This window comes from Paenibacillus sp. J22P51 (assembly GCF_059692215.1).
In genome coordinates this window covers 1-57,671 of record NZ_JCAUAZ010000024.1, presented here as the reverse complement: position 1 = coordinate 57,671, position 57,671 = coordinate 1, and the positions used below count along the sequence as shown (strand labels likewise).

General features: G+C 44.1%; 53 protein-coding genes and 1 riboswitch (1 of these 54 running past the window's edge). Of the genes, 44 read left to right on the top strand and 9 right to left on the bottom strand.

The features are described from left to right. From AC58QC_RS28890 to AC58QC_RS28850, 9 genes are all read left to right on the top strand, one after another. Positions 1-1,384: the 3' portion of an ABC transporter substrate-binding protein gene (locus AC58QC_RS28890; protein ID WP_497418478.1), read on the top strand. The gene continues 113 nt to the left of window position 1, outside the view; 1,384 of the gene's 1,497 nt are visible here — the last part of the coding sequence; the start codon falls outside the window, past its left edge; it ends in the stop codon at positions 1,382-1,384. Positions 1,385-1,619: 235 nt separating this feature from the next. After that, entirely contained in the window at positions 1,620-2,537 is a 918-nt protein-coding gene (locus AC58QC_RS28885; protein ID WP_497267362.1) for an ABC transporter permease, read from the top strand. A gap of 14 nt (positions 2,538-2,551) precedes the next feature. Next, positions 2,552-3,454 (top strand): carbohydrate ABC transporter permease, encoded by a 903-nt coding sequence (locus AC58QC_RS28880; RefSeq protein ID WP_497418477.1) that lies wholly within the window; start codon positions 2,552-2,554, stop codon positions 3,452-3,454. Positions 3,455-3,572: 118 nt separating this feature from the next. Further along, positions 3,573-5,096 carry an ABC transporter substrate-binding protein gene (locus AC58QC_RS28875; protein ID WP_497418476.1) on the top strand — a complete coding sequence of 508 codons (1,524 nt, stop codon included), beginning with the start codon at positions 3,573-3,575 and terminating at the stop codon, positions 5,094-5,096. Positions 5,097-5,223: 127 nt separating this feature from the next. Beyond that, positions 5,224-6,210 carry a hydroxyacid dehydrogenase gene (locus AC58QC_RS28870; protein ID WP_497418475.1) on the top strand — a complete coding sequence of 329 codons (987 nt, stop codon included), beginning with the start codon at positions 5,224-5,226 and terminating at the stop codon, positions 6,208-6,210. Between the two features lie 232 nt (positions 6,211-6,442). Next, positions 6,443-6,646 carry a hypothetical protein gene (locus AC58QC_RS28865; protein ID WP_497418474.1) on the top strand — a complete coding sequence of 68 codons (204 nt, stop codon included), beginning with the start codon at positions 6,443-6,445 and terminating at the stop codon, positions 6,644-6,646. Positions 6,647-6,814: 168 nt separating this feature from the next. Beyond that, positions 6,815-9,166 carry a helix-turn-helix domain-containing protein gene (locus AC58QC_RS28860; protein WP_497418473.1) on the top strand — a complete coding sequence of 784 codons (2,352 nt, stop codon included), beginning with the start codon at positions 6,815-6,817 and terminating at the stop codon, positions 9,164-9,166. A gap of 142 nt (positions 9,167-9,308) precedes the next feature. Beyond that, on the top strand, positions 9,309-10,997 hold the full coding sequence (locus tag AC58QC_RS28855) for a DUF4091 domain-containing protein (RefSeq protein ID WP_497418472.1): 1,689 nt from the start codon (positions 9,309-9,311) through the stop codon (positions 10,995-10,997). Further along, positions 10,987-12,288, top strand: a complete 1,302-nt coding sequence (locus AC58QC_RS28850) for a Gfo/Idh/MocA family protein (RefSeq protein WP_497418471.1) — start codon at positions 10,987-10,989, stop codon at positions 12,286-12,288. Before AC58QC_RS28855 ends, AC58QC_RS28850 begins: the two co-directional genes overlap by 11 nt. Before the next feature lie 61 nt (positions 12,289-12,349). Here the strand turns inward: AC58QC_RS28850 and AC58QC_RS28845 are convergent, their stop codons facing one another. Beyond that, the gene (locus AC58QC_RS28845) at positions 12,350-16,453 is read right to left on the bottom strand and encodes an OmpL47-type beta-barrel domain-containing protein (RefSeq protein WP_497418470.1); all 4,104 of its coding nucleotides are present in this window, start codon (positions 16,451-16,453) and stop codon (positions 12,350-12,352) included. A 258-nt stretch (positions 16,454-16,711) separates the two neighbouring features. Between AC58QC_RS28845 and AC58QC_RS28840 the strand changes: the two genes are divergently transcribed. The 7 genes from AC58QC_RS28840 to AC58QC_RS28810 all read left to right on the top strand — a co-directional run bounded on the left by AC58QC_RS28840 (position 16,712) and on the right by AC58QC_RS28810 (position 25,145). Further along, the gene (locus AC58QC_RS28840; protein ID WP_497418469.1) at positions 16,712-18,592 is read left to right on the top strand and encodes a glycoside hydrolase family 36 protein; all 1,881 of its coding nucleotides are present in this window, start codon (positions 16,712-16,714) and stop codon (positions 18,590-18,592) included. 52 nt (positions 18,593-18,644) lie between these two features. Further along, complete coding sequence (locus tag AC58QC_RS28835) at positions 18,645-19,595, top strand: carbon-nitrogen hydrolase family protein (protein ID WP_497418468.1); 951 nt, start codon at positions 18,645-18,647, stop codon at positions 19,593-19,595. A 20-nt stretch (positions 19,596-19,615) separates the two neighbouring features. Then, positions 19,616-20,581: a PLP-dependent cysteine synthase family protein gene (locus AC58QC_RS28830; protein ID WP_497418467.1), complete on the top strand. Its 966-nt coding sequence runs from the start codon at positions 19,616-19,618 to the stop codon at positions 20,579-20,581. A gap of 33 nt (positions 20,582-20,614) precedes the next feature. After that, on the top strand, positions 20,615-21,850 hold the full coding sequence (locus tag AC58QC_RS28825; RefSeq protein WP_497418466.1) for a Gfo/Idh/MocA family protein: 1,236 nt from the start codon (positions 20,615-20,617) through the stop codon (positions 21,848-21,850). A 45-nt stretch (positions 21,851-21,895) separates the two neighbouring features. Then, positions 21,896-22,819 (top strand): Gfo/Idh/MocA family protein, encoded by a 924-nt coding sequence (locus AC58QC_RS28820; RefSeq protein WP_497418465.1) that lies wholly within the window; start codon positions 21,896-21,898, stop codon positions 22,817-22,819. Position 22,820: 1 nt separating this feature from the next. Then, complete coding sequence (locus AC58QC_RS28815; protein WP_497418464.1) at positions 22,821-24,125, top strand: enolase C-terminal domain-like protein; 1,305 nt, start codon at positions 22,821-22,823, stop codon at positions 24,123-24,125. A 111-nt stretch (positions 24,126-24,236) separates the two neighbouring features. Next, positions 24,237-25,145, top strand: a complete 909-nt coding sequence (locus AC58QC_RS28810) for a DMT family transporter (protein WP_497418463.1) — start codon at positions 24,237-24,239, stop codon at positions 25,143-25,145. A 1,492-nt stretch (positions 25,146-26,637) separates the two neighbouring features. Here AC58QC_RS28810 and AC58QC_RS28805 read toward each other — a convergent pair. Both AC58QC_RS28805 and AC58QC_RS28800 read right to left on the bottom strand, forming a co-directional pair. Then, the gene (locus AC58QC_RS28805; protein ID WP_497418462.1) at positions 26,638-26,868 is read right to left on the bottom strand and encodes a cold-shock protein; all 231 of its coding nucleotides are present in this window, start codon (positions 26,866-26,868) and stop codon (positions 26,638-26,640) included. Positions 26,869-26,930: 62 nt separating this feature from the next. Next, entirely contained in the window at positions 26,931-27,131 is a 201-nt protein-coding gene (locus tag AC58QC_RS28800) for a cold-shock protein (protein ID WP_056625586.1), read from the bottom strand. A 321-nt stretch (positions 27,132-27,452) separates the two neighbouring features. On the opposite strand from AC58QC_RS28800, the gene desA reads away from it, so the two are divergent. The 7 genes from desA (at position 27,453) to AC58QC_RS28765 (ending at position 34,681) form a co-directional block, all read left to right on the top strand. Continuing rightward, entirely contained in the window at positions 27,453-28,520 is a 1,068-nt protein-coding gene (desA, locus tag AC58QC_RS28795; protein WP_497418461.1) for a Delta(5) desaturase DesA, read from the top strand. 72 nt (positions 28,521-28,592) lie between these two features. Next, positions 28,593-29,729 (top strand): sensor histidine kinase, encoded by a 1,137-nt coding sequence (locus tag AC58QC_RS28790; protein ID WP_497418460.1) that lies wholly within the window; start codon positions 28,593-28,595, stop codon positions 29,727-29,729. Beyond that, positions 29,726-30,325, top strand: a complete 600-nt coding sequence (locus tag AC58QC_RS28785; RefSeq protein WP_497418459.1) for a response regulator — start codon at positions 29,726-29,728, stop codon at positions 30,323-30,325. The genes AC58QC_RS28790 and AC58QC_RS28785 overlap by 4 nt, the downstream gene beginning before the upstream one ends. 895 nt (positions 30,326-31,220) lie before the next feature. Continuing rightward, positions 31,221-31,868: a stalk domain-containing protein gene (locus AC58QC_RS28780; protein ID WP_497418458.1), complete on the top strand. Its 648-nt coding sequence runs from the start codon at positions 31,221-31,223 to the stop codon at positions 31,866-31,868. 1,133 nt (positions 31,869-33,001) lie between these two features. Then, positions 33,002-33,580 carry a TetR/AcrR family transcriptional regulator gene (locus AC58QC_RS28775; RefSeq protein WP_497418457.1) on the top strand — a complete coding sequence of 193 codons (579 nt, stop codon included), beginning with the start codon at positions 33,002-33,004 and terminating at the stop codon, positions 33,578-33,580. A gap of 61 nt (positions 33,581-33,641) precedes the next feature. After that, entirely contained in the window at positions 33,642-34,454 is an 813-nt protein-coding gene (locus AC58QC_RS28770; RefSeq protein ID WP_497418456.1) for an SDR family NAD(P)-dependent oxidoreductase, read from the top strand. 83 nt (positions 34,455-34,537) lie between these two features. Beyond that, positions 34,538-34,681 carry a hypothetical protein gene (locus AC58QC_RS28765; protein WP_497418455.1) on the top strand — a complete coding sequence of 48 codons (144 nt, stop codon included), beginning with the start codon at positions 34,538-34,540 and terminating at the stop codon, positions 34,679-34,681. Positions 34,682-35,554: 873 nt separating this feature from the next. Here AC58QC_RS28765 and AC58QC_RS28760 read toward each other — a convergent pair. Continuing rightward, positions 35,555-35,857 (bottom strand): CHASE3 domain-containing protein, encoded by a 303-nt coding sequence (locus AC58QC_RS28760; RefSeq protein WP_497418454.1) that lies wholly within the window; start codon positions 35,855-35,857, stop codon positions 35,555-35,557. A gap of 241 nt (positions 35,858-36,098) precedes the next feature. On the opposite strand from AC58QC_RS28760, the gene AC58QC_RS28755 reads away from it, so the two are divergent. The 13 genes from AC58QC_RS28755 to AC58QC_RS28695 all read left to right on the top strand — a co-directional run bounded on the left by AC58QC_RS28755 (position 36,099) and on the right by AC58QC_RS28695 (position 46,659). Beyond that, positions 36,099-36,971: a phosphate ABC transporter substrate-binding protein gene (locus tag AC58QC_RS28755; RefSeq protein WP_497418453.1), complete on the top strand. Its 873-nt coding sequence runs from the start codon at positions 36,099-36,101 to the stop codon at positions 36,969-36,971. A 185-nt stretch (positions 36,972-37,156) separates the two neighbouring features. After that, entirely contained in the window at positions 37,157-38,092 is a 936-nt protein-coding gene (gene pstC, locus AC58QC_RS28750; protein ID WP_497418452.1) for a phosphate ABC transporter permease subunit PstC, read from the top strand. Then, positions 38,089-38,946 (top strand): phosphate ABC transporter permease PstA, encoded by an 858-nt coding sequence (gene pstA / locus AC58QC_RS28745; RefSeq protein WP_497418451.1) that lies wholly within the window; start codon positions 38,089-38,091, stop codon positions 38,944-38,946. Before pstC ends, pstA begins: the two co-directional genes overlap by 4 nt. A gap of 3 nt (positions 38,947-38,949) precedes the next feature. Then, a complete protein-coding gene (pstB, locus tag AC58QC_RS28740) occupies positions 38,950-39,717 on the top strand; it encodes a phosphate ABC transporter ATP-binding protein PstB (protein ID WP_497418450.1) in 768 nt (255 codons plus the stop codon). A gap of 26 nt (positions 39,718-39,743) precedes the next feature. Beyond that, the gene (gene phoU / locus AC58QC_RS28735) at positions 39,744-40,403 is read left to right on the top strand and encodes a phosphate signaling complex protein PhoU (protein ID WP_497418449.1); all 660 of its coding nucleotides are present in this window, start codon (positions 39,744-39,746) and stop codon (positions 40,401-40,403) included. Between the two features lie 348 nt (positions 40,404-40,751). Further along, positions 40,752-40,888, top strand: a riboswitch (cyclic di-AMP (ydaO/yuaA leader). Positions 40,889-40,973: 85 nt separating this feature from the next. Next, positions 40,974-41,354 (top strand): hypothetical protein, encoded by a 381-nt coding sequence (locus AC58QC_RS28730; RefSeq protein WP_497418448.1) that lies wholly within the window; start codon positions 40,974-40,976, stop codon positions 41,352-41,354. A gap of 300 nt (positions 41,355-41,654) precedes the next feature. Then, positions 41,655-42,020, top strand: a complete 366-nt coding sequence (locus AC58QC_RS28725) for a transposase (protein WP_497418484.1) — start codon at positions 41,655-41,657, stop codon at positions 42,018-42,020. A 147-nt stretch (positions 42,021-42,167) separates the two neighbouring features. Further along, on the top strand, positions 42,168-43,226 hold the full coding sequence (locus AC58QC_RS28720) for a hypothetical protein (protein ID WP_497418447.1): 1,059 nt from the start codon (positions 42,168-42,170) through the stop codon (positions 43,224-43,226). 194 nt (positions 43,227-43,420) lie between these two features. Continuing rightward, positions 43,421-43,927, top strand: coding sequence for a hypothetical protein (locus tag AC58QC_RS28715; protein ID WP_497418446.1), 507 nt, complete (start codon positions 43,421-43,423; stop codon positions 43,925-43,927). A 132-nt stretch (positions 43,928-44,059) separates the two neighbouring features. Beyond that, positions 44,060-44,473 carry a DUF5412 family protein gene (locus AC58QC_RS28710; protein WP_497418445.1) on the top strand — a complete coding sequence of 138 codons (414 nt, stop codon included), beginning with the start codon at positions 44,060-44,062 and terminating at the stop codon, positions 44,471-44,473. Then, positions 44,445-45,152 carry a hypothetical protein gene (locus AC58QC_RS28705; protein ID WP_497418444.1) on the top strand — a complete coding sequence of 236 codons (708 nt, stop codon included), beginning with the start codon at positions 44,445-44,447 and terminating at the stop codon, positions 45,150-45,152. Before AC58QC_RS28710 ends, AC58QC_RS28705 begins: the two co-directional genes overlap by 29 nt. Before the next feature lie 194 nt (positions 45,153-45,346). Beyond that, positions 45,347-45,862, top strand: a complete 516-nt coding sequence (locus AC58QC_RS28700) for a GNAT family N-acetyltransferase (RefSeq protein ID WP_497418443.1) — start codon at positions 45,347-45,349, stop codon at positions 45,860-45,862. A 107-nt stretch (positions 45,863-45,969) separates the two neighbouring features. Then, the gene (locus AC58QC_RS28695; protein ID WP_497418442.1) at positions 45,970-46,659 is read left to right on the top strand and encodes a hypothetical protein; all 690 of its coding nucleotides are present in this window, start codon (positions 45,970-45,972) and stop codon (positions 46,657-46,659) included. Between the two features lie 447 nt (positions 46,660-47,106). Here the strand turns inward: AC58QC_RS28695 and AC58QC_RS28690 are convergent, their stop codons facing one another. Together AC58QC_RS28690 and AC58QC_RS28685 are read right to left on the bottom strand one after the other, a co-directional pair. Beyond that, on the bottom strand, positions 47,107-48,186 hold the full coding sequence (locus tag AC58QC_RS28690; RefSeq protein ID WP_497418441.1) for a lactonase family protein: 1,080 nt from the start codon (positions 48,184-48,186) through the stop codon (positions 47,107-47,109). 245 nt (positions 48,187-48,431) lie between these two features. Continuing rightward, the gene (locus AC58QC_RS28685; RefSeq protein WP_497418440.1) at positions 48,432-50,114 is read right to left on the bottom strand and encodes an S-layer homology domain-containing protein; all 1,683 of its coding nucleotides are present in this window, start codon (positions 50,112-50,114) and stop codon (positions 48,432-48,434) included. Positions 50,115-50,383: 269 nt separating this feature from the next. Between AC58QC_RS28685 and AC58QC_RS28680 the strand changes: the two genes are divergently transcribed. From AC58QC_RS28680 to AC58QC_RS28670, 3 genes are all read left to right on the top strand, one after another. Continuing rightward, a complete protein-coding gene (locus tag AC58QC_RS28680; RefSeq protein WP_497418439.1) occupies positions 50,384-50,671 on the top strand; it encodes a hypothetical protein in 288 nt (95 codons plus the stop codon). Positions 50,672-50,922: 251 nt separating this feature from the next. Beyond that, positions 50,923-51,357 (top strand): hypothetical protein, encoded by a 435-nt coding sequence (locus AC58QC_RS28675; protein ID WP_497418438.1) that lies wholly within the window; start codon positions 50,923-50,925, stop codon positions 51,355-51,357. Between the two features lie 195 nt (positions 51,358-51,552). Then, entirely contained in the window at positions 51,553-51,717 is a 165-nt protein-coding gene (locus AC58QC_RS28670) for a hypothetical protein (protein ID WP_497418437.1), read from the top strand. A 751-nt stretch (positions 51,718-52,468) separates the two neighbouring features. On the opposite strand, the gene AC58QC_RS28665 is transcribed toward AC58QC_RS28670, so the two are convergent. Further along, a complete protein-coding gene (locus AC58QC_RS28665) occupies positions 52,469-53,047 on the bottom strand; it encodes a TetR/AcrR family transcriptional regulator (RefSeq protein WP_497418436.1) in 579 nt (192 codons plus the stop codon). A gap of 187 nt (positions 53,048-53,234) precedes the next feature. Between AC58QC_RS28665 and AC58QC_RS28660 the strand changes: the two genes are divergently transcribed. From AC58QC_RS28660 to AC58QC_RS28640, 5 genes are all read left to right on the top strand, one after another. After that, the gene (locus AC58QC_RS28660) at positions 53,235-53,987 is read left to right on the top strand and encodes an SDR family NAD(P)-dependent oxidoreductase (protein ID WP_497418435.1); all 753 of its coding nucleotides are present in this window, start codon (positions 53,235-53,237) and stop codon (positions 53,985-53,987) included. A 119-nt stretch (positions 53,988-54,106) separates the two neighbouring features. Then, entirely contained in the window at positions 54,107-54,493 is a 387-nt protein-coding gene (locus AC58QC_RS28655; RefSeq protein ID WP_497418434.1) for a VOC family protein, read from the top strand. Positions 54,494-54,891: 398 nt separating this feature from the next. Next, positions 54,892-55,212, top strand: coding sequence for a pectate lyase (locus AC58QC_RS28650; RefSeq protein ID WP_497418433.1), 321 nt, complete (start codon positions 54,892-54,894; stop codon positions 55,210-55,212). After that, positions 55,196-55,333, top strand: coding sequence for a pectate lyase (locus tag AC58QC_RS28645; protein WP_497418432.1), 138 nt, complete (start codon positions 55,196-55,198; stop codon positions 55,331-55,333). The genes AC58QC_RS28650 and AC58QC_RS28645 overlap by 17 nt, the downstream gene beginning before the upstream one ends. A gap of 14 nt (positions 55,334-55,347) precedes the next feature. Beyond that, the gene (locus AC58QC_RS28640; RefSeq protein ID WP_497418431.1) at positions 55,348-55,614 is read left to right on the top strand and encodes a pectate lyase; all 267 of its coding nucleotides are present in this window, start codon (positions 55,348-55,350) and stop codon (positions 55,612-55,614) included. A gap of 686 nt (positions 55,615-56,300) precedes the next feature. On the opposite strand, the gene AC58QC_RS28635 is transcribed toward AC58QC_RS28640, so the two are convergent. Together AC58QC_RS28635 and AC58QC_RS28630 are read right to left on the bottom strand one after the other, a co-directional pair. After that, on the bottom strand, positions 56,301-56,678 hold the full coding sequence (locus AC58QC_RS28635; protein WP_497418430.1) for a hypothetical protein: 378 nt from the start codon (positions 56,676-56,678) through the stop codon (positions 56,301-56,303). Positions 56,679-56,957: 279 nt separating this feature from the next. Beyond that, positions 56,958-57,428, bottom strand: a complete 471-nt coding sequence (locus AC58QC_RS28630) for a hypothetical protein (RefSeq protein WP_497418429.1) — start codon at positions 57,426-57,428, stop codon at positions 56,958-56,960. Positions 57,429-57,671 lie beyond the last annotated feature (243 nt).

Below are 57,671 nucleotides of genomic sequence, written 5' to 3'. Positions count from 1 at the left end.
GTCGCAACAGGTGGACGGCGATGGCGGCACCGAGCTGGACGAGTTGATCTGGTATTACCCGCAGAACAAAGCGAATGCCGACTTGCAGCTAGTGAATTCCGAAGTTAACAGGCTGATTGCGGATAAAATTCATGCGAGCGTCAAGCTGCAGCCCGTTGATTTCGCGAGCTACGAGCAGAAGTTGAATACGCTCGTGGCGGCAAGCGATCCGATGGATATTGTCTGGACCTCAAGCTGGCTGTTCCCATGGGACGCGAATGCTCGGAAAGGCGTGTTCCAGCCTCTGGACGAGCTGCTTGAGCGATACGGACAGAAGCTGCGGGCGTCGATGTCTCCGCGATTTTGGAACGACGGCAAGCTGGATGGCAAGCAGCTTGCCGTGCCGAATTACCAAATTGCCGCCATGCGCCCGAGCTTGGTCATTCAGAAGCGGTTCGTCGAGAAATACAAGCTCGATCTAAGCGCGATTCACAAGATTGACGATATCGAGCCATTCTTGAAACAGATCAAGGAAAGGGAGCCCGGCATCGTTCCGTTCGGCACGACGAGAGGCTTCTATACGAACCACATCTACGGCATCGACTGGCGCGTGTCGGTTTATCAGGGCGATGCGAACAACCGGGTTCTGCCTGATGTCACGCCTGAAATGAGGAAGAACTTTGCTTTGGTTCACGCCTGGTACGATAAGGGATATATCAATCAAGATGCGGCTACCCTGAAGAACGTTGCGGACGTCTACAAGAAGGGCAACACAGCCGTTTGGTTCGATTTTACGGGAAAGCCTGGCTCCGAGGCAGAATTTAAGGCTGGCGACGGCGGGTTCGACGTCGTACTCCTTCCGCTCGCAAAGCCGTCGTTCACAGGTGCAGTCAGTTCGATGAACGCGATCAGCCGAACGTCGAAGCATCCGGATAAAGCGATGAAGCTGCTCGAGTTGGTGAACACAGATAAGCAGCTATATAATACGCTCGTTTATGGAATTGAAGGAAAGCACTATACGCGCGCGGCAGGCAACTACGTGAAGCTGATTCCGGATTCCGGATATTTTACAAATACGGATTGGGTTTTCGGCAACATCCGCAACGAATATTTACCGGAGGGCGCTCCAGCGGATAAGATCGAACAGACCGTTCGCATCAACGAAGAGGCGGAGGTATCCCCTTATTATGATTTTGTGTTCAAAACGGAAGAGTTAAAGGCGGAACTAGCCAATGTGAAAGCAGTGAATGATGAGTATTATCCAGCGCTCGCCACAGGAACGGTCGATCCAGAGAAGTTTTTGCCGATCTACGAGGAGAAGTTGAACAAGGCCGGTAGTGAAGTGATAAGGGCTGAGAAACAAAGGCAGTTGGACGACTGGATGAAGTTGAAAGGGAAGAAGTAACCGGAAGCATATATCTGAAAAGGCTGAGAACGACGGTGTAAACCACACCGTGTGCTTCTCGGCCTTTTGGCATTTCTACGGTACCGCTCGGACTTCAGTTAGTAAAATCCAGATCGTTTACTCGATGTGGCGATAAAAGTACAGTTTTTACACTGTTTTATAGATGATATTTCAGCTAAATTGATCTCAGGCAGCAAGCCAAGCAAATCGTTACAGGCAAGGAGGAAGGCATCCCATGAAGCGCAAGAAGGCATTCCGGTTTTTCGGCAGGAACATCGAACTGTTTACGCTCTCGCTTCCCGCAGTCATCTATATTTTTATCATGGCGTACATCCCAATGTTTGGCGTCGTCATTGCATTTAAAAATTATAAGTATGACAAGGGGATTCTGGGAAGTGACTGGATCGGTTTCAAAAACTTCGAGTTTCTGTTTAAAAGCGAAACCGCATTTCGAATCACCCGCAACACGGTCGTGTATAACCTGGGTTATATGGTGCTAACGACGATCGCAGCACTCACCGTAGCCATTCTTCTCAATGAAATAGCAAAAAAGTGGCTTAAAATTTATCAGACATCGTTGATATTGCCCTTTTTTCTCTCATGGGTAGTCATGAGCTACATTACTCAGGCGTTTCTCGATCACGAAAATGGATTTATTAACAGCTGGCTAGTGACAGCAGGTATGGAAAAAATTTCGTGGTACTTCGAAGCCCAGTATTGGCCCTACATTCTAAATATCGTGCATTTGTGGAAAGCGATCGGCTTCTCGGCGATGGTGTACTACGCCGGCATTCTGGGGATTGATGGAGAACTGTATGAAGCCGCCCGGATTGACGGTGCGAAGCGAATGCAGATGGTGACGAATATCACGATCCCGCAGCTGACGCCGCTCATTATCATTCTGCTTATCCTCAGTATCGGGAATATGTTCCGAGGCGACTTCGGCTTACATTTCTTCATCCCGAACAACAACGGAATGACGTATTCGACAACGGATATTATCGATACGTACATCTATCGGGCGCTCAGTGAAATTGCGGACGTTAGTATGGCATCGGCCGTAGGTTTGTACCAGTCGTTCGTCGGTTTTGTTCTTGTAGTCAGCGCCAATTTAATCGTTAGACGAATTAATGAGGACAATTCTCTGTTCTAAGGAGGGAACATTTCGTGGTAGTCCAACAGTCCAAAGCGGTATGGAGCCAACTCATCATACATACCATATTCATTTTGCTCACGATCGCAATGCTGGTTCCATTTGCCCTCGTTATCGTTATCTCGTTTTCTGATGAACAGTCGATTCTGCATAATGGCTTCCGTCTTATTCCGGATCAGTTCAGCGCTGCGGCGTACAAATACTTTCTGAAAACACCGGAAACGATCCTACGGGCCTACGGTGTGACGATTATCGTCGCGATCATTGGCACATGCATCAGTCTAATTCTAACCTCAACGATGGGCTACGTGCTGTCGAGGAGGGATTATGGTCTGCAGCGAGTAACGTCATTCTATGTGTTCTTCACAATGCTGTTCAACGGTGGTCTTGTGCCGTTCTACATTATGATTACTCAGATATTGCATTTGAAAAATTCAATATGGGCACTCATCGTGCCTGGATTACTCAGTCCATTTTACGTACTGATTATGAAGGGTTTCATGGCAAAAATCCCGACCGAGATTGTTGAGTCGGCGAAAGTGGAGGGAGCGCGTGAATGGCGGATTTACACAGCACTGATTCTTCCGCTCTCGAAGCCGGCACTCGCTACACTGGGATTGTTTATTCTTTTTAACTATTGGAATGAATGGTTCAACGCACTTCTGTTTATCAACAACGAGAAACTGGTTCCGCTTCAGTTGCTGTTAGTGAGGACCATGAACACACTTGACTTCATCACATCGCGTCCCGAGTTCGCCTCAGCGTTGGTTACTCTCAATGTTGATATGGGGGACTTTCCGAAGACATCTGCTAAATTTGCTGTAGCCGTTCTATCAGCGGGTCCGATGTTGTTGGTATTCCCGTTCTTTCAACGATTTTTCGTTAAGGGACTGACGATCGGCGCTATTAAAGGTTAGGTTGCAAGACTCGGATGGGGAAAGCTTGAAAGGAGGGGAACCAAGAGGAGTAGGAATCGGCTTTTCACATCCGTTTTCATAAAAAAGCTCGATAATCATATTCAGGGAGGTTTTTTCATTGAAAAAGATTATAAAATCACGGTTTCAGTGGATGTCCACACTCGCAGTTAGCTCCGCACTTGCCATTGCCGTAACCGGCTGCGGCAGCAGTACAGACAACACGAGCACGCCTTCTCCATCAAGCAGTGCGGCTCCTGCCGTATCAGCAACACCTGCGCCAAAGAAGCTTGACCCTGTCGAATTGACCTGGTACTACCCACAGAACAAAGCAAATCCAGATCTACAACTCGTAAATGATGCTGTTAATAAGATTACACAAGAGAAAATTAACGCAACAATCAAGTTGATGCCGGTGGACTTCGGTACTTACGAGCAGAAGTTGAACACAATTGTGGCAGCGAACGAAGTGACGGATATTATCTGGACGTCGAACTGGCTGTTTAGATTTGATCAGAATCAAAAGAAAGGTGTATTCCAACCTCTCGACGATTTGTTGAAGAATCAAGGACAGAAACTTTACAAGTCATTGGAAGAGAAATTTTGGAATGATGCGAAGATTGACGGCAAAATCTATGCGGTACCAAACTATCAAATCTCAGCAACTCGAGCAGGACTGGTTATGCAGAAGCGTTTTGTAGATAAATATAAACTGGACGTAAACACGATTAAGAAGTTAGAAGACCTCGAGCCGTACCTGAAGCAGATCAAGGATAACGAGCCTGGGATCACACCATTCGGGACCCAACGCGGACCCTATCAAGGTTCTCTCTACAACATTGATGTGAAGGGACCCGTTTACAAAAACGATACGACATTCAAAGTCCTACCAGATGTGACAACTGAAATGAGAGCCAACTTCAAACTGATGAACTCCTGGTACACAAAGGGTTACATCAATAAAGATGCTGCAACAATAAAAGCTGCAGCAGACGCTTACAACAAAGGCACAACTGCAGTATGGTTCGACCATACCGGCAAGCCAGGCTCTGAGGTTGAGTTCAAAGCAGCGGCAGGTGGATTTGACGTCGTGCTCGTACCTCTGGCTAAAGCAGTCTTTAGCGGTGCGGCAAGCACGCTGAATGCGATCAGCCGGACTTCCAAAAATCCAGAGAGAGCGATGATGTTCCTTGAACTGGTGAACACCGATAAACAATTGTATAATACACTCGTTTACGGTATTGAAGGTAAGCATTATACGAAGACAACAGGCAATTTCATCAAAATTAATCAGGATGCTGGTTACTTCACGAACACGGACTGGATCTTCGGCAGCATCATCAACGAGTATTTACCAGAAGGCTCACCAGCCGACAAACTGGAGCAAACAGCGAAAGTTAACGCTGAAGGTGAAGTTTCACCGCTTACTGGATTTGTCTTCAATTCGGAACCAGTCAAGACAGAAACCGCGAACGTCAAGGCTGTAAATGATGAGTATTATGTGGGTCTTGGAAGTGGTACACTCGATCCGGAGAAGTACTTGCCGATCTATGAAGAAAAGTTGAAGAAAGCTGGCGCCGATGCGATCGTAGCTGAGCGTCAAAAACAGCTTGATGCATGGTTGAAAGCGAACGGCAAGAAATAAGCTAGGCTAACAAATCTATGGATTACCTGGGCTATCTCCCTAAAACAGCAATGTTTTTCAGGAATAGCCCAGGTTTTCATGGGATTTTGAACAAATATATGGAATGAGAGAAAGAGGAGGATTTGAAGTGAAGATTGCCTTACTGCAAAGAAAAGACATGCGGGAACGAGTATTTGGTCCCGAACATTTGGCACAGCTTCGTGAAATAGGTGAAGTTATACTTAATGAGGAAAACGTAAACCCAACGGAAGAGCAAGCACGTGCACTCATTGCCGATGCGGATGTTGCCATCACGTCATGGGGCTGCTGTGCATTGACGGAACGGGTGCTTGAGAGCGCACCGAATTTGAAACTCGTTCTGCATGCGGCTGGCACTGTTAAGCCGATCGTGACGGAAGCTCTTTGGCAGCGCGGAGTTCGCGTATCCAACGCGACGGAAGCGCTCGGCCAAGGGGTAGCAGAGACAGCACTCGGCTTTACAATCGTGTCGCTGAAAGACATGTGGCGACTCAGCCGGGAGACAGCAGCCGGTAGCTGGGGCGATGGCTCACGTGTGCGCGAAGTGTACGGTCTTACTGTCGGAGTTGTCGGAGCAGGACGTGCGGGCTCTCACTATATTAAATTGCTTCGTCAGTTTGATGTTAGGATCGTGCTCTACGACCCGTTCGTCAGTGAGGAGCGAGCCAGGGAGATGGGCGCTCAGAAGCTGGAGCTGGAGGACCTACTGCGACAAAGCGACGTCGTCTCCATTCACTTACCGTCGCTACCGGAGACGTATCACATGTTTAACGCCGGACGGCTGGCAATGATGAAAGACGACTGTGTGCTGATCAATACAGCCCGCGGTTCGGTTATCGACGAGGAGGCTCTCGCAGCCGAATTGAGCAAGGGAAGATTGTTCGCATGTCTCGACGTCACGGATCCGGAACCACCGCAAGTGGAGCATCCATTTCGTCATCTGCCGAACGTGATTCTAACCCCGCATATCGCTGGCGCTGTTAATAACGGCATGGGCCGCATCGCGAAATCGGTGGTGAATGACCTGCAGGCTTATCTTAACGGTCGTCCCCTAAGTGGCGAAGTCCGTGAGGAGCAGATGCATCTGCTGGCTTGAGGTCAAACGTTTGGAAAAAATGTAAACTATTTCAGCGGAAAATCCGACTTTGTTGGGTTTTCTGCTGAGCGCTTGCAGGTATTTCAATCAACAATAGAAAAAGGAGTGTATTACCAACAAGAAGGACACATTGCTTTTATTTTATCGATGTTAAGCGGGGGCGACTGATCTGATCAACCATTACAAAACCGGCGTGAAGCAAATACCGGCTACTACAGGCGTGATCCCTCGCTTGTTGCCTATCATGCTGACCAAGGAAGGGAACATTGTGAAAGGCTTCTATCTGGACGGCAACCAATACGTTCTGTTCGGCCAAACGACAGTCAACTTCACGGACGGCGCCAACATTCTCGCGGGGATTGCGCTGTACTCCGGCGCTGGCCGTCCTGATGCGAAAGCGGTCATTACGGATCTGCAGCTCACTCGTAATTACTAAGTTCAGGTCCCGACAAACCAAAGTACACCCTTCGGTCATCCGAAGGGTGTATATCTATGAAAAGGAAATACGCATATTATGTTGAAATGGTAAGGGTCAACTAAGTGTGGACTTGATGCTGAGGCGATTGGAAGCTGTAAAGGAAGTCAGAGATGGGGGGATGCACAGATGAACAACTACTTACGTAAGTACCGGGAACGGAAATATTTCATGCGTATCATTCTGTCAATCAATCTGCTTATTATATCCGTTATGCTGGCCTCCTTGCTGTCCGCTTTCCTGTATTCTAAAAAAATTAGTTTAGATTCGCAGCAAGAAGCCAACGAAAAAGTGCTTTCACAGATTAACTACAACATTACTTACATGAATGACACAGTGAAAAATTTCGCCATCTCTATGTTCTACGATACGGATATGGCCCATTTGTTATTCAGCGGTGAACAGGAAACCTTTGAAGACACCAACCGTGTAAACAAATTGAACAAGACCATCGCGTACAATTCCTTTATTCACTCCATCGTTTTCTACAACAGCAAGCGCAACATGTTCTTCATGAGCGGTGACGACGCGATCACGAGCTCAACCAGCAATCTAATGAATCAACTCGGTGAATTTCTAAGTGGCGGTAAGCCAAATTTCAAAATGCAAATGATGCCGCTCCGCTACGTCCCGGACCTCAAGCATCCGGAGCGCTCGCAGCAAGTATTCTCCCTGTTTATGTATGACTCGCTAGACGCATATACGAAGAAGGAGAGTGCTCTAATCATCAATGTTAAGCCAGAATGGCTGTTTGAGAAGCTGGAGCTGATGAACCGTCAATCCTCGAACCATTCCAATCGGATTTTCGTTCTGGACCAGAATAAAGAAATGTACAGTCCGGACTTTCAAAACGACCAAGATCTGGGGAACTTAAAGGACGAGGTGTATCGGCAGATCGCTTCCTCCGGCCGCCAAGTGTCCCAGTTTACGTATATGGTTAACGGCGAGAAACAGATCGTCAATTACATCGTGAACCGTTCCGTCAACTGGGTGATCGTCGATGTCGAACCTTTTATCGGCGTGATCGCTGCGGTGGATAAGTTGAAGATCGTCTTCATCACGGTCGCTGCAATCTGTCTCGTTATTGCCGTCTTTGCTTCTTTGGTCATCTCGAACCGTCTGTACTCGCCGATTAACGGGCTGCTCAAACAGACGAAGCGGCTGCCTGGCGGCGAGCCGGACCGCACAAGTGAGCAGGACGAGATCAGCTACATCTCGCATATCTACAATCATTTGATCGAGAAGCTCATGACCGAGCAGACGAAGCACGACAGCAACGAAGCGATCGTGCGCTCATACTATCTGCGCAAGCTCGTGACCGACAGCCGTGCCTTCACGTCTGAGGAATTGGCCGAGTGTATGCGAGGCGGATATGTGAATGTCGATTTGGAAAAGGAGAGCATCGTAGGAGTCCTTAAATTTGATCGTTTTGAAGAACTGAAGGAAAAAATGCTCGGTGTGGATATGAATCTGCTGAATTTTGCCGTGTCCAACATCATTCGAGAATTCGTTTCGGAGAAGCTGCGAGGGGACGTCGTCGACATTCGAGGAGAGCATCTGGTGCTGGTCTTCGAAGCCGGGTCGAGTCCGAAGGAAAGCTACACGGCAATCACGAAATTACTAAAGCAGGCGCAGCAAGTCATTGGTGATTACTACCACGTCACCTTCACGGTAGCGCTGGGCGATGTCGCCTCCCATTTTCACGAGCTGACGGACCGCTATGAGAAAGCATTGGATTACCATCTATATAAAATGAATTTTGGCCACGGCTCCGTGATCACGCCGGAGATGGTACAGAGCAACATCGCCAATCTTGAGGCGCACATCCCGATTGAGCTCGAGCGGAAATTCGCAGAGGCGATTAAGGCGAGCCATCCGGAAAGCGTCTTCCAGGAGCTCGAGAACTTGCGTCGGTTGATTGCCGGAATGAGCTCCGACGCCGTCGTGCAATCCGTGATTCAACTCGGCATCCTAATCAAACAGACGGTCCGAGAAATCAACCAGAACAAGCTGTCTCCGCTGCTCATCGACCTGCGCTCCATCGATCGCCTCGTATTCGAGAAGGAGACATTGGACGAAATCTTTACGGAGTTCGGCGCCATCCTCAGCGCGATCTTCGAGGATCAGAAACGCGGGACGGAGACAAAGGACCATTTTATTATCGATACGATTAAAGATGTGATTCAAGCGAATCACTCCAATCCGAATCTAAGCCTGCAGGAGATTGCCGATATGCTCCGGATGTCCTCTGCGTATGTCGGCCGCATTTTCAAAAAGCAGGAGACGATCTCTGTTGCGGATTATATCAATGAAATTCGGCTGCTGAAATCGGTCATGCTGCTCGAAAACAATAACCTGCCAGTGAACGAAATCTCCGAAAAGGTTGGTTTCAGCTCTCCGAGCTACTTCTTCAAGCTGTTCAAGAAGCGCTTCGGCACGACGCCGAAGGATTACCGCATCAAGAAATCACTGTCCTTGTAGACAAACCTTTCCGAAGCTTCATCGTGCATAAAAGTTCAAATTGTTCATTGATTTGGTGAAAGAAAGTGCGAATCTTGCACTTTCTTTTGCTTTTTCTGGAGGTTACGCTGTTCCTAAGTCGAGAGAACAAAGGGGAATTCACATGCAGGATCAATTTGTATTTGAGACACGCTGTCTCCATTCCTTAGTAAAAGTATTTCCAGACGAGGAGCTCCGGTCCGAGTCTTATTCACGTGGCTCTGCCTTGCGCGGAGAGACGTTCGATTTCCAGGTCGCCTATCGGGCGCCTGCTTTGACCAAGCCAATTCAGGTGAGCGTCACTTCCACCTTGCAGACGGCCATTACCTTGCGGGAGGTCGGCTTGTCGCCTTCGGAACTTCCCTGCCAACGCCGCCATGATGACAATGTGCTGCGGGTCACTCCGGGCCTTTACCCCGATCCGTTATACCCGATCGACGGAGAACTGGGCGTTGTGGGGATCCATTATCAGTGGAGATCCGTATGGGTCACCGTGGAGGTGGATGAGGAGACGCCAGCGGGAGTATATTCCGTGAATGTGCAATTTGCAGCCATAACGGGGGAGACCCTTGGCGAGGAAAGCATTCACTTAGAGGTCATTCCAGCAGTACTGCCGCCACAGACATTAATTCACACGGAGTGGTTTCATGTCGACTGCTTGGCGAATTATTACGGGGCCCAAGTTTTTAGCGAGGCGCATTGGCTACGGATTGAGCAGTATTTACAAACCGCTGTGCGACACGGCATGAACATGGTGCTCACGCCGCACTTTACCCCACCGCTGGATACTCAGGTGGGTGGTGAGCGCCCAACGGTTCAGTTGGTGGATGTGCGGAAGAAGGCAGACAACACATACGAATTCGGCTTCGTTCGGCTGATTCGCTGGATCGAGCTGTGCGATCGGGTCGGGATTCGTTATTTAGAATTCTCACACTTGTTCACCCAATGGGGCGCAAAGCACGCACCGAAGGTGATGGCGGAGGTGCAGGGAGAGCTGCGTCGCATTTTCGGCTGGGATACAGATGCGACTGGGGAAGCGTATACGTCATTCCTGAATCAATATTTACCCGCACTTACAGCGTTACTTCGAGAGCGAGGGCTCGAGAATCGGTGCTATTTCCATATCTCAGATGAGCCTCTCCTAGAGCATATGCCTTGGTATCGCAGTGCGAGCGAGCTGATGCAGACGCATTTGGGGAATTTCCCGATAATCGATGCGCTAACCAATTATGAATATTATGAACAGGGGCTCGTGAAGAGGCCAATACCGGCAAACGACCACATCGAACCGTTCCTTGAGCGTCAAGTTCCAGAGCTGTGGACGTATTACTGCTGCGTGCAATATCGGCAAGTATCGAATCGTTTCTTCAACATGCCATCCGCCCGCAATCGCGTGTTCGGCGTTCAGCTGTATAAGTTCCAGATTGCTGGTTTCTTGCATTGGGGCTACAACTTCTGGAATACGCAGTATTCGCTTAAAGCGATCGATCCGTATCGCGTGACGGACGCTGGCCGCAGCTTCCCATCCGGCGATGCTTTTCTAGTCTATCCAGGGGAGGAAGGACCGATAGAGTCGATCCGTATGGAAGTATTTTATGAGGGCTTGCAGGATCTTAGAGCGCTGCAGCTGCTGGAAAGCTTGGTCGGGCGCGATCAGGTGCTGGTGTTGATCGAAGATGGACTCACGGAGCCTTTGAGCTTTAACCGGTATCCGACAGATGCGGAATGGCTGCTTGGGCTTAGGGAAAGGGTTAATCAGGCGATAAGTGTTGCATCGGAGTCAACCAAAAGGGGAGAGAACAATGAACGCTGAGAATAAACCGATAGAGGTCATCATTGTGGGTGCTGGCAGTCGCAGTATGAATTACGCGAGCTACGCGCTGCGTCATCCTGAGCAAATGCGGGTGGTCGGGGTCGTGGACCCGAATCCGCTTCGGCGCGCGCATACGTCAGAACGTTATGGGTTGGCGGAGGACATGGTATTCGCTGATGTGGAGGCGCTTGTAGCACGGCCGAAGCTGGCGGATGCGGCGATTAACGGGACCTTAGACGCGCAGCACGTGTCGACGAGTCTGCCGCTGCTGCAGAAAGGCTACGACCTGCTGTTAGAGAAGCCGATCGGGATTGCCGAGGATGAGGTGCTGGAGCTACATCGAACCGCCCAAGCGTACGGTCGCAAGGTCATGATCTGCCATGTTCTGCGGTATGCCCCGTTCTACGTTAAGCTGAAGCGTGAGTTGGAGGCAGGCACAATCGGGGACATCCTCCACATTCAAACGGAGGAAAATGTGGACTATCACCACATGGCTACGGCTTTTGTTCGTGGCAAATTCGCGAATAAGGAGCGAGGAGGCTCGACTTTCCTCATGCAAAAATGCTGCCACGACCTTGACCTCATCACCTGGTTCCAATCAAAGGTGCGGCCTGTGAAGGTGAGCAGCTATGGTGGCCGTTCGTATTTTCGCGAGTCACGGGCACCTGAAGGTTCAGGCAGCCGCTGCCTAACCGACTGCGCAATCGAAGAGAACTGCGTATACTCTGCGAAAAAGCTGTACGTAGAGCAGCCACTGTGGCCGGTATACGTGTGGCCACGTTACTTGGACGGCGTGTGGCTTAGCGACGAGGAGAAGCTTGAGAGCCTGCGCAAGGATAACCCATTCGGCCGCTGCGTGTGGAGGTGCGATAATGACATTGTCGATCACCAGGCGGTAATCATGGAATTTGAGAACGGAAGCACAGCCGTTCACAATCTGGTAGGCGGGGCTGCAAAGGCATGTCGCACCGTACATATTACGGGAACGAAAGGCGAGATCTACGGAGAGCTTGAAGAAGGTTCCTTCGTGGTACGTCACCCGCATCTGCGGGAAGGCGGCGTTTATAGCGAGCACCGCGTAGAAATTCCGGTTAGCCGGGATATGCATGGCGGCGGTGATCACAGACTCGTCGAAGATTTCGTTCGAGTGGTACGTGGAGACACTTCAGCCCAATTCTCGACGTCTTTGGAGCATAGTATCGTCGGTCACCTTGTCGGTTTTCGAGCAGATGCTTCCATGGAATCCGGGCATTCCTTGCAAATAGATTGGAACAGCTTGCTGCAAAAGTAAGACTGGATGAAAGCAAACACCCTCGTTTCGAAATCCGAAACGAGGGTGTTTCTTTGCAATTTTATTTCCCAACGGTGACAACGTTTGAAACTACAGTTTTATTTCCTGCGTTATCGGTAGCCGTATACGTAATGGTATAAATACGATCCTTTTCGGCACGCAGGCTGAATGATGTAGCGGGAGAACCGATTTCCGCTTGGATGTCGCTTACACTGCTAGTTGGATCATTGCTAGTAATAGAGCTCAAGATGACAGATGCAACGCCCGAATCTGAATCGCTAGCGTTCACGGTGGCCTGGATAGCAACCATTTCATGGTTCGCTGGCCAAATCGAAGTTTTGCTTAGCGCCACGTTTAGTACCGGAGCTGTTCGGTCCATTAGGCCAACGACAATGGTTTTGGCTGCTTCTGTATTGCCCGCTTTGTCGACAGAACGATATTGAACCATGTGTGTGCCGATTTGGTCGAATAAAATTAGACCCGTATAAGTGCTCCAAGTTCCACTGTTATCGATTTGATATTCGGTTCTTGCGACACCTGACAAATTGTCGGTTGCCGAGAGGGCTACCACCATCGTCTGTGTCCCATAAACAGCTTCAGCTACTGAAACTGGAGCTCTTAGATCAGATAAGAAGCCAATGCTCGCTTCCTTCTTTACAGGCCCTAAGGTAACAGATGTATGAATGGAAGTAATGCCTTCGCCAGTTGCTGTTACAATACCATTGCTATCTACTGTTGCAACTGCGTTATTGTCGCTTCTGTACGTGATTGATGCCTGGCTTAAATCTGCAAGAGATCCATCGGATACATAGCCAGTCACCGCTAATGCGGCTGGGCTTGCAGCTCCTACAAACATTTTATCCGCTGACAGAGAAACGGAAGCAAGCACATCTTCAACTTGGATGTCTAACTGAGAAATGACAGCCTTCACAGGAGGCTTGCCGCTACCCGAGAACATCCCGATACCCGCGAGGAAGTCCGTTCCTTCAAACTCCACGGTAGTGGAACCGATAGAAAGCCATTGCGATTCTTTATAATAATAACCAGTTACTTTATTGCCTTCTTTGACCAATCTCATCTGGAACGGCGTATTGATGCTCTTGCCCGCATAGTCTAGCAGCAGGCCTGTCTGCGAACCCCAATATTTCTGCTGTGCAGGTGGATTTTGCGAGTCCAGAATACTCTCACTATTGCGGAATACATATCGGAGCACCTTACCGGTACCGTCCGTACGGAACTGAACATGCTTTGAATCCACCGTGTCCTTGGCGCGGAACATCAATCCAACAGTTGCAGGATCTGCAAAGTCAAAGGAGTCAATCGTTGCAGTAAATGTAACTTTAGCATTGGGGTCGGAGAGATGAACATTTTTGTTAAGATAGACGAAATCATCCGTTGAGCCCCATACATTGTCGCCAACGCCTACAAGTGAATAGGTGCCATCGGTATCCGTCGTGACGAAGCCCTTGCTATGAGGACCATACGTCTTCAGCGTCCAACCTGCCGGCCCAGTATCCGTTCCGCCGGTTGGGAAGACCGTCGAGATTTGTGTTGCCGCTTTCGTAATGCCGTCCTTGGAGACGGTTGCCGATACGGTGACTTGACCTGCTGCAAGGGCAGTCACGGAAATGGAGCCATTGCTTACGCTATTAATACGCAGCACTTGAGGGTCGCTGGAGACCAACTGGATATCGGCATTAGACAGATCCGCCGGCGATCCATTTTGCTGTGTTCCGGTCAAATTCAAGATTCCTTGCTCACCAACAGTAAAGAGATTTACCGGTGTCGTGAACTGGACTTCTTTCAAGAACGTTTGGCTTACGCCAGCATCGAACGGCGTGTTTTCAATCAAGCCCGTATCGTCTGCGTATGAAAGACCTACGGCTGATCCAGGCTTATAGATGCGAACTCGTGCATCCGTATTTGTAGCGCCTGTTCGGAACGTAATTTCTTTGCGCACATATTGGTTATCTTTTACAGACATATCGATTGCGTTTCCGCCATAATTAAATACGCCGACTACAATAGACTCACCAGGCTCGTTATACACCCAAGCCACAAATTTATATTCGGTGTCTGGTTTAAGACCCGTGATTCTTTGTTCCACACCGGCTCCGCCAGGCCCCAATTTCAAGCGGTATTGTCTACCTCGTACTTGCCAGTCTGGAGATGCGGGTACTGATTGAACATCAGTGGTTCCGTTGGTCGTCCATTTCAGCCAGTTATCGGTAGTCCCGTTGAAGCCGCTGTTCTTGATCAGGTTCATATAAGGCGTATCGATCTGGGTGTAGGTCACGCTTGGAGGATTGGCAAAATCCGGCCCTGCCTTCCAATTGACACCGCCGAACTCAAAGGCACCTGCATCCGGGGCAGGACCTACGTAACCGTCCGTGACTCCCTTAATTACCGCCCCTGTGTTAATGGCCGTTGAACCGGCATTTAACCGGAAGTCGTTAGCAGCTGGATTCACAAAATTCACACCAGTGCTAGATGTCGTGTTATAACCGTTTGCCGTATCTGCTGTTAAGGAGACACTATTCGTGAAAATGTTGTTAAACACCCTTGATCCAAACAACTCTTGGTTATACGGTGGAGATCCCCAGAAGCCTATGCTGCTGGTTCTATGATTCACAACCGTGTTGTTATAGATAAGTCTGTAATTCCCCGGCGTATTCATCTGAATCCCCACGTCGTTGTTGTAGATAACGTTATGATGCGCCACCACATTGTTCGCATAGTTGTCGAAATAGAGGCCGACGCTCATATCGGAGCCTTTGCTGTCGTGAATCAGATTGTGGTGAATGTTGCTGTTACCCATATCGAGGCCCCAACTATATAGCAGTGCGCCATCTCTGGAAAGCCACATCCCATTGGAGATGTCGTTATAGGAGATATCTCCGCTTCCCGATCTCCAATAAATATTGAATCTTCCGGAATTCCGAATATCGTTGTAACTGATTAGGTTGCTAGTTCCGCTTGAAAGCTTGATCAGGGGATCATAGGAGGCCATATAACTGCCATCATGAATGTAGTTGTTCACAATGCGGTTGCTGTTGCCCTCTATATTGATCAATGTTCCTGAGGAGTAGGCGATCTTGCTATTTTTAATTTCGTTATTATCCCCGACGATGCTAATTCCGCCATTAAGCTGATCGGCATTCGTCGTATTCTGGGAATAATTCGAGAAATACACATAATCAGCCTGTATGCCATCTAAAACGTTATTGCTTGATCCGTTCATCGTGATGTTGGCAGCAAAGGTGCGAATCCCCTTCATTTGGATGAAGGATTTTCCGTTCAAATTGAATGCGGTCTTGCGCTTTTTAACCTCAACATTGGAGGGAACTCCGCCGTCCGGTGCCCACAAGTATACCTTTTGGGCCGTCTCATCCACAAACCACTCGTTTGGAGCGTCCAATGCGCCTAAAACCCCGCTGAGGAAGTACGTGCTGCCTAACCGAGGATACAATTCCTGATAGTCACCTGCAATCGGTTCGTATGTCAGGGTGTGGGTCGCACTATTATAGCCTGTCACCTTGCTCGTCATGCCTTGGTAAGCGTTCCCGCCTCTTTCCCAGACCAACGCGTTCTTCCAAAAGTCGGTAGGCTGCGTCAGATCCGAATCAACAATCGATGTTGCTGATCCTGAGTCTGCAGTGGCAACACCTGCTTTTAAACCTGGCAGCGAGAATTCGCTGATATTTGGCCAACGCGCTTCCCAAAGAGGAGCAACTGCCGAGCCATTATTTACGAAAAGCTGGTTTTCTTTCCCGAGGCTCCAAGATAAATCTGCTTTATATATCTGTCCTGCGTGTTGCATCCAGCCGTTGATCGGCTCGGTACCGCTTACAATTACGGTTGCGCCCGGGGCTGTCTTAAAGGTGATGGGCTGGCCACTATTGCCGGACACAGCTGGAGTAACCGTCTCGCGATACGTACCTGATGCGATGATGCAGGTGTCCCCGGCCAGCATAACTTGGGCGCATTTATTGATCGTTTTGAAGGGGGTCGCCTCTGAGTTCACTGCTACAGCGTCGTTTCCGTTCGGAGCTACGTAGTAGGTCGTTGCAGCTGCAAATGCGCTTGGTGCGGGCAGCAACCCGCCGATAAAGCCTAGCGTCAACGTTAACGCCAAGCCATACCCAAGCTTCGTATTTTTTCGCATTACACAGTCCTCCTTGATAAATTGTTATGGATAATATCCATACTTCTAACTTACCAATAGGCCAAATAATAAAAAGTCTAATATCCGTACTTTAGTCTTGAATCAAGCTGAAACATTTATATTTTTGTGAACCGCCGTTTTGGGAAGTAAAAAATGAAAACATACCATTACATAATAGAGTAAAGTGCAGATCTTGCACTTTTCTTTTGTTTGTAATCCGGTTTATGTTGAAAAGGTGTATGAATGGGGGGGAAGGAAATGCAACAATTAAATCAATTTCAATGGAATCAAGTTTCCTTGCGGATCGATTGCGCTGATCGAACATTAAAATGTTGTGACGCATTTATCGAGGAAGATGTGGACAGTGGCCATCGGACTTGGCGATGGGAAGAATTGGAAGTCTCTATAAGCTGTGAGCAAGATCAGATCCGAAGTATTAAGGTTCAAAACAATGGCGTTCATGACATTCACTTGCGCAATATCAGTTTAGAATGGAAACCGATGGATATTACTCCCCACTTGGATGCAAGGAGCTATGTGCAACTCCATCATTCCCAATGTTTCGAGAAGCTTGCGGGCGTTCGTCCAGTACATCGTCCCAACGATTGGTCGGATCCTAACGAAGCCTCTGCCATGGTAACTGTGTTATCCAGCAGATTGCCTGGCGATGCGTTGCTACTAGGGGCTTTGCCTCCATATGAAGATTGCTTCGTTAGCTTCCCGATTTTGCACGAAAGTGTGCATCGAGACGGTGCTTTCGGCTTGAGCGTTCAATTAACCGCGCCACGCCGAATTAATACGAACGACTCGGTGTTGCTTGCCCACATAATCATGCTTCACGGCAAGGACGGGAATAACTTGTTGGAACAATATGCGGAGCTCATGCGAAATCGACTTCCTCAATCCTTATTGAGCAAACCGCGCGTAACCGGATGGAATTCATGGGATTATTACGCAGGCTCTGTTTCACAAGGCGATATTATTAAGAACGCTTGTACAGCGCAGGAACATTTTGCAGACTCCATGAGCTATATCGTCATTGACGAAGGTTATCAATGCCAGTGGGGGATTTGGGACGCGGGATGGAAATTTCCCGACGGGCTGAAGAAACTCTGTGAAACGATTCGCGTGGCCGGATTCGAACCAGGGATATGGACGGCTCCGCTTATGGTGAATGTTTATACCCCCTTATATCGGGAGCATCCGAATTGGTTTGTTAACGACGGTGATGGAAACCCCTATATGGTGAGTATTGGGTACTGCTCTATGGCTCAACTTGACATTACCCACCCTGAGGTGAGGGAGCATATTTGTACGATATACACTCAATTGCGACAAGCAGGATTTACTTACTTCAAATGTGATTTTACACAGCAGTTGCTAGGCGCTTCGCGCTTCTATCGTGACGACATCACACACGTCGGCATGCTTCGCGAACTATTCCGCCTTATTCGCGATTCGATAGGGGAGGATGCCTACTTGCTTGCTTGCGGCGCCCCTTTCGAGGCGGTCATCGGCATAGCCAATTCCCACAGAACGACGGGAGACATTCACCATTACTGGAGTCATATCCGGCAAAATATACGGTCGATGCTGGCGCGTTGGTGGATGCAGGGGGCGGTGGGGAACACGGATCCTGATTTCGCTATTGTCAGGTGTGATCGCACTACGGACGATCTTCAATTAAGTCGGCGCTTAGCCAAAAAGCCTTGGAATTCAGGTGCCAATTGGTATGCCGGACGAGAAATGAATCTGGCGGAAGCGCAGACACTGCTGCTTGCTTGCTATGTGACCGGCGGGGATATGGTTCTAGGAGACGCACTGAACCTTTTAAACGAAGCAGGTTTGGCTTATCTTTCCACAGTACTTCAAGAGCCGGTTAAACGTGGAGTCCCCATCAATCTTTTCGAATACGATGGAGATGATGTGCCGATTGTAGTGGCACAGGGGAACGGGCGCAAACTTCTGGCTATATTCAATCTAAGCGATGATTATAGACCAAGGAAGCTGCCTCAGCCGTTTGCAGGTTTGAAAGGATCGCATAAAGAATTTTGGAGCGGTCTACCCATTACGGTTTTAGCAGAAGAAATCATCTTGGAACCTCACACGGCGAAGGCTTGGTGGGTCTACGAGGAATAGTACGGACACATCTCTCAGTTTGATCAATTTTCATTAAAGGTGGAGTGTATCTATGGCGAATTATGTAACGATAAGTTGTTTAGGTCCTAGACCTTTGGTTATCGAGGCAGATACTCCTCCCCAAGTGGTTGTGGAACGGATGATCCAACATTGGCAGAGTCAGCTGGACCAGGTGCTCCCAGATCGTCCAGATTTAATTATCCTGCATGAAGCCTGTGACAGGCCGGATCAAAGGAAGTTCCCACAAGATCAAAAATTAGCTTATTATCGGGCTCGAAAAAATCAAATCCGTGAATTTCTGGCTGCCGTTGCGAAACAGCACCGTTGTTATATCACGTATCCAGCACATATGGAAGCGGAGGACGGCAGCTGGCGCAATGCGATGCAGTTGATTGATCGCGAAGGTCAAGTGATGGGGGCATACCATAAAAACCATCTGGTTCCTGATGAATATAACAAGCATCATATTCTATATGGGAAGGAAGCACCCATCTTTGAATGTGATTTTGGGAGAGTTGCATCTGCGATCTGCTTTGATTTGAACTTTGACGAGCTTCGGCAGCAATATGCGAAAGCAAAGCCAGATTTAATTGTATTTCCTTCCATGTATCATGGTGGGATTATGCAAAACTATTGGGCTTATTCCTGCAGATCTTATTTTGCCGGCGCGATATCGGGCTTACCTTGCACAGTGATTACGCCATTGGGAGAGGTCGCGGCACAGAGCACGAATTACTATTCATTTATTACAACCAAGGTCAATTTGGATTACGCTGTCATACATATTGATGAAAATGGTGCACATTTTTTTAAGATTAAACAGAAATATGGGACGAAAGTTAAGATTCATGACCCTGGCTTTCTGGGTTGTGTCCTGTTAACTAGCGAATCTGAGGACTTGAATGTGAAAGATATTATTGCAGAGTTTGGGCTGGAGCTGATGGATGATTATTTCCGTCGAGCAGAAGCGTCCCGGTGCTTGCCTGGACGAATCGAGCCTTAAATTGTGAAGGAGTGGAGCAAATGATCGACAAATATAGAAAAATTCTGGATGGCGCTCATCAAGCGATAGGAAATACACCCATGGTTAGATTAAGCCGATTAACGAAGGAATTAGACGGAGAAATTTATGCTAAACTCGAATACCTCAATCCTGGTTTTAGTAAGAAAGATCGTATAGCGCTTCAAATCATTGAAGAAGCTGAGCTAGATGGCACGCTTACGCCAGGTCAGACCGTCGTGGAGCTGACAAGCGGCAATACCGGAACTGGGCTTGCGATCGTCTGCGCGGTGAAAGGGTACCCGTTTGTTGCTGTGATGTCGAAAGGGAATTCAATGGAGAGAGCCCGGATGATGCGAGCACTAGGAGCTGAGGTCGTACTGGTAGATCAAGCCACTGGATCAATACCAGGACAAGTGTCTGGCGAGGATCTTGCCCTTGTAGATGCAGAAACGCTTCATATCGTTCAAGCACGAGGCGCATTCCGCGCGGATCAATTCCATCACCCGGGGAGTTTGCTCGCACATGAGTTACATACAGCAGAAGAGATATGGGAGCAGACGAGTGGCGAATTCGATGTGTTTCTTGACTTTGCAGGAAGCGGTGGAACGTTTGCCGGTTGTGCCAAAAGGTTAAATGCCTATAATCCTGACATTCGCAATTACTTGGTTGAGCCGGAAGGGGCACCTTTTCTGGCGGGAGGAACACAGAGCAATCCGAACCACAGGCTGCAAGGCGGCGGTTATAGTATGGAGCTGCCATTGGTTGATCGAAGCTTGATCTCTGACTTCTTGACAGTTACCGATGAGGAAGCGATAGAAGCTTGTAGGCGATTAGCGCGCGAAGAGGGAATTTTTGCGGGTTTTTCTTCCGGAGTCAACGTTGCTGCAGCCCTACAACTGCTGAAGTCGCGAGAGAAGGGCGCACGGATCGTTTTGACTATTAACGATTCAGGATTGAAATATTTAAGCACCGATCTGTACGCGTAAACGAATAACGGAGACACAAACACGGAGGCAACAATGAAAAAAATAACGGCAGCACTTATCGGGGCAGGGGGAAGAGGGCAATATGCTTATGCACCCTATGCTTTACAAAACCCGACCGAATTGGAATTTGTTGCAGTTGCAGAAACCCGAGGGTTTTTAAGAGAAGAATTTGAAAAATCGCATAAAATTAAGCCGGAATATTCTTTTCACTCGTGGGTGGATTTGTTACAACTTGACCCGATTGCAGACTGTATTCTCATCTGTACGCAAGATACCGAACATGTTGAACCGGCTATTTTAGCCATAAAGAAAGGTTACAAACATATTTTGCTCGAAAAGCCAATTGATCCGAATATCGAAAATAGCTATAAACTTTTAAAAGCAGCCAAAGAAAATAATGTAAACATCCAAGTGTGCCATAGTTTACGATATACGCCTTATTTTAGAAAGATGAAAGAGCTCTTAGATAACAAAACGATTGGAGATATTATTAATATTATACATGTTGAGGGTGTCGGTTTTTATCATCATGCACACAGCTTTGTAAGAGGCGACTGGAGTGATACATTCATTTCGAGTCCAATGATATTGGCAAAATGCTGTCATGATATGGACTTGATGGTCTATTTAACTGGCAAGACATGTAAACGTATTTCCTCTTATGGGGCGTTGACACATTTTAGACCAGAAAATGCTCCAGAAGGCAGTACGGAGAGATGTACGGATGGTTGCAAGGTTATGGATTCGTGTCCTTATAATGCGATAAAAATTTACAGTAATATGGAAGATTTTCGTAAATTGGCTTGTGAAAAAGAAGGATTCACTGATTTGACCGAAGCTTTGCAAAAAGGGCGTTATGGGAGATGTGTCTATCGTTGCGGAAATGACGCAGTTGACCATCAAACCGTAAATCTATTATTGGAAGACGATATCACCGTTATGTTAACGATGTCTGCCTTTTCACATAGAACTGGAAGAGATATTCGCATCATGGGAACCATGGGCGAGATGATTGGAAGTATGGAAGAAAGTACGATTAAAGTACATCATTTTGCAAGCGGCGCAATAGATGTGTATGAGGTGAGTCATCCAGAATCCGGACATAGCGGAGCCGATGAGATTCTAATGAGAGATTTTGTAGGGATGGTTGCAAGTGGCAAACAAGGAAGTAGTGATATCGACCTATCTATTCAAAGTCATTTGATGTGCCATCTCGCTGAAAAATCAAGATTAGAGAACCAAAACTTTGAAGTTTCAAGTGTTTGCTAACTCCCTTTTACTGGGCGAATAGAGATTTGTATAGGAGGCAAAACAATGCAAACGCTACGAATCGGAATTGTCGATCTGGACACATCACATCCGGACAATTGGGTACCTATAATCAAGGAATTAGGCCATCAAGTGGTTGCCGTTTTCGATGGGGGAACCGTTCATGAGGAAGGGTATGCCTCACAATTTGCTAAGAAGCACGAAATCAAGATTGTTTGTGAATCGTTGGAAGACATGGTGCAACACGTAGATGCGGTAATTATCCACAGCGTGAATTGGGACTTACATATTGAGCGTGCACGCCCATTTGTCAATGCGGGAAAAGCTATATTGATTGATAAGCCTATGGCTGGGAACATGCGTGACATCCAGCAACTCATGGAGTGGGAACGCAGTGGCGTTCGTATTTCAGGCGGTTCTTCGCTAAGCGTCTGTGAAGAGGCCAAAGAGTGGCATCGACAGCATGATCCGAACGACCAGGTCGTGACGGTGCTGGCGGGCTGTTCCGTTGATGAATTTAATTACGGCATACATGCCTTTTATCTACTGCAAGCAATCATGGGACCGGGAATCGAAAGTGTACGATCCATAGGTGTACATCTGCAGCATCAAATTGAGCTCATTTGGCAGGATGGGCGCAGAGGTGCCCTCAGTGTCGGAACGACACAAGGATATTTGCCCTTCTATGCGACAATTGTGACCGAGCATACTGTTAAGCATCTGCAAGTGGATAGCAGCCGATTATATCGTTCTTTTCTAGAAGCAAGCTTGCCTTACTTGGCTGGAGATGCGGAGCCTTTCTTTTCAATAAGTCAACTGCTAGAGGTGGAACTCGCTGCAATCGCCGTGAGAAGATCTCTTTTGTCGGGAGGGCAGCAGGTAGCGTTAAAACAATTATCAAACGAGGATCAAGGTTATGAAGGCGCCGCTTTCGCTGTACAGTATCGGATGAAAGTGAAAGGACATTAGGATGATAACGATAAAGAAAACGAATTTTATGGTTGTACGTGAACCGTTACTCGCTCCATTTGGCTTCAAAGGCGGCTTTGTGAATGAGCTCTGGCAATCCTTCGTTTCCTTAGAGGATCTAGAGGGAGATGTCGGTGTGGGTCTAGGTGTCCAGAGCATTCTTTGGTCTGATCCACAGGTATATACGCGATGGGGCAATGAACGAGGCAATATATTCATGAATGAGATTACCCAATATGCGTTGTTAGCAGCTCAGAATACCTCATTCGCAACCCCAATGGACATGCTGGATTTGTTGGTGAAGCAGGCTTATAAATATGCTTCCCAGGTTTGGGACGGAGACTCGCTCAGGGAAACCTTTGCACTCAATGCACTCGTTCCTGTTGATTTTGCAGCTTGGATGCTGCTGAGTCAAAAAACACCCGGTATCCGCTTCACAGATCTAATCCCTGAGGCGTACAAATCCATGCTGGTGTCTCGGCATGAACGGCTTGCATGTACGCCAGTCGTATCCTATGGGATGACAGAGGCGGATGTTACGGCGTTGCTTGATGAGGGTTATTTTGTGCTCAAAATTAAATTGGGCTCAGACCCAAATCAGGATGGAGATCCCGAGAAAATGTTGGAATGGGATATCCGTAGGTTGAAAGAGATTCACCATATTGCAGGGAACCGTGTCTGCCTTCATACCGCAAACGGAAAAATCGCCTATTACCTGGATATCAACGGTCGATACGGTAGTAAAGAGCTTCTTTGGAGGCTTGTGGATGCTGCCGAGCGAATAGGGGCCAGGGAGCACATTTTGTTGGTAGAAGAGCCGTTTCCGGAGCATATTCACGTGGATGTTTCAGATATACCGGTAAGGGTGGCTGGCGATGAAAGTGTACATAATGAAAAGGATGCTTTGGAGCGAATCCAAATGGGGTTCGGGGCTTTTGCCTTAAAGCCGGTGGCCAAGACGATGAGCATGAGCTTGCGCGTTGCGAAGCTTGCTAGTGAACATGGCATTCCTTGCTTCTGCGCTGACCTAACCGCAAATCCGATAATGGTGGATTGGAATAAGAATCTTGCAGCGCATCTACTACCTGTGCCAGGACTCTCCATGGGCTTGATTGAATCCAACGGCAAACAAAACTATACCAATTGGGAAGTTATGAAGAAGAATCATCCGATGCCCAATGGCAGCTGGATACCGACAGTCGACGGACAATTCCAATTGTTTCCTGAATTTTATGAGCATAATGGAGGCATATTCGGTCGTAGTGGTTATTATGAATCATTATTAGGTGCACAAAAATCCAAATAAACTAGTATGGTGCCATATATAGAGAGAAAAGTGTGGATCGTGCACTTTTCTTTGTTTGCATTCCTATACGGAACGCTCGGTCAAGCGAGAAGGAAATAAGGAGGCAACGAATTGATTGGGTATTTGGCCGTGCTTGGCGCGGTATTGATCTGGGGGTTGTCCTATATCGTTATGAAATCCACGACCGCGGATTACCCCCAGATTCTGTTTCAATTTTGGCGGTATGGTGCCGTGTCGTTGGTGTACCTGGCTCTATTCCACCGATCGCTCCGGGCAATGCCGGGCCGGATCTGGAGAATGGGCTTGGCCAGCCTCGGATCTGCCAATTTCGTGTTGGGCTTCTTCTCTATTTACGCGGTGCAGTATACGACCCCGACGCGCGTCGTGGTGATCAACAGCTTTATCATCGTCGTGGTACCGCTGCTGCGCTGGGTGCATGACCAATGCAAGCCGACGCGGCAAGAAATAGTGGCTATTGCGATAGGGATCGTCGCCATTGCTCTGTTGATCGGGCCACATGACCAAGGCGTTAATCTTGGCGATGGCTTGGCCTTTGTCGGCATGATCGGGTATGCCTACTCGATAGTCTTTACCGATCGATTGCTTGCGAGGGAGCTGGCGACGGTTTCGCAAGTTTCCTTTTTGGGCATAGCGGGCTGCGCTTTGTTTTTCGCAGCAGTGGCGGCCATCTATGCTTGCTTCAACAAGGAGGCGGCAATGCTGTCGGTTTTGACAGCCCAACCGGTGACACTCGCAGGCATCGCCTATATGGTTGTGTTCGTGTCGATCGCGGCAAATCTGCTGCAGGTGTACGGTCAACGCCGGCTGCCGCCAGTCACCGTTTCGCTCTTGTTCTGCCTGGAGCCCGCCGTAACGGCAGCGCTCGATTATGCGCTGCTCGGCAACAAGCCGTCGATCCGTGTACTGCTCTGCGGTTTGCTGCTGATTGTGGCGACGGTGACTGCAGCCAGACCAACCAAATCCGGAAGACGCCAAAAAGAAGCCACTATTAATCGTTGAATGTTCCACTCGCGCGAAAAAGCCCCAACCGTCGGACACAAGGCAGAGGGTTGCGTAGGTGGAAAAAGCCAATTGTAAGCAGCAATGCTTACAATTGGCTTTTTTGCTGTTTGAACCCCTTTCGTATATTGCATGCTGAGTTCGTGGAATACTTATACCGTAAAAGGGGGGATTTTATGCATTTCGACTGGATTTGGGAAAGCCATCTTCATTATTACCGCAGGTTCTTTGCTCATCCGACTTACCGGTAGCAACGTCCTCTAATGATATTATTCGTAAATTATTACCATTACTAGGTAGCTGAAGCAAGAGGTATTGATAAAAACGAAGTAATTCGCCGTCGTAATCCGACGGAATTTTTTATTTTGTTTGCAATTTACAAAAAAAACAACAGATGTCAAATTACAAGAACATTTTCCCATCAATCTTACCTCAAAGCTTGGGCGCGTAAATATCCAGAAGCAGTAGAAGAAATAGAAAAATGGATGAAATAGAGAGTTTAGATAAAATAAAAACAGCGTACCCCAACTGTATTGCAAGGGACGCTGTTTTTATTTTGCCATTTGATATTCTGATACGATCAGAATTGGATAAGCCATGATGGAGATATGGACGCCACTTATGTTTTTATGGCTGGACGAATACGATCAGTAGCTTCTATTGCGTTTATGAACTCGGATAAACATGAGAGCACATAAACCAAAGAATTCGTTATCAGTCTTACTGAATGCGTGGGGCAAGGCATTTTCTACCCCAATAAATCGCAATAAAAAAATCCTTTAATTAAAAGGATTCATTTGTGCCGCAGCAAACAACAGCAACAGCGCATCAATAAGATTAACTAACCCTAAATTAAATTAACTTTTGACCCAATTTAACCCATATTTTGTTACGATTCTTTCCACACACTTTTTTGGATTTTCTTGATAGATAGATCCAGCTTATTTTGTGCTTTATCCATTTTTAGCAATGAATTTCCGAAACTTACCAAGAGGTTTCTGACCTTTCGATTCGAAAAGGCCATGTAAAGGAGGCAACCAAACAAAAGGCATCCCCCCCAAACAGTGAAGAAAAATGAAGAAAAAACGCAGGAAATCATTATCAACCATGAACTCTTCTTAATTGTCCTTACAGGTCGGTTGTAAAGAATCATTTCTCCAATTATGATATATCATCCCTTTCATTACTTGTGTCATTCTTTAAATTGCTCAGATTGGCTGCTTTTGTCTGCAAAACCTGTTTGGAATAAAAATTAATAATGTCATCAATAGTAGAGAATACGACACTAACGCTTGAATCATGTGTACTTATGTTGATAGAAAACCGCTTTTCTGATGTAGTAACATCTTTATTTTATATTAGCATTTGGTGACTTTAAGCTTAATTTAAAGTTAACGTGGGAGAAACTCAAATGAACATTTGGGGAGAGTAGAGGTCTATTTGTATGAAAAAAGTCTTAAAAGCGGTAGCCAGTTCATATGCCATAAACTGACTAGGAGATTAGTCTGCCTTTATGAAGAGACTTCATATTTTTATTCGAGTTAGAAATGATAGGGAGCATTTTCAAGCTACTAATCATGGGAGAAAGGCAGAGGTGGCAAGTGGGGACGTACTCAAACGAAAAATTGTCCCGAATCCAACCATTACAATTTTCTTTATCGCATGCCCAGACTTTCGTGTTTTCATGAATGAGATCCTCTAACGATTTTCTTCGAAAATACATAGTTTTCTCCTCCTTAGATAAAAAAACTGCCCTTAACACTTGTTAAGGACAGTTCACTGTGATTACAGTTTTACAACATTTTCGGCTTGAGGACCGCGGTTGCCTTGAGCTACATTAAATTCAACGCGTTGTCCTTCGTCCAACGATTTGAATCCATCCCCTTGAATTGCGGAGAAATGAACGAATACGTCATTTCCGCCCTCCATTTCAATAAATCCAAAGCCTTTCTCTGCGTTAAACCATTTCACTGTTCCTGTTTCCATAATAAAATTACCCTCCAAATTGTTATTAACATGCTTTTTAAAATAAAAAAAATCACACATTGAAAAAGGTACCATTACACAAATGATCACTTTTTCAATATGTGAGTTTATGTCAAAGATGTTTATTAGGTAATGATAGCACATAAAAGTGTGATAAGCAAATTTGCATTGCTCTCCCTTTCCTATATGACATATGTCATACCCTCTAAATGATGTTTATGACTGCAACAAATTGCAAGCGGTATCTATAATGAAGATAGGATACTACAGCTAATATTCGCTAACAAGTCCTGCGCACCATATCGAGGAGGAAATAATACGATGACACAACCGACGCTAACTCACTTAAAAAAACAGGTTGCCCCTTTTGAAAAATCAAATACGAGGGCTAGTATTAAGCAGCTAATTAACACCTTAGGGCCTTTAATCGTACTATGGTTAGCTGCGTATCTAAGCCTATCTTTATCATATTGGATCACACTACCGATTACGATCATCGCATCTGGTTTTGTTATACGAACTTTTATCATTTTCCATGATTGTTGTCATCAATCGTTCTTCAAAAGCCGTAGAGCTAACGAAATAATCGGTACGATTACGGGTATCCTTACACTCTTTCCCTATCAGCAATGGAAGAATAGTCATTCTATCCATCATGCATCGAGTGGTAACCTTGAGAAACGTGGAATAGGCGATATGTGGGTACTTACCGTCGACGAGTATGCGGCATCTTCATTATGGGTCCGAATTGCGTATCGGTTATATCGGAATCCCTTTATTATGTTCGGATTTGGTCCCATCTTTTTGTTCCTATTTACGAATCGCTTTAATACGAAAGGTGCAAGACGCAAGGAAAGAATCAGTACTTATATGACGAACGTCTCCATCCTTGCTTTATATGGGGGACTGATCTGGATAATTGGATGGCAGTCGTTTGTTCTGATCCAAGCTCCAATCATGTTCATAGCGGGCTTGATGGGAATCTGGCTATTTTATGTGCAACATCAATTTGAAGACTCCTACTTCGAGAATGAGGATGAGTGGAGTTATGTGAAAGCCGCGGTAGATGGAAGCTCCTACTATAAGCTGCCGAAGCTTTTGCAATGGATTACTGGAAATATTGGGTTTCATCATGTCCATCATTTGAGTCCAAAAGTGCCAAATTATAATTTGGAAAAGGCACATAATGCAACGCCTCCGCTTCAAAAAGCAACGACCATTACAATCGGCACCAGTTTGAAGTCGCTAAGTTTCCGTCTTTGGGATGAGCGTAACAAAACGTTTGTCGGTTATAAAAATAGTAAACAGGTGCACCTTAAGGAAGATGAGCTTGATACTTTTGCTAACACAATAAATGTGAAAGTTCGTAAATCGAGCTTGCAAGGGTAGTAAATACATCTTTTCATGTTTATGTTAAAATATAATTGCATCTATGTTGAAGAAAAAGAGGTTAAACGGACTATGCAAAAGTGGTATCAAATTTTTCACAAAAACACCGGTCTTAGTCCGTATGTGTGGGTTGTCTTTTATATCCTCCCTTTTTATTTCATATTTCGTTCTTCTACCACATACCACATAGTCTTAGGCACAATCATGATTATGGTTTTCTTTAGTTGCTATGTGCTGTCCTTCGTATCTAAAGGATGGATTGTGTACTTTTGGACTAGCGTACAAATCGTTATTTCAATTATCATGGCTGTCGTGTTCAGCTATGTGTACTTCTCTCTGTTTTTAGCATTTTTTATTGGCACCATGAAAAGTCGAGCAGGATTTATTACGTTGTACTGCATTCATCTAGTAACGACGATTGTAACGATTAACTATGGATTGGTATCCCAAAATCCTGTTTATTTTACACAATTGCCTTTTATCATCATTAGTGTAATTGCCGTTATTCTCATTCCAGTCACCACGTTCAACCGAAATAGGAGTGAAAAACTCCAGGGACAGCTAGAGGATGCAAATAAGCGGATTTCCGAGTTGGTAAAGCTAGAAGAGCGTCAAAGAATCGCCCGCGACTTACACGATACACTTGGTCAGAAGCTATCATTAATTGGTTTGAAGAGTGATTTGGCTGGGAAATTAATTAGTAAAAATCCGGCGCAAGCACAAATCGAAATCAATGATGTTCGTCAGACAGCTAGAATTGCATTAAAGGAAGTTCGGGAAATCGTAACGCAAATGCGCGGAACGAGACTAGTGGAAGAGATGTTCCGAATCAAACAGATTTTGAAGGCTGCAGAGATTGAGCTCATTTTGGAGGGAGATCCGAAGATAGTCAACACTTCTTTAATTAATGAAAATGTGTTGAGCATGTGTTTGAAAGAATCGATTACGAATATTATCAAACATAGCAATGCTACTATGTGTTCGATCTCCATTGAGCCATCACCAAGCGATCTTGTTATCAAGGTCGGTGACAATGGGATCGGCATGACGAAAGAATGTCTTATGTTGCTTGGAAATGGATTACGAGGCATGAAAGAGCGACTTGAGTTTGTAAACGGTACTATGGAAATTGTCTCAGACTATGGAACAATGATTGTTATAAAAGTGCCGAATGCCATCATACCACCGGAAAGGGAGGTGAGGATGTGATCCGAATTGTGATAGCCGAGGACCAACGGATGCTGCTTGGCGCACTTGCTTCCTTACTTGATTTGGAAGAGGATATGCAAGTCGTTGGTAAAGCAAGCAATGGCGAGGATGCTGTAAAACTAGTAAAACTGCATAAGCCAGATATTTGTATCATGGACATCGAGATGCCAATAATGAATGGTTTAGATGCGGCGGCGGAGCTGAAGGGATTGGGTTGTAAAGTCATTATATTGACCACGTTTGCCCGTTACGGGTATTTTGAAAGGGCCGTGAAGGCAGGTGCCAACGGTTATTTGTTGAAAGATAGCCCAAGCGAGGAACTGGCTACCTCGATTCGGAGTGTGATGGCTGGTAGGCGAATCTATGCCTCAGAGTTGGTAGATGAGACTTATATTGAAGAAAATCCTTTGACGGAGAGGGAAAAGGAAGTGCTGAACCTGATCGCCGACGGTAAAAATACGAAGGAAATTGCTGATCACATGTACATTACAAGAGGTACCGTTCGCAACTACATTTCCGTTATTCTCGATAAGCTCAATGTCACTAACCGAATTGAGGCTATTATGCGGTTCAAAGAGAAGGGATGGTTCAAATGACAGGCAAAAAAAAGGTGAATGGGTACCCATAGACTGGCACTTTGAAAAAGGTGTTCAGGTTTGTGGGTATCTTTTTGTTAACTATTTAGGTTCAAGCTGAAAGTGATGTAAGAGTCACAACGCTGAGTATGAGTGTTTTTCCTAATCCCATCAGCAGTCATTAGTTAATGAAATTATCAACAGGAGCATCGCAGAAGTAATAGTGAATTTAATGTCGTTGTAGATGCAACAACAGGTTTAACTATAGAAGCATTTTCTTATCGTTAGAATATGAGCATTTTTATGCAGCAAATACAAGTACATAGTTTAACAGCTAGATGCTTGTCAGCAACATTGCTACGCTAACGGGAAACGATAGTGAAGGAGCTCTCCTCGCGGCAGCTCTTTTTTTGTTCATTAAAGTAACGGGCAGTAGAGCGTGGTCATGATGAGATAGTAATAGGTAAACCTACTTAAAGGCATGACTTTGGGCATAGGGGATGAAATTTTTCATGTTTTCGGTCAAATGTCGTGCATTTTTATTATGCAGTTCATGACTTTTCACAGATTTGCCAACGGCTTAATCTTGTTATAATCTTTCGTGCTAGGAAGAAAGGAATGAGATGAATAGATAACCCCTAAAATTAATCTGTGAGTGGCTAGGAGATTAAACGTGTAATTGTAAAATAAGACTAATGCTCACCTATCAGGTTGAGTAACGGAATAACTAATTTAATGTAATTTGCTTCATGGTGACAACGAAACAATACACTAATGCGATGGGCAAAAATTTTGCAACAATTTCAACCAATCATACGTTTGAGGTACCGTAAGAGAAAGCTACACTCAACGAGGGGATAGAAACTAGCGTAAGCATTAGAGCAATGATGACGAAACAAAATGAGGAGGAATTTACTTGAAGAAGAAATTATTAATTGCGCTTGGACTTACTGGTGTTATCGCAGCATCTGTTGCTGTTGGGGCTTATGCGGCGACGGATATTAAATTATTTATTAACGGGAAAATAATCAATGAGGATTTGCAGATCGTAGATGGATCCAGCTATGTTCCTTTGAGGGTTGTTTCTGAGTCACTTGGAGCTGATGTAAAGTGGGATGGGGACAAAAGGGAGATTAGAATTACGGGACAAACGGGTCAAGTAAGCAGCCAAACCGCCTATGAGAATACCCAATACGGCTTCCGTTTCACGCTGCCGGACAGTTGGAAAGGGTACACGATCGTAACGGACAAATGGGAGGGTCTTTCTGAAGGGGATGCGCAAGGCGATAAGTTCAGCGGCGCGAGCCTCAGTATCCGCCATCCCGAATGGACCGCAGAACAGCCTAGACAGGATATCCCTATTCTCGTCTTTACTGTCGACCAATGGAACGCGCTTCAGCAGGATAAATTCCACATTGGCGCAGCACCTATCGGCCCAAGTGAACTGACGCGCAATGACAAATACGTGTTCGCACTTCCGGCACGCTATAACTTTGCCTACCCTGAGGGCTACCAAGAAGTGGAAGACATCTTGAAGAGCAATCCGATTCAACCGATGAAGTAATCAAATACTAAAAAAAGATTGCCCTTTGCCGTATACGGCCAGGACTAACTCCACAATTAATTTAGTGAAGACAAACCATTGTGGGTAAGCAATATGTAGACAAAATGTTGTTGAGCTAACGGAGAACGTTACTTCAATAAACTACAAATTGAGGCTGCCGCCGCAGGGTGGCAGTTCTTTCTTTGCGAATTAGAAAGAGACCTACCTATACTATATGTGGGTCTTTTATGCATTAACTTTGAATGTGGAAACAATCTATATTGGGCTATGAGAATTTCTACAAACATAAGATGGGTGCATATAGGAGGGAGAATCTTCATTCATTTTCGCTTATCGATAGATATTTCTACGATGAACAATAAGAACTACTTGGAAGCTTCCTGCAGAATTCATTCAACTTTCAAAGAGAGAAACCATTCGAGTTGAAATGGTTAGTACAGAAAGTTGCAGCTGCTTTTTTAACTAGTTCATTAAATGCATTTAGAATGTGTTCTGAAAGTGGAGCTAAACAAAAGCTTGCTCCAACTAGCAAACTCTACGAGTCTTTGGTTAATGATACAATACCATTCATTGTTATTAGGCATCCAAAGGATTTAGCGAGTAGAGTACCGATTACATTTTTCAGTTCAAAAAGAACAATCATGAATCAATGAGAGATTTAGAATGTCCAAACCAGCAAAATAAAAAAATAAATCAAATGAAAGAAAAAAGGCATACACCTCATATTCAATGAGATATTATGGATCAAACTATCCAGAAAATTTTAAAAGCGAATCTAGGGATATCGATAAGCATGTGTTAGGCTTATGTGCTTCATTGTCGGATGTCAAGAACATAGTCCGAATCAAGACCGCGTAAATCGCGGACTTTTTTATTAATCGGATCAAGTTCTTGTCAATTGGCAATGTCAAGAACTTGATCCGATTGCCGATTAGTGGCAAGAACATTGTCCGATTGTCGACAATGAGTAAAGAACGCGTTGAACTAACGGGCAGATTAGTTTACTTGTGATATGCTGAACCCTATCACAAGTGACAGCGAAAAATACGGGAACGATCAGTAAAAAATGTTATTTACCGATCGTTCTCATTATGGTATAGTACTCGATAAGAAAGGGGAAGGAGGAGAACATAATGCCTAGAGTGAAGGAATTTGATGAGGACGAAGTTCTGACGAAAGCGATGCATTTATTCTGGGCACAAGGCTATGAGAAGACATCCATCAACGACCTGGTTGAGAATATGGGCATCCATCGCAGAAGCTTGTACGATACGTTTGGAGACAAACATCAATTGTTTCTAAAAGTCATCGACCGTTATTGCAAGACCTTGCTCGGGCACTTTGATTCAGGCGTTACTCGCGCCAAAAGCGCAAAAGAAGCTTTGCGTTTTCTATTTGACTATATGGTTGAAGGAAACGAAGAGAAGCCGCTGGGCTGCTTGCTCGTTAATATGGCGGTGGAGCTTGCTCCGTGGGATCCCGAAGTGGACGTTATGGCTGAAGAAAGCTTTGACCGGACGGAACAGCTTATTGCCGGACTGATCCGAAAGGGACAGGAAAACGGAGAGTTCGCCATGACCCATGACGCAAGCGAACTTGCGGCGAATATTCATAACACGATGGTGGGGCTGCGCGTACTTGCTCGAACCTCCGCCGACAAAGAGAAGCTTTACCGCATAGCCGATTTTACAATGGCGATGCTTAATGCCTAAGTAAAGCTTTTTTTTTGCTAATATTAGAACGATCGATCTCAAATAAAAAGGAGAAATTACGATGAGTAAAGTGTGGTTTATTACAGGAACTTCGACAGGATTTGGCCGCCATTTTGTGGAGCAGCTGCTTCAAGCGGGAGACAAAGTCGTTGCAACGGCGCGCAGACTTGATGCTATTCAGGATTTTAAAGCGTTGGCACCGGATCGTGTCCATCTTGCTGCTCTGGATGTGACCAAGAAGGACCAAATTCAAGCCGCCGTTCAAGAAGCCGTTGACGTATTCGGGCAAATCGACATTGTCGTGAATAATGCGGGATACGGACTTTTCGGCATGCTGGAAGAGTATACGGATGAACAAATCCGGAAACAGTTCGACGTTAACTTGTTCGGGGTACTGGATGTCATTCGTGCGACGCTTCCCGTGTTCAAGCGTCAAGGCTCGGGGCATTACATTAATTTCTCGTCTTTCTTCGGAGAAGTGTCCTATCCGCCGTTCAGCCTTTACGCCGCTTCCAAGTTTGCGGTCGAAGGCTTCTCTGAGTCATTCGCACAGGAATTCGCAAGCTTCGGGATCAAGACAACCATCGTGGAACCGGCCGTGTTCGCAACCGAGTTTATCGGACACTCGATGGACCGCTCCGTGATGAAGCCGGAGTACCTGCCGTATTACGAAGCTTTTCAAAAAGGATTTTCGAACGTCAAGATCGGCGATCCGGCCAAAGCGGTGCAATATATTATTTCCGTCATTAAAAGCGGTAATGTGCCGCTCCGGCTGCCGGTTGGATCTTATTCTGCAGACACGATTCGCGAATCGTATAACAATAAGCTGAAAGAGCTCAGCGTATGGTATGAGCGTTCGGCTGAAGCGGATTGATGATAGTTCTGTTTGAAGACGAGATCCTCCAAATGTAGATTGTTAATTGAGCCATCTTATTAATGAACACTTGAGGAGGAATCTTGCATTCGAAGGTGAGCGCTTCGCCTAGTCCGCTACGTACGCAGCTACCCGGAACAGCTGCCTTTCCTGCGCGACCTGGTGGGCCGGAGGCTACACGAAAGCCAACTCCAGCCGTTAATGAAGGTGAACCGTATCATAAGTAAGGAAAAGAGCCGTAGATGAAATGCCCCCTTAGAATAGCCCTTTTGCCGTAGATGCAGGGGGCTATTTCTGTTACGCCTTCCATGAACTAATTTTACTAAATCTTAAAATGGTGAAACCATTGAGCTAAGCACTACCCTTCACTTTTGTTAATCTATCCAATGATACGGTGAACCGTACCACAAGTCGTTGAACTAACGGAGAACTATAGTTGAATAACAAAAAGGCTGCCGCGGCAGCCTTTTTTACTTTATGGTAGCCTACATTAATGGGGGATTCACCAACTTCACATATAAGGCTCTCTTAACGTTGTAAATCCGCGTTTTGCTTGCGGTACCCCTATTGTCGGGCAGCATATCTGACCTTCACCTCATGGGCAGGTTGAATGAAGGAATGTGGGAGCGTAGATTCTGCGAGATGTGGGAGGGTTGACCGCCATGAGCTTATGTGGAGATCCAAAGGTGCAACCATATTTTTCAGGTAGTGGTTTAGATGGAGACTTCTTTGCGCCTACTAGCCCCATATATTTCTTCATCTATAACTTTGTTCCATAGAAATGTTATCTGCTTAAAAGTATTGATGGTCAAAATCTGAGAAAACGAGAGTATTTAAGAGCTAAGCGTTTCTCCATAGAGGGAGAATAATGCAATCCATCAGCAATGCGTGAAACGGCTTTTTGTAAGACGGAAATGGGACGAGTAAACGAAGTGAAAATGAGAAATGCTATGATCATGGTCAAGAAAAATACGAAAGTACAGCTATCATTAAGTGCTTTAGACGATGAGGCAATGGCTTAAGCGGCACCATCCGCGTATGTAATATAAAACTTAAAACAACTGAGTCTTGGATTAGCAAGCTTCGCCATTTCTCTTTGATCAGGTGTAGTGGCTGTATCTCCAATTTTGTGAACCATACCGTTGTATGGTTTTACGTTTACTGTTGTACTTCTCTATAAATTCCGTCTTTTTGGAAATTTCGAGACCAGAAGTAATGATGTTCATATCATGATCCATGTTTTTAAGTTCAGGTGCCATTACTTTCAAATCAACTTTATCGTTCTGATCGGTCATATTTTGCTTGATCTGTGTAACCTGATGGAGAGTGAAGAGAGCCACGGCCAAGAAAATAAGCAGTACGCTGCTAAAGATCAATTTCGTGCGCATAGTGAATTTAGACAAGACATTTTACGCAAATGTATCCCTCCTATAAATAGACAAACCCAGACATGAGTCTTGTTACTATTAAATACAGCGTCGAAGCATGTAAATGATTTATATTAATAGTTTTACATTATGTTAACATTTCATGGGTTTGGAATTTATATTCGGTTGGTACGATATATGTGTAAGGTCGTTCGACACAATCAAAGGGGATCGAGCTTAAAGTAAAGTAGACTTATAAACTCAAAGGAGGACAACTATGTTTAAGTTCATGTCGAAAAAAGGAATCACATTCACATTATCAGCTGTACTCATGATGGGGTCTTTAGTAGGTTGTGGCGCAAAAACACAAAACAGTGCAACAACATCACCATCAGCGGCAGAAATAAGCGGTACAGTAACAGCATCCGGATCCAGTGCACTTCTTCCTTTGGTTAAACAAGCAGCAACTGAATTCATGGATAAGAACCCAAAGGTAACAATTAACGTAACGGCTGGTGGTTCAGGAACAGGAATTAAAAACGTAGCAGACGGTACTTCCAATATCGGTAATTCCGACGTTGAGCCAGCTGCTGAGTATAAAGATAAAGGTCTTGTTGACCACCAAGTAGCAATCGCGCCTTTCGCGCTTATCGTAAACAAAGATGTTAAAATCGATAATCTAACAAAAGCACAAGCTACTGACATCTACACAGGTAAAGTAACGAACTGGAAAGAAGTTGGCGGCAACGACGAGAAAATCGTACTTGTACACCGTCCAGACAGCTCAGGTTCCCGTACACTTGTTAAACAAATCATATTGGATGGCAAAGAGTTCTCCAAAGAAGGTATTACGCAAGAAAACAGCGGTGCAATGAAAACTGCCGTTGTAGGTCAAGCAGGTTCCATCGGTTATGTAGATACACCTTACATCGATGACACTGTAAAAGCGTTGAAAATCGATGGCGTAGCTTACTCCGAAGACAATATCAAAAAAGGTACTTACAAATTGTTCGGTGTTGAGCACATGTACACGAAAGGTGAAGCGAAAGATGCTTCCAAAGCATTCATCGACTACATCTCCAGCAAAGATTTCCAAGGTAAGCAAGTTCGTGATTTGAAATTCTTGCCAGCGGATTTATTGAAAAAATAATAAGTCACACTTTATAGAGCGTCTGCATAACAATGCAACGCTTTTTTTGTTTATTTACAAAACGAAAATATATACATTCCCTCATCGATTCATTTACGATGCAAATGATCTTCGTATTTTATGATAATACTAAGATTGTGTATTGAAACAGAGATTGTGTATTGAATAGAAAGGGGAATCACTCCGTGAATTCCGTAATAGATCAACTAACAAGCGCGAAATCAGATGAAAGTCGCCCTACCATCGTTAAGTGGACTCAAAAACAGCATAGGCAAGACAGATTGATGAGATGGGTGTTTGTCGGCAGTGCTGCTTTAGTATCTGCTATTATTTTTTCAATTATCGTATTTGTAGGCATGCAAGGGATCAAGACCTTTCAGGATGTAAGTCCATTCGAGTTTTTCTTTTCAACAGATTGGACACCTGGTCAAAATAAATTCGGCGCATTTCCTTTTTTGTATAGCACGCTGTTAATGACATTGGTAGCTGTCATATTCTCAGTGCCATTAGCGTTGTCTGGGGCCTTATTCATGGCCAAAATCGCTCCTAAATGGATGCGCGAGATTATGCGTCCGGCAACAGATTTGTTCGTTGGGATTCCATCGGTTGTGTATGGTCTTATCGGGATGACGGTAATCGTACCCGCGCTCGGCAAACTAACAGGCGGTATTGGCTACGGGATTCTACCAGCAGCCATAATCCTGGCCATCATGATTCTGCCAACGATTCTATCAATTTCTGAAGATGCGATTCGCACGCTACCAAGTCGCTTAGAAGAAGCTTCGCTTGCACTAGGCGCAACACGTTGGCAAACGATGTGGCGTGTACTGCTTCCTGCCGCAAGACCTGGTATTCTTACGGCTATTATTCTTGGGATGGGCCGCGCAATTGGTGAAACCATGGCCGTATTCATGGTCATCGGGAATTCACCGCAAATGCCTAAATCGCTACTTGATTCAACAACGGTTTTAACAACAGCGATCGTGAAGGATATGGGAAATACCAACTACGGATCAGCATGGAATAATGCCTTGTATATGATGGCGCTGCTGCTGCTTGTCATCTCCTTATCTCTCATTCTCATCATTCGTGTCGTAGCTAAGAGGAGTGAACTTAAATGACAAGTAAAACGACGGACCGCATTGCAACAGTCTATTTCTGGGCATCCGGTATTATAATTATTGGGATTTTGGCATGGTTTCTAATACGTATTCTAGGTGATGGTATCCCTCATTTGTCCTGGCATTTTATCTTCGGTAAGCCTGAAGAAATTAAAGCTGGCGGCGGGGTAGGACCACAACTATTTAACTCTTTCTACGTCTTATTTTTATCACTCGTAATCTCGATTCCAATTGGATTATTCTCTGGCATCTACTTAGCGATTTATGCACAAAAGAATTGGTTTACCGACCTCGTTCGAATTTCCGTTGAGGCGCTGTCCTCCGTTCCATCTATAGTTTTTGGATTGTTCGGTTTTCTATTGTTTGCAAATTTGCTTGGGCTTAAATTTTCATTGCTCGGCGGTGCCGCGACAGTTGCCCTGTTGAATTTACCCGTTATGGTTCGGGTTACGGAGGAAGCAATCCGTACCGTGCCGGACTCTTATTGGGAAGCTAGCTTGGCGCTTGGCTCAACGAAATGGCAAGCCATCCGCAAAGTGCTGATTCCAGCAGCGTTGCCAAGTCTAATTACCGGGATTACGTTAATTGCAGGTCGTGCGCTTGGGGAATCTGCGATTCTCATCTACACGGCAGGCTTATCCGTTTCACGCTTTTTCCCAGATTTCAATCCGCTCAAAATGGGAGAGACGCTCTCCGTTCATCTTTGGTATATTGGGGCAGAATCGCTCGTTCCAGATGCCAAGGACATTGCCAAAGGCAGCGCTGCATTACTCCTAATCGTTGTTCTGATCTTCAATCTGCTGGTTTCGATACCAAGTCGAATCTTACAAAAAAGACTTTCTGGGGGGAAATAACACATGTCTATTGCGACGAAGTATAAAATTAAAGCAGAAAAATTGAATTTATTTTACGGTGAAAATCAAGCGCTTCACGACATAGATTTAAATATCGAAAGGGGATCTATTGCGGCATTGATCGGTCCTTCCGGCTGTGGAAAATCCACGTTCCTACGTACGTTAAACCGAATGAACGATCTCATTGATAACGTACGAATAACAGGGAATGTCGCTGTCGATGGTCACAATATTTATGACTCCGACTCTGATGTCGTTACCTTGCGTAAGCGTGTCGGCATGGTGTTCCAGCGTCCTAACCCATTCCCAATGAGCATTTATGACAATATCGCGTATGGACCGCGTATTCATGGTACGAAAAAGAAATCCGTCCTCGATGGAATCGTTGAACGTAGTCTCGTGCAAGCTGCGCTTTGGGATGAAGTGAAAGATCGACTGCATAAGTCGGCAATGGGGTTATCTGGTGGACAGCAGCAGCGTTTATGTATTGCTCGTTTGCTCGCGGTAGAGCCGGATGTTCTGCTCATGGATGAGCCGACATCTGCGCTTGATCCAATCTCAACGTTGAAAGTAGAAGAACTAACTCAAACCTTGAAAGAGAAATATACGATCATTATCGTGACACACAATATGCAGCAAGCAGCAAGAATTTCAGATATGACCTCCTTCTTCCTTAACGGTTATCTAGTTGAAACCGATAAAACCGATAATATATTCACCAATCCGAATGATCAACGAACAGAAGACTACATTACGGGTCGATTCGGCTAACAACAACCAAAAAAGGAGAGATAAACATGGGCGCAAGACCGGGGTTTCATCAATCATTGGCACTACTGCAGCAAGAGCTGCGCAAAATGGGAGAAAGTGTTGAGGAGTTAATTTATAAATCTGTGGAGTCTTTGGCGAAGTTGGATGAAAAGACTGCAAAGCAAGTCATCCAAAAGGATGATCAGATTGATGATTACTTAACAACCATTGATGAATTATGTCTTCGCTTAATTGCCTTGCAGCAACCGATGGCTAGTGATCTTCGGATAATTGGAACGGTGTTGAAAATTGCCACGGACTTAGAACGAATCGCTGACCACGCTGTTGATATCGCTAAAATAACAATTCGGCTTGTAGGTGAAGAGCTTGTAAAGCCGCTTGAAGTCATTCCGCAGATGGCGGAAATTGCAATAGAAATGCTGCATGAAAGTCTACTGTCGTATACGGAACGAGACGTACACCGGGCAGCTGCGCTAGCGGAGAAGGATGACCGTGTAGATAAGCTTTACAGCATTGTTATGCAGGAGCTGATGGGAATGATGGGTACGGATTATCATCGTAATCGTCAGCTAACTCATCTACTATTCGTCGCCCACTTCTTAGAGCGTGTTGCGGATCATACAACGAATATTGGTGAAGGAGTCATCTATATGGTGACGGGAAAACGGAAAGATTTGAACGTTTAAAATATGAGCACACCAATCTCAACCGCCTTTTCAAAAAGCAATTGCTCCAAGAAACCATATTCGAGTTCGTTTAGACAAATAATCACCTCATAATTGGAAAGTAGTAACTTATATTATATTCCACACACGGCTTTTATTGTCCCGTCGTTCCGGAAAAATAGTTTAGGGCTTGCTTCGCGACAGCTCCTCTTTTGTTTATTAAAGTAACGGGGCAATTTTCTTGAACAACTTTCTAGACGGGGACAAATCACCTATAAATGTGCATGACTAATGTCTTAGTAAATTATTAGAAAACATTACTATTGTTTCTTGAAATGTATTCGGCTACATTGATAAAATAAGAAAATGCATCATTCAACGCTTAATTCTTTGGATCAAAGAAGCGGGGGAACCAAGTTTTCTGGGGTGAGTACACATTTTAAGTGTTAGGGTTAACTTTCAACCCGAATCCGTCAGCTAACTTCGTCAGCGTAGAAAGAAAATGATGTGCTTTATATGGGACCTTTTATTTTATCGGGCTCGATTCCCTCGCTTCCTTTTTCCGGTCAAGGAAAGAAGGAGGATTTAGAAATGCTTCTTACGAGTTTAAAGAAACAAGTGCAGAAACTTTTTCTATTGAAAAGGTCGAACGTTTCTATGCAGCGACAAGAGGAGATTTTTCACTTAAAGCGACGACTAGAGGAGTTGGACATTTGTTTTTCGAATTTGGCGTATAGGCCTACAGGTGTCGAAACAGAGACCTTATTGGAAATAAGCAAAATAGTGGCTCAAAACAACGAGTTGTTAAACACAATAAATTCGGAAAGGGAGTTAGTGTTTCAAAAAATACAAGCCAAACGCGTTGGTATTTCACTAAAAATCTTGGAGGAACATTACCAATTTATCGTAACCATGGCTAATATTTTTGGTGGTCCGTATCCTTGCCTCAGAGAGTACATCAGCAGTAGATAACATGATATTCCTATTTAAAGGATATGGCTGTTTCTATACATATTTCGGTCGCTACTTATCCATTTAGCCCGTCAATAACCAACTTTGATCGTATGGTATGAAAATTCTTCATTTCTTTATTCGTCCTAATGTAGAGCAGCAGGAGCCATATTGATGTAGGTTCCTTTTTTTATTGAACCTTCCTGTAGGGCCTAATAAATGGTTTTTTTCAAAAAAGGAGCGCCTCGGTATGATGGGTTTGTCCATGGGTTTGAAACCCAACACCATCAATGAGGCGCTCTTTATAGTTTAAGCTTATTCATTGCGGCTATTCTTTCGGGTGCAGGTGATCTAAGTCTGTATTATCACGGGAGACAACTTCTTAGAAGAGCAGGTATGAACCTAGCCGAGAGTATGTCGGGTAAACGTAAAGGGCAGATCGTACTCTCTAAACGGGGAGATGCAACTCTGCGAAAGTATTTGTATTTAGCAACGTTACGTCTTATTGGTAACAATGTGTTGTTTCGGAAATGGCATGAACATAACGTACAAGTAAGGCACATGAAAAAGTACCGTTCCTTGTTTAAATTAGTTGGTAATCTAGCACGTATTCTGGTTGGTCTGGCTCAACGAGGAGAGTCTTATTCTCCTGACAAAGCACAAAGTAAATCTAGATTACGTAGGTAGGTTCATTCGCAGGATTACAAAGAAAGCACGGAATTCCTCCCCCCTGAAATACCGCCTCCTCCGCGAATGGTATCAAAGAATAGTAGCTGATCAAACAACACGGAGGGTAAAGTAATGAAAAAATGGACAAAGTTGGGGATCGGCCTCTTGTGCGCAACATTGGTTACGTTCGGAGTACGCTCGATTTCGGGTGTTTCGAATGCCGACGAAGCTTCGCAGACTGTGACCGGAATGGTGAAAACGATCGATGCAGCCCAAGGCGTAACGGTTTCGACAGACGAAGGCGCTGAAAAAACAGTGCCGCTATCGAAGATGGTATGGGTATTCCTGGATGACCACAAAGCGCAAATGAGCGATCTCGGTACGGGGTTTAAGGTCGAGCTGATCCTGAATGGAAAGAAGCAGGTCGCTTACATAAAAGCTATCTCGATTACAGTGACGAACAAATCGGACAGCGCCCAGGAACCGACGACCGCTGCTTCGTCAGCACCTGCCGCAGCAGTTGCGTCCGCAACACCTGTAACACCTGCCGCCGGCACAAGCCCAATTACATCATCGTCAGCTCCGGCGCAAACCGTTGCGCCAACGGCATCGGCGGATGCTGCTGCACCTTGGAAAACGCTACATATCAAGATCGAGGGCAACGGCTTTACCATGGAAATGCACGATAAAGGCGATCACAATAACGGCATGTCGATGATCAAAATGAAGCCGAAAGGCCGCGACGGGCTATTCCTCAAAAGCGACGACGCGGAACACTGGATCCGTACGCTGCTCGCCGGCATCGATCTGAAGTCGCCGAACGTACAGCAGCAAATCAGCACAGCGTTCACAAATTGGTTTGAGTTGAACGGCACCACGCTGAACGTCAACATCGAGGTTGAAGCGAAGCCTGCTGCAGCCGCGTCAGCTGCAACATCTGCAAGCACTCCAGAGGCACCTTCGATTACGCCGGAAGCCCCTGTAAGTACTCCGGCCTCACCCTCGACTGCCTCAGTCGCTGCCGCTGCAACTGTGAATGCGCAAATCACAATCAGGCAAAATAACAATAACGACGACGATGAATATGACGACGACGACAACGAGGACAAACAGGAGCATGACAAGCAAAAGAAGGACGACCACAAGAAAGTCGAATTAAAGATCAAAGAGAAAGAGCATCAGGACAACGGCAAGCACAAGGGCAATAGAGGCAAAGACGACTAAAATTTTCAGTAAAGACCGGCGGATACAGTGAATAACTGTGCCCCGGTCTTTTTTTTGCGTCTACCCGCATTATCTGAAAAACACAGACAAGAATGACTGAACGGAGAACAAAAGTTAATATCAATAGGGCTGTCGCTTGTAGCCCTTCACTCCGCTAACGGGCAGTTATCTTCAGTGAATTGGTGTGGTAACATATGGATAAAGTATCTGAAAGGGGTTGCCTAATGAGGTCGGGGGATTCCAAGATAGAATTTAATTTCAAGAAGGCTCTTATAATTTACCCGTTGATGTTTCTAATCTTTTTAGTAATTGTTCATTTTATGATTGGAATTAACAAACCAATATTAATCCTCTTCGTGGTGTTCTTTATTATTAGCATGCTTTACCTGAAGGGGTATTACTGGAAACTACATGGTGGACTGCTAACGAAATATATTTTTTTCTGCAAGAGCAGTGAAATCAGTGTTGATGAAATAAAACAAATCACATCGGTCAAGATAGAAACAATCGGAACGGTTACTTTCCGTTTAGGGAAAGGGCCGGCTGAAGATGAATATATCTTTTTATTACGGGATGGAAATGAAATTAAGTCATACGCACATTGTTTAAACAGGGATGGGAAATCAATAGGAAGATATTTAAATGAAAAATACAAGATAAGGCTAGTAGAGAAAACGAAATATAAATTAAATAATATATAATATCAAAAAAAATGTTAACGTAACTTTGGTAATCCATTAAGCTATCGGAAAACGATAGTAGAAACAAGTGAAGTCAACAACAAGATTCAATCTCCTACCAATATAAAATTAGGTCATTATTAATGGAGGAAAATGGAACATTCAATTGATGAGCAAAATATTATTTTTGAGATTAAGAGAACAAAAAAAAATGTGCTTAAATTTCTACTTTCAGTTGGATTGCTGTCAATTTGTATAATTGGTTATGGTATTTACTGGGCTTTCTTTGACATGAATCGGCTCCCGACAGGTGATTTAATAGAACAATCAAACTCTCCAAACGGCAAATATACAATTAATGCCTATGTTATTAGTAGGGGGGCAACGACTGCCTTTTCTGTAAGAGCAGAACTTGTTTTCAACAAAAGTTCTAAGAAGAAAAAGAATATTTACTGGAATTATAGAGAAGAGAATGCAGACATCATATGGATTGACAATGAAAATGTTAGAATTAATGGTCATGTTATAAAATTGCCAAATGAGAAATATGATTTCAGGAGATTGTGAATTTTTTATTCAAGGAATTCCGCTAACGGAGAACGTTAGTGAAATAGCGGTTGCTTCGGCAGCCGTTTTTGGTTTCCCCGCTAACGGGCAGGATAGTTACAAAAAAGGTAATAACATATTGATAGCGAATGTATTGAGTCATATTTCTAGTCAATTGCTAATAATCGATTGCAAAAAAGAGGAGAAAAGTAAAATGAAGAGTCTTTTCTTAAATCAAGCAATTGAAAATATAAACTCCATTAATTGGATGAATAATCATGAAAGAACCGAAGAAGAGTGTAATATGGACGTTTTTTTTGTAAAGGAGTTTTTCAAGCGATTGTCTCTTTTTCTTGATTTTCTTTCGGTGGAATCAAAATACCCATATATCGATCCTGTTAAATTGATCAATAAGGAAAGTAAGATTGATTATGATAAGGTTTTTGAGTTATGTCCCAATCTAATTACAGCACCAAATGGAGTAACTCAAGCGTTATGCGTGAATCATGTTATTTGGAGTTCATTAGCAGATGAAGGAGATCCAATTGCAATTCAATTTAATGATCTATTCAAACCGTTAATTGACCTTTTTAATGGTGGAGGATCTTGGAGAACTCATCATGGCATGTTAGATATAAGCGATAAATTCCTTTGTTTCCTCTCAGATTGGAAGGAATATAAGACGATTGAGTTACACTAACGGGAAACTATAATGAAGGAGCTTGCATGCGGAAGCTCTTTATTTGTTCGTTCAACAAACGGGCAGGATAGTTCAATTATGCTTTCTTTACCACACAAATATGAAGCAATAATTATTCCTGGCGGGTCATTTTTACTCATAGAACAACGAGAAGAAAGGAATTTTTGAAAGGTTAATAGAAAGGTGGGAGAGTTTTGATAGAAACAAAACGTCTTATAATTAGAGAAATGGTGCAGTCCGATTATGATGCATTGTGCGGAATATTGTGTGATGAGGAAGTAATGCGTGCTGCTTATGAAAGTGCATTCAACTTAGAAGAAGCACAAAATTGGCTTAACAGACATCTTAAAAGATATGAAGAGTATGGTTTTGGACTTTGGGCTGTTGTATTAAAAGAAACAAACGAAATGATTGGTCAATGTGGCTTGACAAAGCAAGTCTGGAGAGAAAAAGAAATTTTGGAAATAGGATTTTTGTTTCAAAAAGCGTATTGGCACAAAGGTTACTCAACAGAAGCGGCAATTGCTTGCAAGGAATACGCTTTCTCAGTTCTTAATGCAAATAGGGTTTATTCTATTATTAGGGACACAAATATAGCCTCTCAAAAAGTTGCTGTTCGAAACGGTATGAATATTATTGATAAAGATACTAAGAATTTTAGGAATATAGATATGGAATTTTTTTTGTATTCTGTAGAGCGAACAAAATGAGCATAATACAAAGTAAAAAACAATTGATAATGTAATATGTTTACAATTTACTACAAATGGCAAAACATCCTTTAAACTAACGGAGAACTTTAGCGTGATGGTATTTTGTGTCAAAGCTACCACTTTTTGAACTGTTGGGGATTAATAAGCAACTATCAAAGCATTGGCAACGTCTAAATATATGGGATTATTTGTTAGTATCGGAAATGAGAAAAATGTTTTCTGTGCTCATGGAAGAAGGAAGAAATTTGGTACTATTAGGAGATACAAATATGAAAAAAAAGTGGATTACTATTACAATTTCTGGAGCGGTTATTGCAGGAATACTCTCGCTTACACCTGCATTCGCTACTTCTACTCCAAAAGAAAATGCAACGACCTTTAAAGTAGTAACTGTACCAGCAGAGCAACAGCAAAAGAAGGAAGTCGTAGATCGACTGTACAAATCATGGGAAAATGGAATCATTAAGATTCAGGAGAGTAAAGGTGAAAAATTTAAAAGGGATGACTGGGATTTAATATACGGAGTTGACATTGACAGACATTTCACAAATCAACTTTCAGATGTGGAAGCACAATCGTTCTTTATGGCACTAGACGAGGCTAAAAAAGCATATAGAACGGGTGTCTCTCAATATGGAATTTTGTTGAGTAAAGATAAAAAGGCAGCCAGAGTAGTATGGGAACGTTCAAACGGAAGCTTTCATATAGCGGATATCGTTTTAAAAATCAAATCCACAACAATGAATAAAGAAGAAAATATATGGACATTAGTTAATCAAGAGGAAATGCAATAGGTAACGACTACGGTTCATAATTAAGCATTAATGAATCGTTCAACTAACGGTGAACGATAGCGTAAAAGCGGATGCCGATGCATCCGTTTTTTGTTCGCTGAGCTAACGGGCAGATTAGTTCAATGATGCGGACCAAGACACAAACAACCTCCAAATCAAAATCACCTGATTTGGGGGTTGTACTGTTTAGAACTTATTTATTGATGATCGAAAAGACACATCTAATGTGTATCAATATGTATAAGGACTACGACGATACTACAACAACAACAACTTGGGTTTATGTCGGTGACAAGAACCGGACCTCTGAAAGAGAAGGAGGAAGTATTTTAAACTGGAGATCAAGCGGTTATTAAAAATTTGGATCAATATGGCATTTGCCGACAAGACGTACCAAAATGGTCAACACTTGTAAACGGATAGAGCTGAACCGTGCAGCAAGGCGGATTATAGGACTGCTAGACCTTGAGATCCAAAATACGGAGCATTGGCCGAGGCAATAACCTGCAAAATGCTTAGATTGCCGTCGTCCTGAATTTGAAATGAGGAGATGGTGCCCTGGTTGCCATTGAGGACGTAAAAATAACGTCCATCTTTAGATATTCCTACATCCATTGGAAGGCCTGTTGGTAACCCTTCTGGCGTGCTGGCAACGTTACGGATGAATGTAAGTGCTCCGTTTCGATCGATATTGTAAACGGCTATCGTGCCACTCGAGGTATTGGGCGTGAAAGCGAACTGTTCATCCTTTGTTACGGCAACCCAACAAGTGGCTTTCTGACCGGTCGGCACAGAACCGCTAATCACACGGAGCCGTCCATTATGGTTCATGGAATAAGAGGATAACGCATTGGAGCCTGCTTCTGTAACCAAAAGAACGCCGGAAGATAAAAATAAAGAACCAAATGGCTGCATTCCGTGAGATTCATTAATGATAGGTCCTGTAACCGTGCCGTCTTGATTGACATGGAATACACTGAGAAGATCCGTCGAGATTTCGGATACGATAATTTTGCTTCCATCTGGATTGAACAGAACTTGCGATGGCTGAGCATTTAACGAACTTAGAGAATGGGTGGATCCGGGGATAGAAGTAAGTCGTCCACTTTGATCGATCCGAAACCCTGAGATATTGGATGCAAAATTGTTCGCGAAATTTCCCGCGTTGGCAACGTAGAGAAGATTCCCGAATACCGCTATGCTTGTGGGTTGAGCACCTCCTGAAGGCTTAACATCGGCGAGAATGGGTAATCCGTTACTGCTTAGGATGAAGCTGCTGATACTATGACTGCCCGCATTAACGGCAAAGAGAAAACGACCGTCGGGTGACAATGTGAGTGCGCCCTGTGACGATAAGGGATCGATGCCTCCTCTGTTTGCTGCTGTAGAGTTGACCCCCCTTATACCGGAGCCGCTTCCATAAGTCGAGTATCCCCCAGCAAAGGTGAGGGTTGCATTGATATCCCTGTAGAAAACCATGACTTGGTTCGTATCCATATTGGTCATCATGTAAACCATGTTCGGCATGTGACAGTTCTCCTCCTTATACGCTAACGATGGCTTCATTAGTTCCCCGCGCCATCTTTTAAATGTATTCATTCGTGCCAGAGATCATGAGGAGAAAAAAAGAACACGAAAAACCGACCAACTATGTGGCTCGCTTTTTCGTGTATCGGTTTAAAATCCTTTTTCTTTGTAATAAAATTCGCGTCAAGATGCTGATTATATTTGACGTAACGGAAGCACTGTAAATCGGATTTGAAGTGCTTTTTTTATTTTTGAACAGCTTTCAAAACGCTTTCCGGCACAACAATCGCGGGCGTTTGGTTAAAGTCCTTGAAATCAATTTGCCACGTCAAGGACATTCCCGAAGAAAGGTTTCGCGTCCACGTTTCACTTAACATGTGATTAGTCGCTTTGTCGATAACGAAAATGAAAATGAATTGATAATCTTGTTTAGACGACCAGTTCATTTGATTATTGGGAAACAACTCACTATACACGTCCATGTCAACAGCTCCATATATCGTGTATGTTTTACTATTCGCCTGCAGATTCAAATACGGTGCCAACTTATATTCTTTTCCAAACAACTCGGGATTTGGCATCAAGTTTGCAAAAGTCATTCCCGTTTGTGGGTACGACCCCCAAACGCCATTTTCATTTTCATAACGCATCCCATTCTTTACGTATGTCTCCAAGGTGGGACGTGTTTCGCTTTTTATTGTATACGTTCCATAGGAACGGTACCCAAACGGCTTTTTATTGTAATCGACTATAAGTTCTGTTTCATCAGAACCGCTCGTCTCAACCATATGAAAGCTATAGGAGTTAACCGCACTCATTACTTCAGCTGTTGATTTCAGAATATCAGTTGCTAAATTGGGATTTCCTAATTTATTTCGGGGATCGTTATGGTACTTTACATCATAGATTTTCCACGCATTCTCTGAAGGCACCCACATTAAACTAAAATCAGCACTGGAATCTACTGTTTGTATATCCGAATCCTCACCTGCTTGATGCGTAACTTCGTAAATATCATTTGTTAATTCAACTACAGCTCGATATGCTGATTTTTCTTTAACTCTGATTTGATGTTGTGTTTTTAATGTCGCACTGTACGAATTTCCAGCTTCAACCCACGCAAGAATATGATCTGCACTAATTGTATTTAGTGCATGGTAATAGCCTGTCGAGTTTTTGTCATTGAGCTCATATAAACGTTCGTATTCCTTTGATTTCACGATTTCAAGAGATTCGTTTTGATCATCTGCCACTACCTTTGTTAAGGTCTCATCGAGTGGAGTTCCTTCGAATTTATGCAGAATATTATAGATAATGGTTGCTGCTTCTGCGCGCGTTGCGTTCGCTACCGGTCTAAACTCGTTATTGTCGTATCCGTTAATCATCCCAGCTTTCGTTAGGCGTTCAATATGCGGCTTAGCCCAGTATTCAGGGACATCTTTAAAGTGCTTTGTTAAAGGCGGATATGTGCCATCTGAAACTCGAAATACTTTATCAACCATCGAAGCAATTTCATCGCGGCGGACGGGTCGATTCGGTTCAAAGCGACCCGCGCCAACGCCATCTACAAATCCAATCGAAGCGAGCAAATGAACAGCTGGATAAAACCAAACATTTTCCGTGACATCTACAAACGCTCTGTCTTGCTTTGCGAATTGGTCAAGACTATTTGTTCCAACAGCTCCAACAAGCACTTGAGCGAGCTCAGCTCTTGTTATCAAACCATCTGGTTTAAGTGTAATGGTTCCATCTTGATCCTCATAACCATGTAGGATATCGGCATCAACGAGATCATTAAGTTGATTATATGCCCAATGATTCTTGGTGTCAGAGGGAAAAAAAGTTGGATCTACCCCATGGGCAGATACTTTACTGCTTACAGAGAGGAATAAACAAATCACAATTGATGCAGTCAGTATTTTTTTCAAAATGAACTCCTTAAAGAATGACATATTTACATTATAAAAAGAGTTCAAGATTCAGATAAACGATAAAATATTGTTATAAATTGCAATATTGTCCTAATTCCTACCGAATACCTATCCAAGTCCAGCAATTGGCTGAAAATGAAGAAAGATAAGAACATGGGGATGCAGGAAACGCTATTATGAATCGATAAATAGATCGTATGATTACTTCAAGAATTAATAAAATGTAAAAGGGAGAATATGCAATGACGTTAAGGTGTACTTGGTGTATGAAGAACATTAAAGAAGATAAACCTTGTTTTGGTCTGAACGTTAAATTCAAAGAGGGTATAGAGATTAATGAACCTGAAGGAAAGATTATTTCATTATACTTAACAAGTAGAAATACAAGTGTACCACTTATTGTTGTGGCAATTGGATCAGAAGCTAAACAACAAGGTGTCGATGGAATATTTGCAATTTGTAGTGAGAAGTGTGGAACCAAAATGAAAAGTACATTAGATAAAGAAATCGATTTATTCTCAAGTTACTCAACAGTATTGAGTGAACTTATGTGATATATTGAGAAGATTTTTAGTAACTCGAAGAGGATATAAATCTCAGTCTTCTTGGCTCTCAAAACTGAGGGATGGATAAGGCGGACAACCCTGTGAAACTAAGCAAATGCAGGTAATTTCGCAGGGTTCGTGAATGCAACAACGTTATATTCTTTCGGCATCCCAACTGCGAACGGGCAGTTTAACGCAACTTTGTTTATAACTTTTCGTCGAATAAATATGAGGTAAAAAGTGGATATGGAGGATGAATTATGAAATTCACATTACGCCATCTCGTATTTATCGTTTCTATAATGGGCTTACTAACATTCATCACTGGCTGTAGAGATAGCAACGACATAAAAGAGTTTTCTGAAATCGGAAAAGGTTTAGCCAAGAATCTCAATCAACTAAGGGACGAACCAGGTGTCACTCTTTTAGGCTTTGCAAGCAATCCTGATGAAAAATTATTCAGTATAGGGATTCGCATTGACCATGACAAAATAACAACTGAAAAATTGAAGCAAGCTTTCGATTCCTATTTCAAGAATGCCGCTTCGTATACTCACGAAACAGACCCAACGAAAATGCTACAACCCTACAATTTACGCATTGATGAGATTGTCACCGATAAGGAGGAAATTCATCCCATTTTAGCTGAAAAAAAAGCTGGTTCTAACGAAATTAAATGGAATGAAATAAAGTAGTGCAAAAGGGTAAGTCATTACGCTAACGCAGAACGATAGTGAAGGAGCTTGCCTCGCGGCAGCTCTTTTTTGTACATTCAAGTAACAGGTTAGTTTTAAACGGTTAAACAGGAATTTCCTAATTAAGGAACATGCAACTAATAGTACAAATGAGTCGTATAAAAGGTAACCACAATTTAGGTAGGAGAATGTACAATGTATTTCCGCATGATTGCTCAACTTTTAGTATTCGTGACATGTATGGCGGTTTTATTCGGTTGCACCAACAACGACAGTCAGTCAGAAGGTACGGTTGTTAAAGAAGAAAAAATAGTCGGTAATGAAAATAATATTGAAAAATTAGTATTATCAATTACATAATGCATTAATTCCAGAGGGATTTCTTGATGAATACCAGAAAAATTTTAATATATTAGTTTTTCAGACTAAAGAAGCCGAAATTCGAGAAGACTACCATGAAAAGGTGCTTTTCAAAAATATCGTAATGCACAACATTAAAGATAACAATGCATCGCATATGAAGTTAGGTGGAAAGCCCGTTTGGTATTTGGATGATGAATCTCCTGCAACGTATGGTGATGGAGAACAGTTCTCTTTTCTTATGCAACTACCTGAAGATCTTGAGTTCGAAATTCTCCCTGGATCACCTGGTCAGATGAAGTTAGGCTTCGGTAAGCAAATTAAGCCCTCAAACAAATTATTTTATAGATTATTTTTGGCTAACTACTTGTACTTCTTTGGAGTAAACTCAAATTCAGAGAGTAAGGTTTATGTTATTACTCAAATCTGATGATTTTATATACGAAAAGCGAGTACATCGATAGAAAGTTCATTCCGCTAACTTAGGAACGATAGTTGAATGACACCAGCGGCAGTCTAAGACTTTATTTTTCAAGTCTTGGTCCGCCGCTGTTTATTATTATGTGTCAAGAACTTGATCTCATTCCCTTTTTGAGTCAAGAACATTATCCCATTCCCAATTGTGCAGGGATGTTTAAGGACAATATGGGGACATAACAATGTGTAATCGTATAACCGCAAAATTCGAGAAGAGCGATCCGGACGCAGGAAACGATGGAAGCACGTCGGGCAATAGAGAAGCGCATCTCGTTTAACTGATGAGGTAAACGTCGTACTTCTCGAACAATTTCCATACTTGCTCAGCCATATAGCTAGGGGGATGCGGCATCCGATTCACGATCCACCATTCCACCATACCGTAGAAAGCGGAAGACATGAATTGAACGGTTAATTCCTTATCGATATCCCGGACGGAGGAACGACCTATCAGCTTTCCCCTTAGATTGACTTCCATGATGCGTAGCATCCGTTCGCGAAACAGAGAAGCTCTGTTGTTGGCCAGCATGGAAGAGAAGAACAAGAAGTTCTCCTCGATATAGAAGAAAATCGGAAGCAAGGAGCCGATTAGATCGATCGGTTCGCCGTCCGAGCGGTCGCGTTTGCAGTTCGTAAACATGTTGGTCAAATGATCCTCGATGCTCTTATCCAACAGATCGTATTTGTCCAAATAATGCAGATAAATCGTTCCTCGGTTCACATTGGCCCGGTCGGCGATTTCGTTGATCGTGATTTGTTCGAACGGTTTCGCGGAGAAGAGTTCGAGAAACGCTGTATTGATCGCTTCTTTCGTTCTCAACACGCGCCTGTCCGTTTTCGTTTCGTTTCCCATTCTGAGGAACCCTCCTTCGGATAATGAACACTTTCCGGTCGATCGTCGTTTATGAAACAAATCGCCGACGATTAACGATTGAGCCAATATCGAAAACCTCTATAATAATAATCAACAACACTAAATTAATCAACATCTGTTGAACAGAAAAATATTTAGAGCGTTGTAACCAAAAGGAGGAGAACTCATGAAATACACCGTAATAACAGGAGCCAGTTCCGGCATTGGATATGAAACCGCGCTCGCCTTCGCTGCGCGTGGCAAGAATTTGATCCTTACTGCTCGCAGGAAAGAGAATTTGGATGAACTTCGCTCTCGCATTCAGCAATTACATGCCGACGTTGACGTTGTCATTCATGCCACAGACCTCTCGATAGCCGCAAATGCCTTCTCACTATACGAAAGTTTGAAATCATATGAAATTGAAACGTGGATCAATAATGCGGGGTTAGGAAATGGTTCTTCCGTTCGTGACCAAAATTTGGACAAAATCCAGCAAATGCTGCATCTAAACATCGAAGCCCTCACGATTTTAAGCTCCCTATACGTCCGTGACTATGCCAATGTGGAAGGAACGCAACTGATCAATATTTCCTCGTCTGGCGGGTATTTAATCATTGGCGATGCAGTCACATACTGCGCAAGCAAATTTTATGTCAGTGCATTTACCGAGGGGTTGGCACAAGAACTTAGGGGAAAGGGCGCGCAAATGAAGGTAAAAGTTCTCGCCCCGGCCACAACCGAAACAGAATTTGCGAAGCGTTTTTACGACCTTGAACAATTCGAGTACTCGGGAGTTTTTCCGAAGTTTCATACCGCTGCACAGATGGCCGAGCTGCTCTTGAAGCTATATGATGGCGACAAGGTAGTAGGAATGGTCGACGGGTACACGTATCAATTTGAACTGAGAGACCCCATCTTCCCTTATTTAAGTTTTTAGAGAGATCGATGCTCGATAGTTCCGTTCAGTAACATGAGCAAATTGTTGTTGAAGTTGGTGTGACCTGAATCAATAATTAAGCCTCGACCAAAAATGCAGATGAAAAGGAGTGTGTCCACATGCTTGACCATATTTACCTACCTGTGACAGACCTTGCGCGGTCTAAGGAGTTCTATACTCGTGCCCTGGGCGACCTCGGCTGGCGAGTCATAGGCGCCTATGACTCGACGCTAGCGCCTGAAGGCGTTCCCGACCTGTTTGGATTCAGGGGCCCGAACGGTTCCAGCATTTGGCTGCAGGTATTTGAGAGCGTAAACCAGAAGTTCTATGTCGGTATCTCAGCTCCTAGCCGGGCTGATGTGGACTCGGCCTACGCCATCGCGATCGACTGCGGGGCAACCAATGTCGGCGGCCCTGCAATCCGCCACTACTTCTACGATAAATACTACGCTGCGAACGTGCTTGACCCCGATGGGCACACTCTCGAGCTGGTTAACAAAGGCTAGGTCTATCAGCCGTACATCAATTCGTGCGTGCTTGAAGCTCCTTATAGCGCATCGTTTCAGAATTTAATGTGTACTACCAGCAAGATATTGAATCGTTGCAGTAATGTCATTCAGTGATGTTGTAACAAGTAGGGGGGATGAACAGAATAGCACTCGGGTTCCAAGTCCTTTCTAGGTCTGAGACTTAAGCCCACTTGCGAGTGTTCATGACCTGCTCAAACATTTATTGAACACAATGTAAACATTAGAACACTCAAACCTAAGCGAACTGCAGAATATTGCTGCAGTTCGTTTTCATTTAGTAATTAAAAATAATAGCACAATAGTGCCGTATATCGCGGCTTTTGAGTAAACCAAGATCAGCCATTTTGGATAAAAAACCACAGAGTTAGACTTTTTTGCGAACCATTCTAATGTCAACAAAGGCAGGGGGGATGGCGAAGGGCGGTAAGGTGACTTTCGCCACGATGCTCGATCAGCCGGCGCAATGGTACGGCAGTGACGAAGCCAAGCAGGCGGCTGACAATATCCTTGGGTTCCAGTACAAGGACGGCGGTTGGATCAAGCTGGAAACCGATGTCGATATGACGAAGCCGATTTCCGGCACTGGCGCGCTGAACGTAAAGGTGCAATCGACGATTGATAACGACGCTACGTTCTCGGAGATGAGCTTCCTCGCCAAGGTTGTACAATGCGAGCAAGGTGGAGAAGTATCGTAACGCATTTTATAAAGGCTTGGACTATGTGCAAAGCGGACAATACGGCAACGGCGGCTGGCCGCAGTTTTTCCCAGGCGGCGTCGGCTATCAATCACATATTACACTAAACTTACCGGTGTGAAGGTCGGGAAGAAGGTGGATCCGACACTGGAGTTCGGCTCCGACCGGATCCTCGTGAATGATACGAAAGCCCCGTTGCTATGGGCGCGCTTCTACGAAATCGGTACCAATAAGCCGATCTTCTCCTCGCGTGACGGTGTGAAGAAGTACGACATGGCCGACATTTCCTACGAACGCCGAAATAAGTACAGCTGGTATAACTCAACCCCGGCCAACATGCTGGCGAATGACTATCCGTCGTGGCAGCAGAAGTGGGCCCCCGACAATCATGTATTGAAGTAAATCTAGGTAACTGGTAAAAGAGATAAACAGATAAACAGATAAAGTTAACGCAACAGTATAGTGATAAAGTTTACCAAGTAGGAAATTACAACAATTAAATCAATAAAAGGTTGTTTTTTGATAATTTCGGGAAAAACAAAGTATACAGACATATGTATAAAATACGGATTTTGTGAAGAAGTTGATTCGATTCGATCCTATGTATTAAATACCTTTTTTTACACGCCCTGCTCCTAGGCATACATCCAACCCAATCTTTGACTCTGGGCATAAACTGGTTATAAATCTAATTTCAACAAGGAGTGAACCTCGAATAATGGGATATATGCAACAATTGCCTCCCTATGTCCCGAGTCCATTCGGTCTTCAACATTGTTTATATCGTTTCACTTATATGTGGCTTAGAAACGGAGACAATTTCTGGTTTTTTTTGACGACTGTCGGGGAATCAAGAGCCTATGGCTTTAGGTTTTTCGGCGGAAGATGGAATCAATATTCGATTGCATTAAGAGATATTGTTTCCTTCAATTGTTCTCCGATTCCAACTCTATATTAAAACACTGTGCCTAACCTTCGAATTCGTATCGTTCAGTCTTAATTTAATTCAATGTAACAGGGAGCAGCACCCCGACGGCCTGCTCCCTGTTCTGGTTGAACTATAGTTACCTTGTTTAACAATAAGTTATCTAACCATTCATAGCAGTGATTAGGAAACAAATCGCTGTGAGAAAAGATAATGGTGTCATAACGAGCTTTTCCATTTTACTTTTGGACAAAACATTCATAATGGTATTTACTATTAAATAAAATGCAAAAAAGTAACATACTCCTTTTGCAATGGTGTTTAAAGCATCTATTGAGATTACATTTCCTGCTTGTAGTATAAAAATGATTGCAATCAGCTGAATGAATACCGATATTGCACATGCAACTCTCATTTGTTTTGGCATTATTTTATACTTACCGCCCATTGCAAAATCTCCGTAAGGTAAACCCATAGCTAACAATATGTAAAATATAGCAACTGCAAAAAAACTAACACTTCCAATTAATGCCGTTATCACTTTCCCACCCCAAATATATTTATTGTTTTATCCCATTCTGTTCTCCTTTATTTTACCATATGGATTCACTTCAAACACTTGTCAATCTCCACGCTAATCTGCCCGTTAGCACAATAGGCTGCACGCAGCAGCCTTTTTAAGTTTGTTCAACTATAGTTATCCGTTATTGCATTTCTTCGTCAGCGTGCGTTTACTATTTTTGTTGAAATTACCCCGAACAGTACTCAATACCAATTTTTTAATCAATTGATGTAAAATGAGCGTTACATAGTGATTATTCTAAATTGACATCAGAGAATGCTCTCCTTTTATCTTCTCGAAGAATTCTTTTGCATGTAATGATGGTGGCTCCTCCATGAAAATGCCGCCACTAATTCCTTGATATTCATTAAACAACTCTAACAAAAGCATTTTTGCACTTTCAATGCCGTATTTCTCTTCAATTGACAAACCAAAAATTACGTAGTTATCGGTCGTGAATGCAATTATTAAAGTGTCTATATCTTTTTTGTTTGAAGGTAAATAAAAACTGTACCCACGAGCAGGAACCGATAGTCCAAATTCAACTACATTAGTGATACTTATAGCAGGAATCCATTCGTAGTCTTCGAATCCTAATCGTGATACCATTAATTCTTCGTCTTGACGATTCTCGATATCTTCTCTGTTTGAGAATTTATTAATAAAAGCTTCTATTACTGGTTTAGTGCGTAATTTCGATAATACATAAATATCAAAATGAAAGGACATATTTTTCTCCTCTTAAATCATCGACTTTCCTACATATTCTTTATCATTTCTTAACTATCCTGCCCGTTAACGTAAGGAAGCTGCCGGATCGTACCGACAGCTTCCTCCATTAAGTTCATCCAACTAACGTTTCCCGTTAGCCGTTCATGCAGCGCAAGATCATCGCTGCACCACAGAAGATGAAAATGGATAAAATCCGTCAATACTTCTACTACGGCTGGGTGAGGAAGGTCGATCAACTAT

What these genes read in the sequence shown, in the direction of transcription:
- AC58QC_RS28885 (WP_497267362.1), top strand. Translation starts at nt 1,620, where the DNA reads ATGAAGCGCAAGAAGGCATTCCGGTTTTTCGGCAGGAACATCGAACTG.
- AC58QC_RS28860 (WP_497418473.1), top strand. Translation starts at nt 6,815, where the DNA reads ATGAACAACTACTTACGTAAGTACCGGGAACGGAAATATTTCATGCGT.
- AC58QC_RS28855 (WP_497418472.1), top strand. Translation starts at nt 9,309, where the DNA reads ATGCAGGATCAATTTGTATTTGAGACACGCTGTCTCCATTCCTTAGTA.
- AC58QC_RS28850 (WP_497418471.1), top strand. Translation starts at nt 10,987, where the DNA reads ATGAACGCTGAGAATAAACCGATAGAGGTCATCATTGTGGGTGCTGGC.
- AC58QC_RS28845 (WP_497418470.1), bottom strand. Translation starts at nt 16,453, where the DNA reads ATGCGAAAAAATACGAAGCTTGGGTATGGCTTGGCGTTAACGTTGACG.
- AC58QC_RS28840 (WP_497418469.1), top strand. Translation starts at nt 16,712, where the DNA reads ATGCAACAATTAAATCAATTTCAATGGAATCAAGTTTCCTTGCGGATC.
- AC58QC_RS28835 (WP_497418468.1), top strand. Translation starts at nt 18,645, where the DNA reads ATGGCGAATTATGTAACGATAAGTTGTTTAGGTCCTAGACCTTTGGTT.
- AC58QC_RS28830 (WP_497418467.1), top strand. Translation starts at nt 19,616, where the DNA reads ATGATCGACAAATATAGAAAAATTCTGGATGGCGCTCATCAAGCGATA.
- AC58QC_RS28825 (WP_497418466.1), top strand. Translation starts at nt 20,615, where the DNA reads ATGAAAAAAATAACGGCAGCACTTATCGGGGCAGGGGGAAGAGGGCAA.
- AC58QC_RS28820 (WP_497418465.1), top strand. Translation starts at nt 21,896, where the DNA reads ATGCAAACGCTACGAATCGGAATTGTCGATCTGGACACATCACATCCG.
- AC58QC_RS28815 (WP_497418464.1), top strand. Translation starts at nt 22,821, where the DNA reads ATGATAACGATAAAGAAAACGAATTTTATGGTTGTACGTGAACCGTTA.
- AC58QC_RS28805 (WP_497418462.1), bottom strand. Translation starts at nt 26,868, where the DNA reads ATGTATTTTCGAAGAAAATCGTTAGAGGATCTCATTCATGAAAACACG.
- AC58QC_RS28800 (WP_056625586.1), bottom strand. Translation starts at nt 27,131, where the DNA reads ATGGAAACAGGAACAGTGAAATGGTTTAACGCAGAGAAAGGCTTTGGA.
- desA (WP_497418461.1), top strand. Translation starts at nt 27,453, where the DNA reads ATGACACAACCGACGCTAACTCACTTAAAAAAACAGGTTGCCCCTTTT.
- AC58QC_RS28790 (WP_497418460.1), top strand. Translation starts at nt 28,593, where the DNA reads ATGCAAAAGTGGTATCAAATTTTTCACAAAAACACCGGTCTTAGTCCG.
- AC58QC_RS28775 (WP_497418457.1), top strand. Translation starts at nt 33,002, where the DNA reads ATGCCTAGAGTGAAGGAATTTGATGAGGACGAAGTTCTGACGAAAGCG.
- AC58QC_RS28770 (WP_497418456.1), top strand. Translation starts at nt 33,642, where the DNA reads ATGAGTAAAGTGTGGTTTATTACAGGAACTTCGACAGGATTTGGCCGC.
- AC58QC_RS28755 (WP_497418453.1), top strand. Translation starts at nt 36,099, where the DNA reads ATGTTTAAGTTCATGTCGAAAAAAGGAATCACATTCACATTATCAGCT.
- pstA (WP_497418451.1), top strand. Translation starts at nt 38,089, where the DNA reads ATGACAAGTAAAACGACGGACCGCATTGCAACAGTCTATTTCTGGGCA.
- pstB (WP_497418450.1), top strand. Translation starts at nt 38,950, where the DNA reads ATGTCTATTGCGACGAAGTATAAAATTAAAGCAGAAAAATTGAATTTA.
- phoU (WP_497418449.1), top strand. Translation starts at nt 39,744, where the DNA reads ATGGGCGCAAGACCGGGGTTTCATCAATCATTGGCACTACTGCAGCAA.
- AC58QC_RS28730 (WP_497418448.1), top strand. Translation starts at nt 40,974, where the DNA reads ATGCTTCTTACGAGTTTAAAGAAACAAGTGCAGAAACTTTTTCTATTG.
- AC58QC_RS28715 (WP_497418446.1), top strand. Translation starts at nt 43,421, where the DNA reads ATGGATAAAGTATCTGAAAGGGGTTGCCTAATGAGGTCGGGGGATTCC.
- AC58QC_RS28710 (WP_497418445.1), top strand. Translation starts at nt 44,060, where the DNA reads ATGGAACATTCAATTGATGAGCAAAATATTATTTTTGAGATTAAGAGA.
- AC58QC_RS28705 (WP_497418444.1), top strand. Translation starts at nt 44,445, where the DNA reads ATGAGAAATATGATTTCAGGAGATTGTGAATTTTTTATTCAAGGAATT.
- AC58QC_RS28690 (WP_497418441.1), bottom strand. Translation starts at nt 48,186, where the DNA reads ATGCCGAACATGGTTTACATGATGACCAATATGGATACGAACCAAGTC.
- AC58QC_RS28680 (WP_497418439.1), top strand. Translation starts at nt 50,384, where the DNA reads ATGAAGAACATTAAAGAAGATAAACCTTGTTTTGGTCTGAACGTTAAA.
- AC58QC_RS28675 (WP_497418438.1), top strand. Translation starts at nt 50,923, where the DNA reads ATGAAATTCACATTACGCCATCTCGTATTTATCGTTTCTATAATGGGC.
- AC58QC_RS28670 (WP_497418437.1), top strand. Translation starts at nt 51,553, where the DNA reads ATGTATTTCCGCATGATTGCTCAACTTTTAGTATTCGTGACATGTATG.
- AC58QC_RS28665 (WP_497418436.1), bottom strand. Translation starts at nt 53,047, where the DNA reads ATGGGAAACGAAACGAAAACGGACAGGCGCGTGTTGAGAACGAAAGAA.
- AC58QC_RS28660 (WP_497418435.1), top strand. Translation starts at nt 53,235, where the DNA reads ATGAAATACACCGTAATAACAGGAGCCAGTTCCGGCATTGGATATGAA.
- AC58QC_RS28655 (WP_497418434.1), top strand. Translation starts at nt 54,107, where the DNA reads ATGCTTGACCATATTTACCTACCTGTGACAGACCTTGCGCGGTCTAAG.
- AC58QC_RS28630 (WP_497418429.1), bottom strand. Translation starts at nt 57,428, where the DNA reads ATGTCCTTTCATTTTGATATTTATGTATTATCGAAATTACGCACTAAA.